The organism is Moraxella caviae (assembly GCF_002014985.1).
Taxonomy (GTDB): domain Bacteria; phylum Pseudomonadota; class Gammaproteobacteria; order Pseudomonadales; family Moraxellaceae; genus Moraxella; species Moraxella caviae.
Genome location: NZ_MUXU01000003.1, coordinates 1 through 43,866, shown reverse-complemented (window position 1 = coordinate 43,866; position 43,866 = coordinate 1). Strand labels below are relative to the sequence as shown.

The window sequence follows — 43,866 nt, the reverse complement described above, 5'->3', positions numbered from 1 at the left end:
AACTTGGCTTTTGCCATGATACTGATCCTTTTATTAAATGCACATCAAAAATGCGCACGGTTTAAAACAAAGGGCGTTTGATGAATTTTCGTATTTGAAATAAATCATCAAAACAAAACTGATTCAACCCAATCTGCCAAACCGCCCTACAATCTAAGTTTTATCTTAAAATTGCCCCATAAAGGATAGGCGGATTTGGCAAATTGTCGGTTGTAAAATGCTAAAAATCTTAGCAAAAATTTACTGCCGTACTGCTTGATCGCCTTGCAAAGTTTGCGCTGACAAGCGCATCAAGCAGTGTGCTGGCGGACGAATTACTCGTCGTCGTCATCTTTAGCAGTGAATTTCTTGATGATTTCGTCAGCAACGTTCTTAGGCGTTTCTTGGTATTTTGCAAATTCCATAGAGTAAGTTGCACGACCTTGAGACATAGAACGCATTTGAGTTGCATAACCAAACATCTCTGCCAATGGTACTTCAGCGCGGATTGCTTTAGTACCACCCGGTAGATCGTCCATACCTTGAACCATACCACGACGACGGTTTAGGTCGCCCATGATGTCGCCCATGTATTCTTCTGGAGTTTCAACTTCTACCTTCATGATAGGCTCAAGTAGCGCTGGGCTTGCTTGCATGAAGCCTTTTTTGAACGCCATAGAACCTGCCATTTTGAACGACAATTCGTCAGAGTCCACGTCGTGGTAAGAACCATCGTACAAAGTTGCTTTTACGTTTACTACTGGGTAACCAGCCAAAACGCCGTTTTTCATGCGCTCTTGGATACCTTTATCAACCGCACCGTGGTATTCTTTTGGTACAACACCACCTACGATTTCTTCAGCAAATTCGTATTCCACATCACCTTCTGGATCAAGTGGTTCTAGACGTAGCCAAACATGACCGAACTTACCACGACCACCAGTTTGACGTACGAATTTACCTTCAACTTCAACAGTTGAACGAATGGTTTCACGATAAGCAACCTGTGGCGCACCGATGTTCGCTTCAACGTTAAATTCACGCTTCATACGGTCAACGATGATGTCAAGGTGCAGCTCACCCATACCTGAGATGATGGTTTGGCCAGACTCTTCGTCAGTGCGAACACGGAACGATGGGTCTTCTTTTGCAAGACGGCCAAGTGCGATAGACATCTTCTCTTGGTCGGCTTTGGTCTTCGGCTCAACCGCCAACGAAATTACTGGGTCTGGGAATTCCATACGCTCTAGAGTAATTACGTTGTCGTTGTCGCACAGTGTATCACCAGTGGTTACGTCTTTTAGACCCACGAATGCTACGATGTCGCCCGCACGCGCTTCTGAAACTTCTTCTTGAGAGTTTGCGTGCATTTCAACGATACGACCGATACGCTCACGCTTCATTTTCACAGGGTTGTAAACGCTGTCGCCTTGCTGTGCAACACCTGAGTAAATACGAACGTAAGTTAGGTTACCTACATATTTGTCGTTTTGGATTTTGAACGCAAGACCAGCAAATGGCTCGTCGTCAGATGATTTACGAGTTGCTTTGGTTTCGTCTTTGTCGTCTAGGATACCTTCGATGTCGGCAACGTCATTTGGTGCTGGCAATAGCTCAATCACCGCGTCAAGCATACGCTGTACGCCTTTGTTTTTGAACGCAGTACCGCAAAGCATTGGTTGGATTTCACACGCCAAAGTACGAGTACGCAAGCCTGCGATGATGTCTTCACGAGACAAATCGCCTTCTTCTAGGTACTTGTCCATCAACTCTTCTGAGCTTTCAGCGGCAGCTTCAACCATGTTGTTGCGCCATTCTTCAGCGGTTTCAACCAAATCAGCAGGAATTTCGCCATACTCAAACTTCATACCTTGAGAAGCTTCGTCCCAGATGATTGATTTCATTTCAAGAAGGTCAATCACACCAGTGAAGTTATCTTCTGCACCGATTGGCACAACGATTGGCACTGGGTTACCTGCTAGGCGAGTTTTTACTTGCTCAACCACGCGGAAGAAGTTTGCACCAGTACGGTCCATTTTGTTTACAAACGCAAGACGTGGTACTTGGTATTTGTTTGCCTGACGCCATACGGTTTCAGACTGCGGCTGTACACCACCAACCGCACAGTACACCATGCACGCACCGTCAAGTACACGCATAGAACGCTCAACTTCAATGGTGAAGTCAACGTGGCCGGGGGTGTCAATTAGGTTGATGCGGTGTTCTGGGAATTGGTTTGACATACCTGACCAAAAGCAGGTAGTCGCAGCAGATGCGATGGTAATACCACGCTCTTGTTCTTGTTCCATCCAGTCCATGGTCGCAGCGCCTTCGTGCACTTCGCCCAGCTTGTGGCTTTTACCTGTGTAGAACAAGATACGCTCAGACGTGGTGGTTTTACCCGCATCAATGTGTGCTGAGATACCAATGTTGCGGTATCTGTTTAGGGGGGTCTTACGAGCCATAATTTTTCCTAGAAAAATTCGTCAATGAAATGATAGAGTGAAAGGCTTGGCTTGTGTTTATTCAGTTTAAAAATCTGCTGATTAAACCTATCGTTCGTTGTCATGCGCCAATGATGGTAGCAATTTTTTATGACAGTCTGATGAACCAATCAAGCCTTACACCCACGACTGACACCAAACACGCTGATGCCAGCCGCAGCTTTAATATTTAGCCACTGCACAAAGCAGCATAAAACATTAGAAGCGGAAGTGTGAGAACGCTTTGTTCGCGTCTGCCATACGGTGAACGTCATCACGTTTTTTGATGGCAGCGCCTTTACCTTCAGCAGCGTCATTTAGCTCGCCTGCCAAACGTAGCGCCATTGATTTTTCAGAGCGCTTCGCAGCAGCGTCAGCAAGCCAACGCATGGCTAGGGCAGTACGACGGGAGGGACGTACTTCCATAGGTACTTGGTAAGTAGCACCACCAACACGGCGAGCTTTTACTTCCACCGTTGGGCGAACGCTTTCTAGCACTTCTTCAAAGAAAGCCACAGGATCTTCTACATTACGCTTGGCAGCAACGGTTTCTAGTGCGCCATAAACGATTTTTTCTGCGACTGATTTTTTACCATCAACCATAACGTGGTTGATGAATTTTGCGATGGTTTGGCTGCCGAATTTTGGATCTGGTAGAATTTCACGGGCAGCGACGACACGACGACGTGGCATAATAGTTTCCTTATTTATTCAGGATTGTCTGGTATAAAGCTAGGTTTAACCAGCCTTACTGCATGATTGTGAACATAGGTGATTAACACACATTCTCACAACTATGCACAAGTTCATTAAATACTTTGTCTTAAAGTAATGGATTATCACACTGTCTAAAATCAACGCCATATTTATTAAGTGATTAAAAGTTCAAATGATTGAAAATTCACCTAAAATTTAAGCGTATAATTTAAGGCATGAACGATAATTATGCCTTAGGACGTTTCGCACCGTACTTAGAACGGCCTTGCTTACGGTCTTTAACGCCCGCACAGTCAAGCGCACCACGAACGGTGTGATAGCGAACACCCGGAAGGTCTTTTACACGACCGCCACGGATTAGTACCACGCTGTGCTCTTGAAGGTTGTGGCCTTCACCGCCGATGTAGCTTGATACTTCATAGCCAGAAGTCAAACGAACACGGCACACTTTACGCATGGCTGAGTTTGGTTTTTTAGGTGTGGTGGTGTAAACACGAGTACACACGCCACGACGCTGTGGGCACGCTTGTAGCGCAGGAACTTTTGACTTTTCCTTGATGCTGGTGCGACCCTTGCGGATTAGCTGGTTTGTAGTTGCCATTGGCAATTTCTCCCGTTGATTAACAAATCGCCCATCGCACATAATGCCTGACAAATCAAGCCTTTATGCACTTTTTGGGCGCACTTACCCTATTAGGGACGATGTATTATAGGGCAAAAACCCAAAGAATTCAAGTGCTGATGGCAATTTTATTACACAGATTTATTGTACTGGCGCAGGTGCGCTGAGTAATTTTGGGCGCTCGTGGCGAAACGTCGCCATTGCCGTACCCAGCACTTCATCAATCAGCTGTCCATTATAATGCGCACCCACCGCCACGGACGCCAGCGGCAAAAGTTTATTGAGCCAGCTTGAGTTAAATTTATCCAAATCCACATAATCGGCAAGCTGCAAAAGCTGCTCGGTGTAAGGCTGGGCTGCCAGATGGTTTGCGCCCATTTTGCCAATTTCAGTGCGCAAATCGGTCTGTTTTGCGCTTAAAAGCATACTGTTTCCAAGCGCCAAAGCGGTCATAAGCACTTGTTTTTCTTGAAGTTTTTCTAAATTTGCGCCAGATAACACACCATAAGCCAAACGCACGCCATCTTTGCCCGTTAAAGGCATATCATAAATCATCGCCAGCTGATACACCGACTTTAAAGACACCATCAAAAGCCATGCGCTGTCTGCTACCACGCCTTTTAATCCTGCCAAGCCAGCCACGCCACCCACCACGGCAAGCGCACGGTTTTGATTGGCGATGTCATAGGCAAAATCATCACGCTCTTTGTCGGTGAGCGCACCGAGCTTAGCAAGGCGAATGTCTTTAGACAAATCCTTTGCCGCCCATGCACTTGCCCACGCCGCAAGTTTATCAAACAGCGCATTGGACAAACTTTCAAATGCGGACGCTGGCACGACTTTACCTGCCAATTTTTGCACCTTGGCGATTTTACCGCCGAAAAGCCGCCCTGCCATTTGCGAGCCTTGACGGTGAAATGCGTCTTCGCCAAACTGCGACTGACTTAAATCCACCGCTTGATAAGCGTGCGCATCCTTCGTGCGTGATGAAGTGTACAAATCACCCAAATACGCACCGAGTTTGCTTAAGGTGGCTTTGAGTTTGGGTGGTTTACTTGAGGTAAAAACGCCAGCTTGAGCAAGATCTCGCTGACCTTTGGGGTCGTCAGCCGCATCATTCACATTATTACTCGCAGTCTCATTTTGAGTCATTGCATTATCCTTTTAGGTAGCTTGTATGGGCTTATTATGCGACACACCAACCTCAATATCACCGAAATTTACAAGCGTCATCTTAGCCCAATTTCACATCTCTTCACATGAGAATACTCAAATTTTAACCCAAACGCAATATCCATCATACCAATCCTTGCAAAGTTTATATCTGCAATCGGCAGTACAAAACGCTTGCTCACCATCCTTCTTTCGCCAAACAAACCTATAAAAACATGAATTTAAGACTATTTTTATCAAAAATGATAAATTTTAATTGAAAACGCAAATACAATGTGTATTATATACGCCAAATTATGTCTGCACAATTTAGCACTTATTAATCTTATCAAACGGAGTTACCCCCCCCCCGTGGTTTTTTCAAGTCTAATTTTCATATTTTTATTTTTGCCAATTGTTTTGGCAATTTATTACGCTTTTCCTTCCATTGCTATCAAAAACTGGATTTTAATCATCTCATCCATCATTTTTTATGCATGGGGCGAACCAATTTGGGTGTTGCTACTACTTGCTTCGGCAACGCTTGACTACTGCAATGGTTTATGGATTGAAAAATACAGAAATACCTGGAAAGCAAAACTTGGTATTGTCAGCACCTTAGGATTTAACCTTGGCTGTTTGGCCATTTTTAAATATTCCGGCTTTGTGGTTGATAATATCAATGCACTCACCAATCTAAACATTGCTCAGCCGAGCTTTGCTCTGCCTTTGGGTATTTCTTTTTATGTCTTCATGTCAATTTCGTACACGCTGGATGTATGGTACGGACGTGTTCAGGCTCAGCGCAACTTCGGCTCATTTTTGGTTTATATTGCCAATTTCCATCACTTGGTTGCCGGCCCTGTCATTCGCTATGGACATATCGCTAAAGAAACGATGGAGCGTCGTGTGCGCTGGATGGACTTCCATGCCGGCATCACTCGATTTAGTCGCGGCTTGTTTAAAAAAGTGTTTATCGCCAATACCGCCGGGGCTTTGGCCGAACCTCTTTTACAACAAGACCCTGCAACAGCGACCGTGCTTGGTGCATGGATTGGGGTAATGTTCTACACCTTGCAAATTTATTTTGATTTTTCAGGCTATTCAGACATGGCGCTGGGCTTAGGGCGCATGTTTGGTTTCCGTTATCATGAAAACTTCAGACATCCTTATATCGCCAAATCAATTACAGATTTTTGGCGCAGATGGCACATCTCTCTGTCTTCTTTCTTTAAAGATTATGTGTACATCCCGCTTGGTGGCAACCGCTACCGCCAAGTGCGCAATATTATGATTGTTTGGATGCTAACGGGTTTTTGGCATGGTGCAAGTTGGAACTTTGTGCTATGGGGCTTATATTTTGGTATTTTGCTGCTCATCGAAAAATTCTTCTTAGCTAAAATCCTAAAAGCATCGCCAGCAATTTTCCAACATATCTACGCCTTGTTCTTTATTGTGGTTGGTTGGGCTATTTTCTATTTCACCGACTTAACGCAACTGCTACAACATTTGCAAATTATGTTTGGTCTAACCAATGCGCCTTTGTCAAGCTACAAAGAAATCTCTATTTTGCAGTCAAATATCTACTGGATTGCGTTTGCGCTGCTGGCGTGTATTCCCATCCATCGCAAAATGCAAAATATCCTTGCCGCCAAATGTTCAAGCAGTACGGTTGTGGCTACTGACATGATGCAAAGCGTTATCTATCTTGTGATATCAATTGCATTGCTGGTTGGCAGCACCTATAACCCATTCATTTACTTTAGATTCTAGGGGGTGCTTCATGAAAAACATCATCATGATTCTTAACTCTATGCTCTTTATTGTTGCGTTGGTTGTTGGTGGCATTGCATTTTGGTTTATGCCGCAGCAAACCATCTCAGAAGACGAAAATCGAGAGCTCGCTCCCAAGCCAGTCGCCACAAAAGACAGCGTACTTTCTGGAGAGTACGAAAAAAGCTTTGAAGAGTATTACAATGATCACTTTCCGTATCGCAATCTATGGATTGGTTTTGCCAATCACATCAATACGATTAAGGGAATCAAAAGCCAAGAATTTCGTGTGATTGAGCCTGCCACGCCACCAGCCAGTCACTCAACCACAACACAAAATGCCGCCACAGACGAGGCAGTCAACAAAGAGCAAGATCCGCTAGATTTCGAAGTTGATGATGCAGAATTCAACCGAATCAAAGGCGTGATTGTGGTTGATGGCCGCGTGGTGCAGAATTTTGGCGGTAGCAAAGCAACCGTCTCGCCTTATGCAGACATGCTCAATACATATCGCAATACGCTTGATGCCTCAGTGCGCATGTACGCCATGATGATTCCATCTGGTAGCGATTTTTACTTGCCAAAACAAGTAAATGACGGCATCAAAAAAGAGTGGGAAAATATTCAAATTTTCAATTCTTTGCTTGACTTAGGCATCCTGCCTGTGCCAGCTTACGAAGAAATGTTGCCTCACAGAGATGAGTACATCGCATTTCGCACCGACCATCACTGGACAGGACTTGGAGCTTATTATGCGTACCGCGCCATGGCTCGAACTGCTGGATTTACGCCAGTTGAGCTTGACCAAATGCAAATAGTCAAGCAAGAAAAAAGCTTTATGGGGAGTTTGTATAATTACACTCGTGACCAAGAACTAAAAAAGAATCCTGACTTTCTTGAGTATTACAAACTGCCTAACCACGACGACATTAGCGTCACCATTAACACCAAAAAAATGGATCATAACAACGCCGATGCCGGATCTCCATGGGTATTATTTGCCGAAAGCAGTAATAGCTACGGCGCGTTTTTGGGCGGGGACTATCCTTTGTTACGCATCAAAACCAAAAATACCAGTGGGCGCAAAATCATCGTAGTCAAAGACTCTTTTGGTAACGCACTCGCACCTTATTTGGCAGCGCATTATGATGAAATCTACGTCATTGACTATCGTCATTTTAAAGGAAGTTTGCCTAAATTAATCCAAGATTATCAAGTGACCGATTTGTTGTTTGCATTTAACACATTTGCAGCCAACTCAAATTCCGTGGTAAAATTCGGCACAGCTATGCTCAATCGCTAACAAAATAGCGCTTAATATAGCATACAACACACTTAATCTAATTTAATAACATCAATACAATTATGAAAAAACAACTACTAACACTATCTATGCTTTTGGCTGCAATCCCTGCTGCGGCAAGCCTGACTTACAGCCCAAGCAGCTACAGCACAACACTGCTGACCAACAAGGTTGCCCACAACACAAATACAAAGTTGTGGATACCTGAGTACGAAGCACCAAGCGCTCTTTACAATCTAAACACAGCTGCAAATCGCATTGAGTTTGCCAACGCGAGCACCCTAGGTTCTCTTTTGACAAAATGGCGAGCCAATCAAAATGAGACGCCTATCGTTATTGCACATTTTGGCGACTCTCATGTGCAACCTGGCTGGCAAGTTGCCCCAATCCGCAAAGCATTGCAAACCGCTCGAGGCAATGGCGGACGCGGTATGATTTTTCCTTATACCATCGCCAAACGAACCTATTCTCAAGAAGACTACACCATCACCAGCACAGGTTCATGGCGAACAGCGAACAGTATTCAGCAACCGCCTAAGATTGGCGTTGGCGTTACCGGCTTCGTTGCGGTTACGAGCGACAGCTTTGTAAAAGTTAATTTTAAATTCAAACAAAGTGCTGACACTCTTGGCAACATCAATGCCGCTCTTAACTTTCGTGCAATGAACGGCCGTTATGAAGTTACCGCCTCTAATGGCGTAGCCAGCCAAACCAAAGTGATTGACGCTAATATCGACAACCAAATCCAAAGCGTTAATTTTGAACTGCCTGACACTGACAAAGAATTTAGCTTTACCATTTCTCGTTTGTCAGGCGGCCCAAATGCTGAATTTGAGTTTCATGGCGTGAATCTTGACAACGCCAACATCAATGGTGGTGTGACTTACCACAACCTTGGTGTAGGTGGCGCAAACTTTAAAGCCATCGAACAACAAAAACACTTCGAGCAATTTGCCAGCCTAAATGCTGATTTGGTAATCTTAGATTGGGGCACCAATGACATTCTATACACCAACAGCATTCCAAACTATCTTGAGCGCACGATTCGAAACACCATCCAAAAGGTTCGTGCAATCAATCCTAACGCAGCTATTTTGCTAAGCAGCGTTCAAGAAACTCGCTACAAAGGTCAAAGAACTACCGCTGCTGCGCAATACTCAGAGCTTCTTCGTCGCATCGCTATCGAAGAAAATGTGATGTTTTACGACTGGTATCAAGTGTCAGGCGGCCCAGGCTCAATGCGCATCTTCCAAGACACCGGATATGCCAACCCTAAAGACTCTATTCATCTAAACGGCAAAGGCTACCGAGTCAAGGGCGAGCTATTTGCTCAAGCCTTGGTTGATGCACTAAACAACAACTAAATCTACCTCTTTAGTTACAATCACGAACATTAAGCCTGAATACTCGTATCCAGGCTTAATTTTGTTTTTCAAAAATAACTTTTCTTTTTAAAATAATTTGTTACAATACCTAGATTACAACTGTAAACCAAATCAACTTTAGGAACACACATGAACAAGCGTGTCGTCATCACTGGCGCTGGCATCGTATCGTGCATTGGCAACGACTTAGACAGCGTCAAACAAGCCCTAATGAACGGACAATCTGGACTTAGCTTCAACCAAAGCTACGCCGATAATGGCTTTAAATCGCAAGTCTCTGGCAGCATTGACCCTGCAAGCCTTGACACCACAGGCATTGACCGCAAACTCAAACGCTTTATGAGCGATGCCAGCCTTTTTGCCTACATCAGCGCCCTACAAGCCATCGCCCAATCAGGCTTATCGCTTGACGCCATCGCCCACAATCCACGAGTCGCCATCGTGGCAGGCTCTGGCGGCGCTTCTACCTTTGATGTGGTAAACGCTGTGGATAATATGCGTGAAAAAGGCTTGCGTGGCGTGGGCGCAATGGCAGTGCCAAAAATCATGAGCAGCACCGTATCAGCAACGCTTGCTACTGGTCTAAAAATTCATGGCGCAAGCTACTCCATCTCCAGCGCCTGTGCCACATCAAGCCACTGCGTGGGTCATGCCGCTGAGCTGATTGCGCTTGGCAAAGCAGACGTCGTCATCGCAGGTGGCGGTGAAGGCGAACACTGGACGCAGTCTTGTATGTTTGACGCGATGGGTGCAATGAGTACACAATACAACGACACGCCAACCACCGCCAGCCGCCCTTATGACAAAACACGAGACGGCTTTGTCATCGCAGGTGGTGGTGGCATGCTCGTCATTGAAAGCCTAGAACACGCCCAAGCTCGTGGCGCAACCATCTTGGCAGAGATTGTCGGCTATGGCGCAACGTCTGACGGCGCAGAAATGGTCGCACCAAGTGGCGAAGGCGCGGTGCGCTGTATGCAAATCGCCCTAAACGAAGCTGGGCTTGACAAAGTGGACTATGTAAACAGCCACGGCACCAGCACACCGCTTGGCGACATCACCGAACTAAACGCCATCGCCACTGCCTTTGGCGGCACAGACAACACCCCGCCAATCAGCTCCACCAAATCCATGACAGGCCACAGCCTAGGCGCAGTGGGCGTACAAGAGCTGATTTATTGCGTGCTGATGCTCAATCACGATTTCATCGCCCCAACGATTAACATCACCGACATGGACGATGACGCTAAAGCCTTTGACATCGTAACCACCACACGCAGCGCACGCCTTGAGACGGTGATGAGTAACAGCTTTGGCTTTGGCGGTACAAACGCTGCGGTGATTTTAAAACGCTTTAGCGAGTAAATTTGGTGCTGAATTTATAAGATTGGCAAGATTTCAAGGTTTGCAAACTGAACTTTATTTCACCCTTTCGGCTTGCCAATCAATTTCAAACAATCTTTAAAAACAATCATTACCAATCATCACCCATCACAAAACCCTATGAAAAATAGGGTTTTGTTTTTGGACGTTTTGTCTTACAATTATCGCCATTTTCCGCCTTGTCATTTCACAAAACCATGCACACGCTCACCATTCACAGCACGCTTGACAGTGCCACGCTTACCAGTCTGATTGCCGCACATTTTCCCGCTTGGCAAGTGTGCTATCTGCACAATGACGGCAAGGCGGTGATTGGTATTTTGCCCAAGCGCACATGGACGCTGCTGCCAACAAATGACACGCTGACTTTACACACGAGCAATCGCAGCGCACATTTGAGCGCACAAAACCTTGAAAATCCTTATGATTTTGGGCAAGCGCACCAATCTAGTTATGATGATTTGCGCCAAACGCTGCAAACCTACAGCGACAATTTCACCACACCATCGCCAAGCGCAGCCAGCCATTACCATCACGGACTGATGGGCTTTATCGGCTATGACGTGGCGGCAAATGCGCTCAACCCTGCCATCGCCATCAAAGACGACCAGCCTGCGGCATTTTTTGGGCATTATGACATCACGCTGACACCACTTGACGCATCAGCAAATCAAGGTTTTATGCTAACTATTCACGATTTAGCAAATCAAAGCGCAGCCAATCAAAGCACAAACAGCCAAGCCAAAACGCAAAATCTTGCCAAGCTCATCGCACACGCCATCAATGGCGTCTTAAAAAATCCTGCGCCAAACACGCCAAACGCCAAATTTCACCCAGCGTGGCAAAAGCAGGACTATCAAGCCGCCTTTGAGCGCACGCAGCAATATTTGCACGCAGGCGATGCGTATCAAGTCAATCTCACCCAACGTTGGGACGCTGAAATTTGCGCCCTGCACGCCTATTTGCCTGCGCTAAGCACCACCATGAAAGCACCTTTTGCTGGATTTTTATGCTGCCCTGCGCCGACTGATGGCGTAAATTTAAGCGCAAACGACTTAAAAAACGGTGCTGTCTTTGAGCTGTTGTCGGTGTCGCCTGAGCTGTTTTTCACCTTTTCTTGGCAAGATGGCGCACACCACATCACCACCAAGCCCATCAAAGGCACACGCCCACGCCACGCTGACGCAAGCCTAGACGACAAACTCAAAAACGAGCTTGCCGCAAGCGAAAAAGACATCAGCGAAAACTTGATGATTGTGGATTTATTGCGCAATGATTTGGGCAAATACGCAGGCATTGGTGCGGTGCGCACGCCACAAAAATTCGCCATTGAAAGTTTTGAAAACGTACACCACATGGTCAGCACCATCACCGCCACGATAAGCGCAGACCATGCGCCGCTTGACGTGCTGTTTGGCAGTTTGCCAGCAGGCTCAATCACAGGCGCACCCAAAAAGCGTGCGTGCGAGCTGATTGACGAGCTGGAAATCAGTGCGCGCGGTGCGTATTGTGGCACGTTGGGTTTTTTAAATTTTGATGGTGCAGGGCAATGGAACGTGCTGATTCGCACGCTGCAAGCCACGCACAGCAAGGCGCAGCTGTGGGCAGGCGGCGGCGTAACCGTGCGCAGTGATGGCGATGGCGAATACCAAGAATGCTTTGATAAAGTGGGCGCAATCATCGATGTGTTTGCTAAAATCGGCAAGTGAATCTGAAGGCTGGCAAGTGAATTTGAGCAAACTTGAGAAAATTTTAAGTAATTGACCGGCTAAGTTTTTTAGTGTTATCGTTGTCAAACTTACAAATCACACGTTCACCACGCCAAACACCCAAAACAACCATTACAACAATTCAAAAAACAACAAATACAACCACCAAAAATGACCGTCTCTCACCCTGCAGCCGAGCGCATTCGCACCTTGCGTGTGATGGCACTGGCGTTGTCCGCATTTATTTTTAACACCACCGAATTTATCCCCATCGCTTTATTGTCCGACATTGGCGAAAGTTTTGCCATGCCTGCGCATGAAGTGGGCGTGATGATGACGGTGTATGCGTGGATTGTGGCGTGTTTGTCTTTACCTGCCATGCTCGCCACCGCCAGCATTGAGCGCAAAAAACTGCTGCTGGGTTTGTTTGTGCTGTTTGTCGCAAGCCACGTTTTGACGGTATTTGCGCCAAATTTCACCGTGCTGCTCATCGCACGCGCTGGCGTTGCGCTCTCACACGCGGTTTTTTGGTCAATCACCGCAAGTCTTGTGGTACGTGTCGCCCCAAAAGGCAAGCAAACCAAAGCCTTAGGAATGCTTGCCACAGGCTCAGCGCTTGCCACCGTGCTTGGCTTGCCGCTTGGGCGGATTTTAGGGCAATATTTGGGTTGGCGCACCACTTTTGGCGCAATCGGCGTGGCGGCTTTGCTGTGCATGCTTGTGCTGTGGTGGATTTTGCCGCGCCTGCCCAGCCGTAATGTCGGCAATTTATCCAGCCTGCCGCACATCATAAAAAACAAGCCGCTGCTCATCGTGTATGCGCTGATTGCGCTGATTGTTACGGCGCATTTTACCGCTTATAGTTATGTTGAGCCATTTGTGCTGACCATCAACGGCTTTAGCGCCAATTACGCCACGGCAGTGCTGCTGGTCTTTGGCGCAGCTGGCATTGTGGCAAGCTGGCTGTTTGGGCGTTATTATGAACGCTTTGCCGATGGCTTTGTATGGGCGGCACTCGTTGGCGTGGGATTAGGGCTTGGACTGATGCTCACTTTGGCGCAGTCGTGGGCGATTTGGACAATGCTTGCGGTGGTGTGGGGCGTGAGCATGACTGCCATCAGTTTGGCGTTGCAGCTGCGCACGCTCAAACTTGCGCCAAACGCCACAGACGTTGCCATGAGTTTGTTTTCAGGCATTTATAATGTCGGCATTGGTGGCGGTGCGCTGGTTGGCGGCTTGGTGATTGCAAATATTGGGCTGCCCTTTGTTGGCTATGTGGGCGCAGTGATTGTCATCATCGCTCTGCTGATTTTCGCCTACGGACAACGCTTGGCAAACCGCACTACATAAAATTCACAACACAAACCCACAACCCAAACACACGGCAAATTGACAAAACAAATCGTATTTAAACCAAATTCCACCCCAAGGTTTATTTTCGTCCCAAGGTTTTTTCATTTGCCAAAAAATGCTACAATGCACGATTGATAAGTCTTTTACCAAGTGGTCAAATTATGAATAAAGCCATTAGTTTATTTGGCAAAATGCTCAGCTTTAGCCGCCTAAAAATCCACAGCGATGATATGCAAACGCTACAAGCTGCCATCAACGATCTGATGCAAAACAGCCCCAAAGGCGTGCCTGTGCTGATTGATAGCGATGTGGCGCTGGATTTGGCGCAGTGCTTGGATATTTTGTGGCAAGCGGGATTACAGCCGATTGGCGTCAGCGATGGCGTGCTAAGCGAGCAAGCGCGTGCGCTGCGCCTTGCAATTTTCCCTGCTGAAGGCAAGCGCATTGAGCGCATTCGTCCACGCCGTGATGACGATGGCGAGCGTGCTGGCGTTGCCGTGCCTGCTCACAGCACCCAAAGCGCCCCACAGTCCGCTCCACAAGCCGCCCCACAGTCCGCCCCACAAGCCGCCGAAGCACAAACCGAGCAAGACTTGGCAGCCGCTGGCATGACAGGCATCACGCACACTCAAATCGTGCGCTCAGGTCAAAGCCTGCAGCACATTGGCGGTGATTTGACGGTGGTCGGCAGTGTCAATGATGGCGCAGAAGTCATCACTGATAACAACTTACACATCTACGGCCGTGCGCTTGGGCGTTTGGTGGCAGGCGCAACAGGCGATAAAGACGCGCGCATTTTTTGCCAACGCTTCAACCCATCTTTGGTGTCTGTCGCAGGAACGTACTGCCTGCGTGAAGCCATTCCTGCTGAAATGCTGGATCAAGCCGTGCAAGTCAGCTACGACGAACAAAAAGGCTTGGTATTCACCTTGCTTGACGATCTTTGATGGCGTGAATTTGTAAGCGGATTTGGCGGATTGATTTACGAACAATGCTCAATCCGTTCATCAAAGCTGGCATAAATTGCCCAAATCACAAAAAATTTTGCACAAATCCCAAGAAAAACTTTGGCTTGCCATTTAGTTTGTCAAGGATTTGTGGTATGCTAATGCGGTAAAATTTTTTGCAAATTGATTGCTTTGATTTTTGGGCGCTTTAACCAAATTGACTTAACCAAATCAGCGGTTAAAACTTGACAGTTAAATTTGGCGGTAACAACCTGACGCTAATCCCAGCGATAATCACGCTTTGCCAGCGGTGCCATTTACGCCACTTTGGCAAACGATCCACCGCCAACGCCCAAATAAACGCAATCGCCATGATTTTTAAGGAGTGCCATTGTGGCAAAAATTATCGTTGTAACATCAGGTAAAGGTGGCGTAGGCAAAACCACCACCAGCGCATCGTTCAGCGCAGGTCTTGCCAACCGTGGCTTTAAGACCGTTGTCATTGACTTTGACGTAGGTCTTCGTAACCTTGATTTGATTATGGGCTGCGAAAACCGCATCGTGTACGATTTCGTGGACGTCATCACTGGCAACGCCAAGCTGACCCAAGCGCTTGTCAAAGACAAACAACTAGAAAATCTGTACATCTTGCCAGCTTCACAAACGCGCGACAAAGACGCACTGACTGACGAAGGCGTGGCAGCGGTGATGAAAGAGCTGAACGAACTTGGCTTTGATTACATCGTGTGCGACAGCCCAGCAGGCATTGAGCGTGGCGCACAGCTTGCCATGTATCACGCTGACGAAGCGCTGATTGTTACCAACCCTGAAATCTCATCGGTGCGCGACTCTGACCGTGTGATTGGCTTGCTGCAATCTCGCACCAAAAAAGCCGAAGAAGGCAGCAGCGTGCGTGAGCATTTGATTGTTACTCGTTACAATCCAGAGCGTGCCGCCCAAGGCGAAATGATGGATCTTGACACCATCGCCAACGAAATTTTGCGTGTGCCTTTGATTGGCGTGATTCCAGAAAGCAATGCCGTGCTAGAAGCATCAAACCACGGTCAGCCTGTGATTCACTATCCAGAATCGGCAGCAGGTCAGTGCTATGATGACATCGTGGCTCGCTTTTTGGGCGAAGAACGCCCGCTGCGCCATCTTGATGTGAAGAAGAAAGGCTTTTTCCAAAGATTGTTCGGGGGCTAAGATGAAAAAAGGATTTTGGAGTTCATTATTCGGTGGCAATGACCGCTCAAGCAGTGCCGACATCGCCAAAGACCGCCTAAAAGTCATTGTGGCAAGCTCAAACCGCCTAAACACACGCCTAACTGCCGACCGCATCGAGCAGATGAAGCGTGAAATCCTAGAAGTGGTGAATAAGTACGTCAGCGGCGTGCAGATTGGCGATGTAAACCTAAACCACTTGCACGAAGACAATATTGACATGCTAGAAATGAGCATCAGCCTGCCTGACCGTAAGTGATTGATTTTCTTGTATTGTTCTTGCATTGTTTGCGGTTTAATCAATTTAACTTGACAATGCGTCAGGCTAAATGAACAGACTAAACCAGCAAGCTACCAATTAAGTTCCGATGAAGTGCGAGTTTACCGAGGACCATCATCATCGGAACTTTTTCTTTGTATAAAACTTTACATCAAACAAATATTCAAATCAAAACGCACAAAAAACCACGCCAAAAGACGTGGTTTTTATTTTTCATGCGCTCAAGCACCACACATTCAAGCCACAACGCCCAAATTACAGCGTTTTGTTTGGCGGTAAATTAGCGCATACGCGAGATGAGATTGTCTTTCACGACAAACTGATGATACAAAGCCGCACCAACGTGCGCCGCAATCAGCACCAAAAGCGTCGTCCAAATCAATCCCGTGTGCCATTCATTGAACAAACGTGCCATATCACGGTCAGGCGACACCATCGCAGGGATTTCAAACAGCCCAAATACGCTGGTCGCACGTCCGCCATACATAGACATCAAAAGTCCGCTCACTGGCTGCGCCAACATCAGCACATACAGCCCCAAATGCGTTAGGTGCGACACCGCCGTCTGCCACGCTGGCATTGGTACAGGCGCAGGTGCTTTGGTGATAAAGCGAGTGATGATGCGCAAAAGCGTCCAAATCAGAAAGCTTGCGCCCACCGCCTTATGCAGTCCGATGTAGTCATCGCCCATGTTAATCAGCACCACCGCCCATAAAATCAGCAGCGCGCCCACCCAGTGAAACACACGCACCGCAAGGCTGTATTTGGCAACTGCACTTTTGGCTGTTGTCATGATTTTCTCCTTGATGAGCCGCACACCCATCTTTTGTTCGTTGATAAATTTCTTGATTACTGATTTTAGCGTTACACAATCCGCCATCATAACCCAATTATCCCAAAAAATCCACAATAAAAACGTTGCTTTAATGTATCTTGCGTCCAAATCTAATCCCAACCACCACTTGCCGCCCGTCCAATTCCCAACTTCAAAACCACGCAAGCCCAAACACACATCAGCGCAAGTTTACGCAAAGCAAACACAACATAAAATCACGCCACACCCAAATCATTCGTGCTAAGATAAAAACTTAGAATAATAAACACAGCTTTCATGGCTGGATAATGATGAGTGGGTGTTGATGAATTTCACAACCAAAGTTTTAAATACCGTTTTACGCAGCGTTTTTGGCAATGCCATTAAAATACGCACAGCACAGGCGCGGCAAAATTTCGCACGCTTTGGTCTTGCTTTGCTTGCCAGCGGTGCGCTCATCGCCTGCACGTCTGCCGACACCATCACTGGGCAAGCCACCCAAGAGCAAACTCAAAAACAAGAGCAAAACAAAACCGCTCACACCAAGCCAGCCGACACACAAAGCCCCACCATCAAAGACGACACGGTCATTTTAGATAAATCACAAATCAGCTCGGTGAAAATGACCCGCTATCAGCCACGCATACCGCTTACGGGTGCGCTGATTGCCGGTCGTCAAGTGGCGCTGAGCCTGTCTGATTTAACAAAACTTGATTTGACCAAACCCACACTTAGCGCATGGCATAAAGCGGTAGGCGAGCAAGTAAGCAAAGGCGATACACTTGCCAGCATTACAGACGCTCACGGTAAGACGCACGCCCTGCTTGCGCCTTTTAATGGCAAAGTCATCGCCACGCACATCACGCCTGATGCGCCCATCAGCACAAACGCAGCATTCATCACCTTAAGCGATGAACGCTCGCTAGAATTTGTGGGGCGCTTGCCCAAATTTTTCCATCAGCACATCAGCATTGGCGACAGCGTGCGTTTTATTGCCAATGGTGAGATTGCCTTTGGCGGACAGATTTCACACATTGACGACAGCAGCGATCCGCTTCGTGTGCGTGCCGAACTGCGCCTAAACGAACGTGAACGCCAAACCCTAAAACACACCCTAGAAAATGGCGCACTGCTTGATGGGCAGCTGGAATTTGGGCAAATGCAAGTGGGCGTATTGTTGCCAGATTTTGCGATTTTTGGGGCGGATTTTTCACCGCTGGATTTACAAAATTTAACCACGCCGCCTTTTGTGGCAAACGTTCCTGTCGCTGCTCATGCGTGGGTGATTACCCAAGACCATCGCCTAAAATTTGCGCCCATTTATGTGCTGGAATACCAGCCGAACACGCAGCGATTCTTGGTTACTGGCATGACGGACGACAGCCTTGTAGTGCTGACTGCCCTGCCCAAGCACGCCGATGGCAAACTTGTGCAAGTGCCATGATTGGCAAATGTGTAGCGCATTTGTCTAAAATCGCTACAATCATTCCAGCCAGAAACATTGCTTACAAAAGCGTGATAAAACAGCCACTTGCGCCAAATTGATTGAGAAAAAATCGCAATTTACTACAAAATAATTCTTGTCAAGCGCGCAAAAGATTGGCAAGATATTAGGCAATGTTAAAAATTGCGTCATGCTGACGGTTAAAAGTTGTACAATATTAAAAGCGGCACAATTTTAAAAGTGGTATAATGTTCGTCAGACATTAAAAGCATTTGCCAGTTTTTACCAGCTTTTAGACAAACCAAGCAAACAGTCGCCCAATTTTACACCCTTTTATAAGGCGGTGCTGCGCTCAAATGGTGATGAATTAGCCACTGCAAACGCAAGCAAGCACAGCCCAAATAAGATAACGCATTGTTAAATTTTAAATTTCATTCATAGGAAATCACGATGAACAAACAAATTTTGCTGATTGAAGACGATCCAGATTTGGCAGAACTGATCAGCGATTATCTGTCAATGAACTACTACGAAGTGCATCACGCCGCCACAGCGCAAGGCGGGCTGGACATCTTAGACGCCAAAGAGCGAGACATCAGCCTGATTGTGCTGGATTTGATGCTGCCTGACATGGACGGTATGCAAGTATGCCAAAAAGTGCGTGGCTCAAAAAACGCCGCCATCAACAAAGTGCCAATCGTCATGCTGACCGCCAAAGGCGACACCACCGACCGTGTACTGGGACTTGAAATGGGTGCGGACGATTATATTTCTAAACCATTTGAGCCGCGTGAACTTTTGGCACGCATTCGTGCAGTACTGCGCCGCCACGAAACGCCAAATCAAGTGGACAGCGACACAGGCAGCCTGACTTTTGGGCGTTTGACGGTATTTCCTGACAGCCACGAAGTTACCATTGATGACAAAATCGTGCGCCTAACCACGCACCAATTCCAGCTGCTGCATTATTTCGCCACGCACGCAGGTAAGGTGCTAAACCGTGAACAGCTGTGGCAAGCCATGCCAAATGACGACAGCTCAGAAAACATTGACCGTGCCATTGACGTGCATATTTCACGCCTGCGCGCCTTGATTGAAGACAATCCACGCCAGCCAAAACGCATCATCACCGTGCGTGGCGTTGGCTATCAGTTTGCCACCGATCAAGTGTGATGACACATCATTAAACCAAGCCATCAAGCCGTTTGTTACTTGATGGCTTTTTGGTTGATGGCAAGCATCGCCTTGCATCATTGATGCGCTACATGATGTGCTAAAATTAACACGCTAAATTCGCAAATAGTTGCCAGCGTTTGCTAAAATTTAGTCAAAGATTGGTGTAAATTTGGCGTAAATTTTAGCTTTGCGCAATTTTTATCACTCATTAAACCACACCCCAAACCATAATTCCCACAAGCCCATGAAGCACACACCTGATTCCACCACGCATTTTGGTTTTCGTTCGGTTTTTGCCCGCCTGTTCATCAGCGTATTTTTGGCGTTGGTGGCGTTTGCCATCGCCATGGTGCTGCTTGCCCAGCTGGTGCATAACAATTCCGACAGCGTGCGTTCTCGTGCCATCGCAGGGCAAATCATGACGCAAATCGAGCCGCTTTTGGTGGAATCAGACGAACTGGTGCAGCAAGACAACCGCTTGCAGGCACGGTTTATTTTGGCGGTGGTGAAAAAAAGTTTTGATATTTTCGATGAAAGTTTGAACGCCAAAATCGGACTTTACGCCCCCAATGGTAATTTGGTGCTACAAACCGAAAACAGCGACTTGCCCAAAGAGCTGCGCTACGAGCCGTCTTGGCTGACAAACATCGCACCCGGCATTTTCACGCCCGCCCATCATCATGTGATGGTAGATGGCGCAGGCGGCTACTCGCTGTGGTACGAAAGCCGCACGCCACCAAAAGAGCGGCCTCTGTCAGCGATGTTCAATCTATTTACAGGCACGCTGCTACTGATGATTATCATGACGGCGGTGCTGTGGTGGATTGCGCATAACATCACATGGCGCATCAATCAAATGAGTCAGCAAATGGTGAAGCTGGGCGATGGCGATTTTAGCGTGCGTGTCAGCGAAAAAGGCAATGACGAAATCGCTGCGCTGGCGTACGGCTTCAACCAATCTGCCCAAAAAATCGAGCAACTCATCAATGCCAACAGCCTACTGCTGGCGCACGCTTCGCACGAATTTCGCACGCCCATCACACGCATCCGCTTGCAAATTGAAATGATGGATATGCTCACCCAAAAACTTGGCGATGACGATAAGGCGAAATTTGACAAACGTGCCGCCGCCATCAACCGTGATTTGACAGGACTAAATGACTTGGTAGAAAGCATTTTGCTGGTCAGCCGTCTAGGTGCTGGACACGCCTTGCAAGCCACCGAGCAAGTGGAGCTGGACGAGCTGGTGCTGGCTGAATGTCAGCACTACCCAGAAGCCACGCTGTTTGCCGAGCCTGTAACGATGTCTGCCCAGCCCAAGCTACTCACGCATTTGGTACGCAATCTGCTGAACAACGCCATGATTCACGGTGTGCCGCCTGTGTCAGTGTACGTTTATCAAGCGGTAAACGCCCAAGACGCTGCCAACATTCCTGAAGGCTTAGTAGAGCCTGAAACCCAAAATGAGACAGCTCTTGAAACCAGCGAAGCCAATACAGAAATAGGCGAAACCCATGCGGAAACAGGCGCAGAAATGAGCGCAGACACCAACGCCACGCCACGCAAAAAGCTGCTGGCACGCTTTAGCCGCCAAAAAGACACCAAAGCCGAGCCTGCTTTTGCGGTGCTGGCATTCATTGACCAAGGCGAAGGCATTCCTGTGGATAAACGCAGCGATATTTTCAGCCCCTTTGTGCGCCTAAAACAAGAAAAGAAAGGCTCAGGCTTAGGCTTGTCTTTGGTGTCGCAAATCGTAGAAGCGCACAGCGGACAAATCAGCACCGACACTTGGCAAGGCAAAACACGCTTTTTGGTCGTGTTGCCGCTCAAATCTCGCCAAGCGGACAGCAAATCCGACAAAGCCGACAATAAAACCGAAAAAAGCGACAGCAAGCAAGCGGACGACAAGCCAAGCGACTGATTTTTTACCGCCCAGTTTATCATCTTAACTTACTATCTAAACTTACAATGAAACCTTGCAAAAAAAACCGCCCTTCTTCACAAAAGGCGGTTTTTTATTTCAATCACTGCAATCGCTGCGCTTAGGGCGTGGTGCTGACGGCTGGCGATTGGGTTGGTTACTCAGCTTGAGTTTGGGTTTGAGTTTCGGCTTGCTCTGGCGCAGCCGTTTCGCTTTGGACGATGTCTTTTGCGTCAAACATCAGCGTTGCCGCTTCACGCACGAACGCTTCGCTTTCTGGCAATTTCGGACGCTCGTTTTCTTTCATTGCCGCACGCTCTTCGGCCAGTGCGTCAAGATTCGCCTGATAAGTGGCAAAACTTGTAAAAGGCGCTTCGCCTGTGGCTTGGCGGCGTGCATTTTCAGCGATGAGCGTGCGCTGCTCGATGTTTTTCGCCTTGGCACGGCGCTTGTCAATGTCAATATCGGCAGGCAATTTGTCATCGTCAAGCGCACGAATGGCGTTCACTTGTGATAAATACACAAACTGCGGATCGCTCTTTTGGCGCGCTGCCGACTGCGCCGACAACGTCTCAATCAACTCAGGCGCATAGCGGCCTTCTGGCTTAAATGGCGTGGTTTTGATGGTGTCCCATTCCAAAGGATTTTTATATTCACGCTCGCCAAATTCCATGCCTTCGTAAATATTCACCAGCTCAATGTCAGGCACTACGCCTTTGTTTTGGGTGCTGCCGCCAGTAACACGGTAGAATTTACGCTGAGTGAGCGTGGCACTGCCAAGCGCCACGTCATCACGCTGTACTTGCGCTGAGCCTTTGCCTGTCGTGGTGCTGCCCACCACAAGCCCACGCCCATAATCTTGAATCGCCGCCGCAAAAATCTCAGACGCAGATGCCGAACCCAAATTCACCAGCACCACCATCTCGCCTGCGTACAGCTGCTTGCCGCCATCACGGTCTACATACACCTGCACGTTGCCTTGGTTATCACGAATCTGCACCAGCGGCCCTTGCTTTAAGAACAAGCCCAGCATTTTCACCACTTCGTCCAGTGAGCCACCGGGATTGTTGCGCAAATCTACCACCAAGCCATCAATGTTTTGCTGGTTTAGCGCCTTGAGTGCTTTTTCGGTGTCAAGACTGACTGAGCGGTAATCTTTAGCGTCCGCGCCACTGCGGCGCGCCTTGAAATTCAAATAGAAACTTGGAATTTCCAGCACGCCCACACGTTTGGTTGTGCCTTGATGTGGCACGTCAATCACACGATGATGCACGCCTGACTCTTCTTGGGCGATGACATCACGCACGATGGTTACGTTGCGTGCGCTGGAATCTGGCGTGTTTGGCTGCTTGACTTTGATGGTTACGGACGTGCCACGCTTGCCACGAATCACCGCCACAATCTCACGCGTACTCCAGCCCACCACATCTACCATCGGCTCGCCATCTTGCGCCACGCCCAAAATCAAGTCATTGGCACGGATTTGTCCTGTTTTTTGGGCAGGGCCGCCATCCACCAAGGTTACGATGCGTGTATAATCAGGGTTTTTGCGGTCTGGACGGATGGACACGCCGATGCCTTCAAGCTGTAAATTAGACTGAATTTGGATTTCGTTGGCTTGTACTGGCGCATAATAATTGCTGTGTGGATCGTAAGTTTGCGTGGCGGTGTTTAAAATCGTCTCGATGATTTCATCAGGCTTCATGCGCTCAAGCTGTTGCTGCTGGCGGTTCAGACGATTTTTTAGAATTTCTGTTGGCGTGCGCTCTTCGCCACGCACCAAGTCTTGCCCACGCGTCAGCTCAGGATTTTCAATGAACGCCTTGTCTTTTTTTGCGTCATTTTCTTGGGATAAGGTCAAGCCAATCAGCGAATAAGTGATTTGATTTTTCCAATATTGACGCTGCTCATCTTGGCTTTGAAAACGTGGCGCTTCTTCACGGTCAAGCACGATGGTCTCGTTCGTATTTAGGCTCACGCCCTGATCCAAAAGCGCTTTGGCATAGTCATAATACTCGTTGGCGCGCGTACGATAACGCTCGAACACTTCCACGCCTGCACTCAAATCGCCACGCTTTAGCCGCTCGGCAAAGGTGTCGCCATATTTGGCGGTAAACTCGTCCACGTCCGCTTGCAAAAGCAGCGTGCGTGAGCGGTCTAAGTCGTCAAAATACATCTCAAGGATTTTTTTGCCCATCTCACGATTTAAAGGCTGATCCAAATAATGCGCACGATCAAGCAGCAAAGAAATCTGACGCGCGGTTACTTTTTGCTCCACGCTCGGCTCAAATCCGACACGGTCTGCCGCCGTGGCAACCATCGCATAGCCTTGCGCCAGCAGTACGCCCACAATCGCCGCCGACACACCTGAAAGCATGAGTTGTTTTTTCATAAATATTCCGTTTTGGTTTGATTTTGTTTGTGATTTATGCCCAAAGCACCTTGTCATTTGCGCTGACAATTATCCACGCCAAATACAAATGCTAAGAAAAATTCTCATTATCATACCACATTCCATCTTTCTTGTCTGATGGTTTTTGTGGCGAAAGTTTGCTTGTTTTACAATGTTGGCGCACTTGGCAAAAATCAAGACACGATTGGCAAACTTGCCAGCCCGCGAATTGACAGGTAAATTGACAGCCAAACACGCAAAATTACAATTTCACCCCAAAGAAACCCTGCGCAATCTTTAACAACTGTGGCATAATAAGCACGATTTAAAGTGCGACTGTTAGCACAATTTACCAAAATTAGCATAAAAAGGCATTTTATGGCACAAGGCATCATCATGGCGGACGTGGCAGGACACACCCTGACGGACGCTGACCAAGAATTTTTACAGCACGCTGAAATCGGCGGCATGATTTTATTTGCAAGAAACGTGGACACGCCTGCCCAAGTGCGCGTGCTGACTGACGCCATGCGTAAAGCCAATTCTGACGTGCTGATTGCCGTTGATCAAGAAGGCGGACGTGTGGCACGTTTTCGTGCAGGATTTTCGCCGCTGCCTGCGATGGGACGGCTTGGCAAGCTGTACGACACGGACGCTGCGGCAGCTCTTGCGCTCGCCTATGATGTCGGCTATCTGATGGCAAGCGAAGTGCTGGCGGTGGGCGTGGATTTTAGCTTTGCGCCTGTGCTGGATATTGATGGGTGCAGTGCGGTGATTGGCGATCGTGCCTTTCATGCCGACACCGCCGCCATCACAGCGCTGTCAGCTCGGCTGATGGACGGTATGCATGACGCTGGCATGGCGACCACGGGCAAGCACTTCCCCGGGCATGGCTCGGTTGCGCCTGATTCGCACGTTGCCGATGCGGTGGACGAGCGCAGTTTTGATGAAATCTGGGAGCAAGACGCCAAAACCTTCGTGCAAACCCTACCAAAACTGGACGCACTCATGCCAGCGCACGTCATTTATCCTAAAGTTGATGATGTGCCAGCAGGATTTTCGCGTGTGTGGCTACAAGACATCGTGCGTGAAAAACTTAGCTTTGATGGCGTGATTTTCTCGGATGATTTATCCATGAAAGCAGCGCACGTTGCAGGCGGTGTGGAAGCGCGTGTGTCGGCTGCCATCGGTGCAGGCTGCGACATGGCTTTGGTGTGTAATAACCGTGATGATGCGCTGCGTGCGGTGGCATTCGCCAAAACGCTTGCGGACGTGCCAAACCGCTTTGCTCGCATGAAAGGCAAAATCCCAGCATGGCAAGGCTCGCTTGAAGCCACTTGCGCTCAATTCCCCCACTGGCAAAACGCCAAAACCAACGTACAGCGTGCGTTTTTTGCCGACACCATAGAGCCAAATAACACCCAAAAAGACCCAACGCAATACTGCTGACAAAAAATCATCTTACAATTTGCCAACGGACAACGCACAATATTCATGCTATATTGTGCGTTTTTGGTTTTGGGCGCCATCTTTGGACAACTTGCTCAAAAATTCACTTCATACACCCGAAAATTCACTTGGTGCAACCAATACACAATCAACTTCCCTAGGTCTTAGCATGGATACAATCAGCGAATGGGTGCTTATCATGATGGATAAGCTCGGCTTGCTTGGCGTGGTGGCGATGATGTTTTTAGAAAACGTCTTTCCACCCATTCCCAGCGAGCTTATCATGCCAGCGGCAGGTTTTGCGGCGGCGATGGGCAAGATGAGTCTATTTGCGGTGATTATCGCAGGGACGCTGGGTGCGGTGCTGGGTGCTTTGCCGCTGTATTATTTGGGGACGCTTTTGGACGAAGCGCGGCTGTATCGCCTTGCCGAACGCTACGGCAAATTTTTGCTCATCACGCCTGCCGATGTACAAAATGCGCAAGCGTGGTTCGCCAAATACGGCAAAACGGTGGTGTTTTTTGGACGCATGATTCCTGCCATTCGCTCGCTGATTTCCATTCCTGCTGGCATGGCACGAATGCCGCTTGTGCCGTTTTTGCTGCTGACTGCGGCGGGTTCAGCCATTTGGACAACGCTTTTGGCGTATGCAGGTTACTTGCTTGGGGCAAATTACGCCGCCGTGGAAACTTTCATCGCACCCATCAGTAAAGGCGTGGCGATTGCCGCTGGTGTGCTGCTTGTCTTTATCGTCATCAAGCGCATTCGCACGGTGTTTTTTAATGGCGAGCGTTCGTAAGCGGCTAAAAAAACCGTCATGGTTCGACAGGCTCACCACGAACGTTTTTTTTAATTCAGCCAAAAATCGCTTGGCAACACGCCTTATCCGAAGTGTGTTACAATAAAAGCTCAATTTGCTTCAATGCAAGTTCAATACAAGCCGTTTCAATTTAAAATTACCATCGCCATGCAAATACTTTCTCACACCACGCCGCCGCTTGCCCATGCGCCTAAAATCGTCTTTTTTGACATTGACGACACGCTGTACATCAAATACGACAATTATGTACCGCCAAGCGTAACCACCGCCCTGCTTGCGCTAAAAGAGCGTGGCATTATGGTGGCGATTGCCACTGGACGTGGGATTTGCGTGTTTCCGCCAGCGATTAACGAGCTGATTGATAAAGTTGGCATTGATTTATTTGTAACCATCAATGGACAATACAACGAATTTCGTGGCGAGCCGCTGGTGGATTTTGCGCTGACGAGCGAGCAAATCCGCACCACCACCGATTTATTAAAACGCAAAAACCTTGCCTATGGCTACATGACGCGCGATGCGATTTTGGCATTTGACGAAACGCCTGCCATGACGGCGGCTTTGACATCGCTGCACATTCCTTATCGTGTGGTGGACAGCTTTGATATGACAACGCCTGTGTACCAAATGCTCACTTTTTATGATGACAACAGCACCATTGATTTGGACTTGCCAAGCGATTTAAAAACTGTGCGTTGGCACGTCTCTGGCGTGGATATTTTGGACGCAAAAGGCTCAAAAGCGCGCGGCATTCAAGCGGTGCTGGACGCTTTGGGGCTTGATTTTAGCGAAGCGATGGCGTTTGGCGATGGGCTGAACGACTTAGAAATGCTGCAAGCGGTAGGCACAGGCGTGGCGATGGGCAATGCACACCCAAATCTTAAAGCGGTGGCGGATTACGTCTGCCCAAATCACACCGACGACGGCATTTATCAAGGTCTAAAAATGCTGGGCGTGATTGATTGACTAATTTTGTCAAATATTCACCACAAAAAACACCGCTCAGCTTGACTTAAATAGTGCTTAAGCGGTGTTTTTTATTGTTGTCATTTTGTGGTGTCGCTTGCGCTGCATCATTTTTCAAATCAGCGCAAACCAACCAATTAACGCATGGTTACAAATTCTTCTGAACCTGTTGGGTGAATGGCTACGGTGTTATCAAAATCAGCTTTGGTTGCCCCCATTTTGATTGCTACTGCAAAGCCTTGGATCATTTCATCAACACCAAAGCCAATGCCGTGTAAGCCCACCACTTTTTCTTCTTTGCCGACACAAACTAATTTCATTCGGCAAGGCTGGCGGTGCTGGGTAACCGCTGTGTACATCGCTGTGAAAGAGGATTTATAGACTTTCACATTTTCTTCGCCATATTGTGCAATCGCTTGTGGCTCGGTTAAGCCAATTGTGCCGATTGGCGGGTGGCTAAATACCACGGTTGGCACAAGATTATAATCTAAATGTTCATTCGGTTTGTTATTGAATAAACGCTCAGATAAACGGCGACCTGCCGCAACCGCCACTGGTGTAAGTTCAATGCCTCCTTCGATAATATCGCCCACCGCATAAATGTTTGGTACATTGGTATTTTGGAATTTATCCACTTTGATGTAGCCACGTTCGTTGGTTTCAACGCCTGCTGCTTGTAGGTTGATCACATCAGTGGCTGGCTCACGACCAATCGCCCAAATTAGCGTTTCAACGGTCGTTTCACGCCCATCTTCAAGTTTTAACGTGAGCGTACCGTCCGCATTTTTAACCACTTCTTGCGGAATGGCTTTGGTGTGAAGCGTGATGTTATCTTGTGCCATCACTTCCATTAAAGTTTCATAAAGCATTGGATCCATCGTGCGAAGCGGTGCGTGTTGGCGAACGAATAAATGCGACTGCACGCCCAAGCTGTTTAACACGCCAGCCAGTTCTACGGCAATATAACCCGCCCCAACAACTGCGGCACTTTTCGGCAGGCTTTCAAGGGCAAACACGCCATCAGAATCGATCCCGTATTCTGCCCCTTTGATATTCGGGCGAGATGGGCGACCGCCTGTGGCAATCAAAATATGATCCGCTGTTACTAGCTCGCTTGTGCCGTCTGCATAGCTGACTTCAAGGGTTTTGGCATCGACAAACTTCGCAAAGCCATTTAAAACATCAACATTGTTTTTGCCTAATACATTGTTGTATGAAGTATGAATACGCGAAATATACGCCTGACGGCTTTCCACTAATTTGGCAAAGTCAAAGTTTTTCACTTCCACATCAAAGCCATAATCAGGGGCATAGCTGTTGATTGCCTCTGCAATTTGTGCCCCGTAGAACATCACTTTTTTCGGCACACAACCTACGTTTACGCAAGTACCGCCTAAATGTTTGGCTTCAATAATCGCACATTTTTTGCCATAGCTCGCCGCACGGTTAATTGATGCAATCCCGCCTGAACCGCCACCAATGGCAACATAATCGTAATGTTTAGTCATAAAGTTATCCTAATTTTGCTGCTAAATTTATTGCTGAGTTTGAGTGTAAAATCTGTTTTGTCAATGTGGTTTTTGGTGCGCCTTGCTCGGTGCAGCTTACCATCGCTTCATTGTACCATAAAATTGTACCACAAAAACAAAACCGCCTGTTTGCCAAGCGGTTTTGATTTGTAAATAACTGCCATAAAAGCGGTTAAAACATCAGAACAACACACGCACACGAATGGTCTCAGGCACCGCGCGCAGGCGTTGTAGTGCTTTTTCTGAGTCGTTATCGTCCACGTCCATCACCAAATAGCCTACGTCGCCTTTGGTCATCATCGATTGCGCGGCGATGTTAATGCCTGCATCGGCAAAGGCTGCGTTGATTTGTGATAGTACGCCCGGCACGTTTTTGTGAATGTGCAGCAAGCGGTGCGTGCCTTCGGTGAACGGGATTGAGACGTTTGGGAAGTTTACTGCGCTGGTGGTGTCGCCTTGGTCTGAATATTTGACGAATTTTTCCGCCACTTCAAGACCGATGTTCGCTTGCGCTTCTTGGGTTGAGCCACCAACGTGCGGCGTCAAAATCACATTATCAAACGCACGCAATGGCGATACAAACTCTTCGTCCGCTGATTTTGGCTCTTTTGGGAATACGTCAATCGCTGCGCCTAGGATTTTTTTGCTTTCTAGTGCTGCCGCCAACGCATCAATGTCCACACAGCCGCCGCGCGCCGCATTGATGAAAAATGCGCCGTCTTTCATTTTGGCAAATTCGGCTGCCGTCATCATGTTGCGTGTGCTTGGCAGGTCAGGAACGTGCAAAGTAACGACGTCCGCTTTTTCAAGCAATTCATCAAGGCTGCCCACTTGCACCGCATTACCCAAAGGCAGCTTGGTGATGGCGTCATGATAAATCACTTTCATGCCAAGGCTTTCGGCAAGCACAGAAAGCTGCGAACCGATTGAGCCATAACCCACGATACCCATGGTTTTGCCACGCACTTCATAGCTGTCTTTGGCAGATTTATTCCAACCGCCACGGTGTACGACTGCGTTTTTCTCTGGCACGCCACGCATCAGCATGATGGTCTCAGCCAGCACCAATTCTGCCACCGAACGTGTGTTTGAATATGGCGCGTTAAACACAGGAATACCAAGCTCCAGCGCCGCTTCTAAATCCACTTGGTTGGTACCAATGCAGTAGCAGCCGATGGCGATTAGCTTTTCGGCAGATTCTAGCACTTTGCGAGTCAGCTGCGTGCGTGAGCGAATGCCGATGAAGTGTGCGTCTTTGATTTTTTCAATCAGCTCTTCTTCGTCAAGCGCGGTTTTGATGTATTCAATGTTTGTGTAGCCTGCTTCGTTCAACACTTTTAGGGCGTTTTCATGCACGCCTTCTAGCAGCAAGAAGCGGATTTTGTCTTTGTGAAGCGATAGGGTCATGGGGTATCCTTAGGAAGGTTTGGCGATAAAAACAACCTATATTTATACACCGATTGCCCCATTTTTGCAACCGCTTACACAAGAAAACTTAAAGAAAAATTTTCATAATAAGATGAAAGAAATTTCATAAGCCTGATTGGGCGGTGAAATTTGCTTGGTTTGTAAATTAAGTTGGTGGCTCGCAGGCTAGGTTGAGCGTTCGTAAGTTGGGTTGAGCAAAGCGAAAACCCAACAAATTTGATGGGCTGTCTTTGGAATGTTGGGTTGCGCTATCGCTAACCCAACTTACGGGCTACCGCTACCCAACCTGCAAGCTCTGTCCCGTTCGCCCTGAGCTTGTCAAAGGGTTAAACTTGTGAAGGATTTGTAAAAAACCGCCATGGCTTGACAGGCTCACCACGAACGGTTTTTTAAACAGTTTTGCGTGAAATGATGGTTTATCACTCGGAATGTTGAGTTACGCTCACGCTAACCCAATCTACAGCCTTAAAAAAACCAACTTGTCAACCAAGCCTACAAACCTCCCAAAAACAAAAAGCCCACCAATCATGATGGACTTTTTGTATGGCTTGATTAAGCAAGCTGTCGGTTTATCACCGATTTGGCTGGCTTATTCGGCAGCATTTTGGTCTTGGTTTTGACCCAGCTCTTCAGCAAACGCCTTGGCGAAGCTGTCTTCCACCGTTTGCGCAGGCTCGCTTTCGCCAGTACCAGCCAGCAAGATGTCATCAAGCGATGGCACAGCTTCGGCAGCCGCTTTTTCGGCGGTGCGCTTGCGGTTTTGATGATAAGCCAGACCCGTACCAGCAGGAATCAAACGACCCACCACCACGTTTTCTTTCAAGCCTGTCAAATCGTCCACTTTGCCCATCGTAGCCGCAGCGGTCAAGACACGCGTGGTCTCTTGGAATGACGCTGCCGAGATGAAGCTTTCGGTTGCAAGACTTGCTTTGGTGATACCCAAAAGCTGACGCTCAAACTGAATTGGGAACTTGTTATTCGCCACAAGCTCTTCGTTCAGCGCACGCACTTTGGCGTATTCCACTTGGTCGCCTTTAAAGTAGCTAGAATCGCCGCCGTCAATCACTTCAACTTTACGCAGCATCTGACGTACAATGACTTCAATGTGCTTATCGTTGATTTTTACGCCTTGCAAGCGATAAACTTCTTGCACTTCATTCACGATGTAGTTGGCAAGTGCGGTTTCGCCTTTTAGACGCAAGATGTCGTGTGGGTTTGATGGGCCGTCTGACACCACTTCGCCACGCTCCACCGTTTCACCTTCAAAGACGTTGATTTGACGCCATTTTGGAATCAGCTCTTCGTGTACGTTGCCATCTTCGTCAGTGATGATGAAACGGTTTTTGCCTTTGGTTTCTTTACCAAAGCTCACCACGCCGCTCATCTCTGCCAAGATTGCATGGTCTTTTGGACGGCGCGCTTCAAACAAGTCAGCAACACGCGGCAGACCACCGGTAATATCTTTGGTACCTGAAGTGGCTTGTGGTACACGGCCTAGCACCGAACCTGCCGCCACCGCTTCGCCTTCAGACACACGAATCACCGTCTCAGCTGGCAAGAAGTAAACCACTTCTTTGCCTTCGGCAGTGTCAAGAATGATGGCAGGACGCAAGTCTTTGGCGATGCTTGGGCGATCCTTACTTGCCAAGATTTCAAACGAACTCATGCCTGTGGTTTCGTCCACTTTCACTGTGGCGGTCATGCCGTCTGTGATGTCGCTAAAGCGTGCTTTACCAGCAAATTCGGTGATGATTGGGTGGGTATGCGGATCCCACTTGGCAATCACATCGCCAGCTGCCACAGCCGCTTCGTCTCGTACCAGCACGTTTGAGCCGTATGGCACTTTATAGCGCTCACGCTCACGGCCTTGGCTGTCTGCCACGCCGATTTCTGCCGAACGTGATACCACAACCAAATGCCCATCAACGTGTTCTACCGTTTTCATGTTATGGAAACGTACCGTACCTGCATTGCCCACAGACACGCTGTTGTCCACTGACGCAGCACTTGCCGCACCACCAACGTGGAACGTACGCATGGTAAGCTGAGTACCCGGCTCACCGATAGACTGCGCCGCCATAACGCCCACAGACTCACCGATGTTCACCAAATGACCGCGCGCCAAATCACGTCCGTAGCACTTCGCACACACGCCATGGCCTGACTCACAGGTAATCACCGAGCGCACCCATACTTCATCAATGGCGTTTTTGTCAAGCAGCTCAACCAAACGCTCATCAATCAGCGTACCAGCCGCCACAACCACGTCGCCATCAGCATTTAGCACATCTTTGGCAGCCACACGACCAAGCACACGATCGCCCAGACGTTCTACGATTTCGCCGCCGTCAATCACAGGTGTCATCAACTGACCTGCTTCTGTGCCACAGTCATCAAGCGTGATGACCAAGTCTTGTGCCACGTCCACCAAACGGCGAGTCAGATAACCTGAGTTCGCAGTTTTCAAGGCGGTATCGGCAAGACCTTTACGCGCACCGTGCGTAGAAATAAAGTACTGCAATACCGTCAAGCCTTCACGGAAGTTCGCCTTAATTGGCGTTTCGATGATAGAGCCGTCTGGTTTTGCCATCAAGCCACGCATACCAGCGAGCTGACGAATCTGCGTTGCACTACCACGAGCGCCAGAGTCTGCCATCATGTAAATTGAGTTGAACGATTTTTCTTGCTCAACTTCACCAGCGGCATTCACCACGCTGTCGGTTGATAGGTTTTCCATCATCGCATTGGCGATTTTATCAGACGTACGAGACCAAATATCAACAACTTTGTTATAGCGCTCACCTGCGGTTACAAAACCTTGCTCAAACTGCTGTTCAATCTCACGCACTTCGGCATCGGCTGCGTCCACGATTTCTTTTTTGGTCGGTGGAATCACCATGTCTTCCATACCGATAGAAATGCCCGACAAAGTCGCTTGGGCAAAGCCTAGGTACATCAGATGGTCGGCAAACATTACCGAATCTTTCACGCCAAGTTTACGGTAGCATGAGTTTAGCAGCTTAGAGATGTTCTTTTTGGTCATCTCTTTGTTGCACTCTTCAAACGCCATACCTTCTGGCATGATGTTCCAAATCAACAAACGACCAGCAACGGTGTCTTTGATTTCTGTGCGTGTGGTTTTCTCGCCAGTTTTTTCGTCAAGCACGGTTTCGGTAACACGCACTTTAATCTTGGCGTTTACTGACAAATCGTCAGAACCAATCGCACGCAAGGCTTCGTTCACGGTAGAAAACACCATACCTTCGCCCTTGGCATTCACATGGCTGCGGCTGATGTAATACAAGCCCAACACCACGTCCTGCGATGGTACGATGATAGGCTCACCGTTCGCTGGCGATAGAATGTTGTTGGTAGACATCATCAACGCACGCGCTTCTAGCTGCGCTTCTAGCGTCAATGGCACGTGTACCGCCATCTGGTCGCCGTCAAAGTCGGCGTTAAATGCCGCACACACCAATGGGTGCAGCTGAATCGCTTTACCTTCAATCAGTACAGGCTCAAACGCTTGCAAGCCCAAACGGTGCAGCGTTGGCGCACGGTTTAGCAACACTGGATGTTCACGAATCACGCTGGCAAGCATATCCCACACCGCAGGCTCTTCACGCTCTACCATTTTCTTGGCGGCTTTGATGGTGCTGGCGATGTTGTTTTGTAGCAATTTGGCATAAGTAAACGGCTTGAACAGCTCAAGCGCCATTTTCTTAGGCAGACCGCACTGATGTAGGCGCAGTGTCGGACCAACCACAATCACCGAACGACCTGAGTAGTCTACACGCTTACCCAACAGGTTTTGACGGAAACGACCTTGCTTACCTTTGATCATGTCTGCCAAAGATTTCAATGGACGTTTGTTTGAACCTGTAATCGCACGGCCACGACGACCATTGTCCAAGAGTGCGTCTACCGCTTCTTGCAACATACGTTTTTCGTTACGCACGATGATGTCAGGTGCGTTTAGCTCAAGCAGGCGTTTTAGGCGGTTGTTACGGTTGATGACACGGCGATACAAGTCGTTCAAATCAGAAGTTGCAAAACGACCACCTTCAAGCGGTACCAACGGACGCAAATCTGGCGGCAACACAGGCAACACCGTCATTACCATCCATTCAGGCTTGTTGCCAGAATCACGGAAAGATTCTAGCAGCTGCAGGCGTTTTGACATTTTTTTCAGCTTGGTTTCTGAGCCAGTTTGCGGAATTGCCGCACGCAGCTCATCAATCTCACCGTCCACGTCAATATCACGCAGCAAGTCTTGTACCGCTTCTGCACCCATCTTGGCAATGAACTCATCGCCATATTGCTCAAGCGCAGTAAAATACTCTTCATCGTCCAAAAGCTGATACTTTTCAAGACCTGTCATGCCCGGGTCGGTTACGATGTAGCTTTCAAAATACAGCACACGCTCAATATCACGCAGCGTGATGTCAAGCAAAAGACCGATACGGCTTGGCAAAGATTTCAAGAACCAAATGTGCGCCACTGGGCTGGCAAGCTCAATATGACCCATGCGCTCACGGCGAACTTTAGCAACAGTAACTTCTACGCCACATTTTTCGCAAATGATGCCTTGGAATTTACGGCGCTTATATTTGCCACACAAGCACTCAAAATCTTTTACAGGGCCAAAAATCTTGGCACAAAACAGACCATCACGCTCAGGCTTGAAAGTGCGGTAGTTGATGGTTTCTGGCTTTTTCACTTCGCCATGCGACCATGATTTGATGGTGTCTGGCGACGCCAAAGAAATCTGAATACTATCAAATTCCTTCATGCCTGAATCGGCAGGGCCTTTCATGATGTCTAACAAATCTTTCAAAAGGATTCTCCGTTGTATTCGTCAATAAGTCCCAGACACAATGCGTGTCTGGGTAGCGGCTAGGCTTGCAATATTATTTCTTTTCTTTCAAGTCAATATTGATGCCCAGCGAGCGAATTTCTTTGGTCAATACATTGAACGACTCCGGCATGCCGGGATTCATGTACTGTTCGCCATCAACGATGTTCTTATACATGCGTGTACGGCCTTCAACGTCGTCCGACTTCACGGTAAGCATTTCTTGCAAGGTGTAAGTCGCGCCATATGCTTCTAGCGCCCACACTTCCATCTCACCAAAACGCTGACCACCAAACTGCGCTTTACCACCCAGCGGCTGCTGAGTTACCAAGCTGTACGAGCCTGTTGAACGCGCGTGCATCTTGTCATCAACCAAGTGGTTCAGCTTGAGCATGTACATATAGCCCACGGTAACAGGACGGTCAAATTTCTTACCTGTGCGGCCGTCATACAGCGTTTGCTGACCTGTTGGCGACAAATCGGCAAGCTCAAGCAAGGCTTTGATTTGCGTTTCTTTCGCGCCATCAAATACCGCTGTACCCATTGGCACGCCTTGACGTAGGTTTTTGGCAAGCGCCAACAAGTCTTCATCAGACAGGCTGTTCAAATCCACTTGCTCACCGCCAACTTGGTTATAAATCTTGTCAAGGAACTCACGCAGTTCAGCCACCGCCGCTTGCGCTTTTAGCATTTGATCAATCTTATCGCCCAAGCCTTTTGCCGCCATACCAAGGTGCGTTTCTAGCACCTGACCGATATTCATACGCGATGGTACGCCCAGCGGGTTTAGCACGATGTCCACAGGGTTGCCATTTTCATCATAAGGCATGTCTTCTACTGGCATGATGCGTGATACCACGCCTTTGTTACCATGACGACCTGCCATCTTATCGCCCGGCTGAATGCGGCGTTTCACCGCCAAATACACCTTAACGATTTTTTGTACGCCATGCGCCAAATCATCGCCTTGGGTCAGCTTGCGTTTCTTATCGGCAAATTTATTGTCAATGTCTTTTTGTTTTTCGCTTAGGTATTCAGCGATTTGCGTCAAACGCTCAGACACTTCTTCTTCGGCAGGCTGAATGTCAAGCAAGGTCTCAAGTGGCAGATTTTCAAGATTTTCTGCGCTCAATACCGTGCCTGCTTTAAAGCCAGCGCCGCCGCTTACGGTTTTGCCAGACAATAGACTGACGATACGACCACGAGCCGCTGCTTCAAAGATGTTCAGCTCTTCTTTTAGGTCTTTGCGGTAGTTGTCCAGCATGGCTTTTTCAATCGCTTTAGCACGGCTGTCTTTTTCCAAGCCATCACGAGTGAATACCTGCACATCAATCACCGTACCTTTAGTAGATGACGGCACACGCAAAGATGTGTCTTTTACGTCAGCGGCTTTTTCACCGAAAATCGCACGCAAAAGTTTTTCTTCTGGTGTCAGCTGGCTTTCGCCTTTTGGCGTTACCTTGCCCACCAAAATATCGCCTGCGTCCACTTCTGCACCGATGTACACGATGCCCGCTTCGTCAAGATTTGACAACGCCGCTTCGCCCACGTTTGGAATATCGGCAGTGATTTCTTCAGGCCCAAGTTTGGTGTCGCGCGCCACACAGGTCAGCTCTTGAATGTGAATGGTAGTAAAGCGGTCTTCTTGTACCACACGCTCAGACAGCAAAATCGAGTCTTCAAAGTTATAGCCATTCCAAGGCATGAACGCCACACGCATATTTTGACCAAGCGCCAACTCACCAAGGTCGGTAGATGGGCCGTCCGCCAAGATATCACCGCGCGCAATCACATCGCCTTCGTTCACGATGATGCGCTGGTTGATACAGGTGTTTTGGTTTGAGCGGGTGTATTTGATCAGGTTATAAATATCAATACCTGCTTCACCTGCGGTCATTTCGTCTTCGTTCACACGCACGATCACACGGCTGGCGTCCACTTCTTCAATCACGCCGCCACGCTTGGCAACCACACACACACCAGAATCGCGTGCCACATGGCGCTCCATGCCCGTACCCACAAGCGGCTTATCGCTGCGCAAAGTCGGTACAGCCTGACGCTGCATGTTCGCACCCATCAATGCACGGTTTGCGTCATCATGCTCTAGGAACGGAATCAAACTTGCCGCTACAGACACCACTTGGCGTGGCGATACGTCCATATGCGTTACTTTATCCACACCCATACGCACCGATTCGCCTTGATAGCGCACCATAACCATCTCTTCGGTCAGCTCGCCTTGATCGTTCATTGGCGAGTCTGCCTGTGCAATCACCGCACCCACTTCTTCAATGGCAGACATATATTCAATGTCGTCTGTAACTTTGCCATCAATCACGCGGCGATATGGCGTTTCTAGGAAGCCGAAGTTGTTGGTCTTGGCAAATACCGCCAAAGAGTTAATCAAACCAATGTTTGGGCCTTCAGGCGTTTCAATCGGACACACACGGCCGTAGTGGGTGTTATGTACGTCACGCACTTCAAAGCCAGCACGCTCACGAGTCAAACCGCCCGGGCCAAGCGCAGAAACACGGCGCTTATGCGTGATTTCTGACAATGGGTTGTTTTGGTCCATGAACTGCGAAAGCTGCGATGAACCAAAGAATTCTTTGATTGCCGCTGCCACAGGTTTTGAGTTGATCAAATCTTGTGGTGATAGATTGTCAGACTCAGCTGCAGTCAGACGCTCTTTTACCGCACGCTCCACACGCGCAAGACCAATGCGGAATTGGTTTTCGGTCATCTCGCCTACAGAGCGGATACGGCGGTTACCCAAGTGGTCAATGTCGTCCACTTCGCCGCGGCCGTTACGGATTTCGATCAACTCTTTTAGCACGTCCACGATGTCAGCATTTGACAGTACGCCTTGATCGCGCTGCACGTCTGGATCGTCAGTTTCTACAAATTCACGACCCAAGCGGCGGTTGAACTTCATGCGGCCAACGTTTGACAAATCATAACGCTCTTGGCTAAAGAACATAGATTCAAACAGTTTTTCTGCCGTTTCTAGGGTTGGCGGCTCACCCGGACGCATGACTTTATAGATTTCAATCAAGGCTTCTTCACGGCTGGTTACGGTGTCAGCACGCAGTGTGTCTGCGATGTATGCGCCGTGATCGATGTCGTTGGTGAATAGGATTTTAAAGCCTTTGATGTCTTTGTCGGCAAGTTTTACCAGTAGCTCGTGGTCAATCAGCGTATTTGCACGTGCAATCACTTCATCGTGATACACGATGTCTTCTGCCAAAATGCGCTCGTACAGGTATTCATCAGGCACGGCAAGTTTGGTCATGCCAGCTGCCTGAATTTCCTTGATGCGGCGTGCGTTGATGCGCTTGCCCTGCTCAACGATTACCTTGCCATCTGGCGATACAATGTCAAATTGTGCCATCTCGCCTTGCAAACGCTCAGCAATCAGCTCCACTTCAAAAGACTCTTCGCCTTTGAATACTTGCACCGTTTCAAAGAAAGTCGCCAAAATGTCGGCAGTGTTCATGCCGATGGCACGCAAAATAATGGTCGCCAAAAGTTTACGGCGGCGGTCAATACGCGCGTACACCAAATCTTTTACGTCAAATTCAAAATCAAGCCACGAACCACGGTATGGAATGATGCGTGCGTTATACAGCACTTTACCGCTAGAATGTGATTTGCCCTTGTCGTGGTCAAAGAACACGCCCGGAGAGCGGTGCAACTGCGATACAATCACACGCTCGGTGCCGTTGATGATGAACGTACCGTTTTCGGTCATCAATGGGATTTCGCCCATGTAGACGTTTTGTTCACGAATGTCTTTGATGGCGGCTTTGCTGTCTTTATCCTTGCTGTCTTTGTCTTTAATCACCAAGCGGATTTTGACACGCAAAGGCGCAGCAAACGTTGAGCCACGCATGATGCACTCGCGCTCATCAAATTCAGGCTCGCCCAAATAATACTCTACAAATTGCAACTCGGCATTGCCCGAGTGGCTATAAATTGGGAAAATAGACGAAAAAGCCGCTTGCAAGCCCACATTCGCACGGGCTTTTGGCTTTTTGTGTTCTTGCAAAAACTGCTCGTAAGAATCTACTTGGATTGCCAACAAGTATGGCACGTCCATGACGTCTGGAAGTTGTGAAAAACTTTTACGAATGCGTTTTTTTTCAGTATAAGAATATGCCATTAAGATTCCTTACGTTAAACTTAGGAAGGCACGCCCGCACAGCCAACGCCACGCAGCGCACGCCCACCCAACTGATTAAAACCACAAGATCAACCACAAAACGCGGTTTTGATGGCAAAACACCTGCGCCATCAATGATCGGACAAACTCACATCGCACAAACCATCGCCAAACAAATCATTCAATGGCGTCCCTATTACACCAAATCATCATCTGTCTCACCAATGCTTCATGCCGCATTTAAAATCACGCTAAAGCACGCTATCACAAGCATTTTGCCAAATCAGCCTGCCTAATACAGCCTTAAAATCTATCAAAATTGCTTTGTTTTTGGCAGTTTTAGCCAAGATAACCTTATGCAGCTGCCTAATTTCACGCTCGATGCCATCATCAAATGTCTTTTCGTGTAAATGCTTAAAACTTAAAAGCCATCAAACACACTGAAAAACAATCAGACACGAAAAAACGCCAAGCACGAAACGTACTTAGCTTAGCCAAGTTTGGTGAATAAAAAGACTGTCTGCATAGGGAAAGTTTGTCCTTTTGTCGGTGTGCAGGTTTGTTTAGCCCAACCAATGCGCCAAAAGCCGTGCAAAACACCAAAGGTCAAATTCCAAATTATAATACAAAAAAACCAATAATGCAAGAACATTATTGGTTTTTTCTTAATTTTCACGGTGGGCAAGCAAAGCAATCTTTGCTCACCGCACTGCGTCAATTTGTAAAGCGTTAGATAATCAAAAAGATTATTTAAGCTCAACAGAAGCGCCAGCTTCTTCAAGTTTCTTCTTAAGCTCTTCAGCTTCAGCTTTAGAAGCACCTTCTTTAACAGTTTGTGGTGCGCCTTCAACCAAGTCTTTCGCTTCTTTAAGGCCAAGACCAGTAACTTCACGCACAACTTTAATAACTGCAACTTTTTTGTCGCCGCCGTTAGTAAGAACAACGTTGAAGTCGTCTTTCTCTTCAGCTGCGCCACCAGCGTCGCCGCCAGCTGCAGGTGCTGCTGCTAGTGCAGCTGCTGATACACCAAACTTCTCTTCCATTGCAGAGATAAGTTCAACGATTTCCATTACTGATTTTTCAGCGATGGCGTCTAGGATTTGTTCGTTAGTAAGTGACATAGCAATCATTCCTAATTAGTAAATTGAATAAAGTAAACCAAAATACGCTAACCGCGCGCGACTTATGCCGCTTCTGCTTGTAGCTTGTCGCGAAGGGCTGCCAAGGTGCGAGCAAGTTTGCCTGCCGCTGCTTCTTTCATAGTGCCCATCAAACGTGCGATAGCTTCTTCGTAAGTTGGTAGAGTTGCCAAGCGATCGATTGATTTTGCGTCGATGAATTCGCCTTCAAACGCTGCGCCTTTGATTTCAAACTTGTCGTTGGCTTTTGCAAATTCTTTGAACAAGCGTGCTGCTGCACCCGGATGTTCTTTTGAGAATGCAATCAAAGTAGGACCAACGAATACGTCATTCAAGCAAGCAAAGCTGCTGTCTTCAAGCGCACGGCGCAACAAAGTGTTACGAACGATACGCATATCAACGCCAGCTTCACGAGCTTTCTTACGAAGTTCGGTCATCTGTGCTACGGTTACGCCACGAGAGTCAGCAACCACAGCAGAAAGGGCAACATTGGCAACTTCACTTACTTCAGCAACAATTGCTTGTTTGTCTTGAAGATTTAGTGCCATGGGTTGTCTCCATATTTATCGTCTCAAAACTGCCGAAACGATAAGCAAATTTTACAAACGCTGAAAACGTTTGCACCAATACGGCGACCAGATTGATCGTTCCGTCTGCGTAGGCGTATGATTTTATTCATAATTTACATCAATGCTTGAGAACAATCATTGATACCTACGGTCTTAGACAGCACAACCCGTTGTGCTGAACTAATAATATTAATTCGTCATCGTTGCTGCTTGTGTTATTTTTAATTAAACACGGGTCAAGCAGCAACGGTTTTGCTTAAATAAGCAAATTATTTGTTCGCACGGTGTGGAACTGGGTCAATCGCAAGGCCCGGACCCATAGTGCTAGACAGCGTGATCTTCTTGATGTAGATACCTTTAGAAGTTGCTGGTTTTGCACGTTTCAAATCGTTCAATAGCGCAGTTGCGTTTTGTTCGATTTGCTCACCAGTGAAACCTACTTGACCGATAGAAGCGTGGATAATACCTGCTTTGTCTACACGGTACTGAGCCTGACCTGCTTTGGTGTTTTTCACCGCAGTAGCAACGTCAGCAGTTACTGTGCCAACTTTTGGGTTTGGCATAAGACCGCGTGGGCCTAGGATTGTACCCAACTGACCTACCACACGCATTGCGTCTGGAGATGCAATCACAACATCAAAGTCCATGTTACCAGCTTTGATGCTTTCTGCCAAATCTTCAAAACCTACCACGTCAGCGCCTGCTTCTTTAGCAGCGTCTGCTGCTGCGCCTTGAGCAAATACTGCAACACGCTTGGTTTTGCCAGTACCTGCAGGAAGGTTGGTTGCACCACGAACCACTTGGTCAGATTTACGTGGATCAACGCCTAGGTTGATAGCGATGTCGATAGATTCTTTGAATTTTGCCGCTGGCAAGTCATTCAAAATCGCAACCGCTTCTTCGATGGTGTATAGTTTGTTGCTATCAACTTTTTCGTTGATCAGCTTTTGACGCTTAGTTAGCTTAGCCATTACACACCCTCCACGTTAAGACCCATTGAGCGAGCAGTACCAGCGATAGTACGGATTGCAGCTTCTAGGTCAGCAGCGGTGAGATCCGCTTCTTTGGTTTTCACGATTTCTTCAAGTTGCGCGCGAGTTACAGTACCAACTTTAGTTTTGTTTGGCACGCTTGAACCTTTAGCAACGCCAGCCGCCTTGCGTAGCAATACTGCTGCTGGTGGCGACTTCATGATGAAGGTGAAAGACTTGTCATTAAATACGGTGATTACAACTGGAATTGGCAAGCCCGGCTCAAAGTTCGCTGATGCAGCGTTGAACTCTTTACAGAATGCCATGATGTTCACACCTTTTTGACCCAAAGCTGGACCAATCGGTGGTGATGGGTTTGCCTTACCAGCAGGCACTTGCAGCTTGATGTAGCCATCAATCTTCTTTGCCATGAGATATTCTCCGATAGTGGGTGATAACGCTAAAATTAGCTCCCCGAGTATTTCAAAAATACAAGCAAGAATGCCTTATTTGTATTTTTCGCTAAAAAGCTTCAGAAAGCAATTTACGCCATCTGAAGCGAATTTTTCTATTATAACACAATTAAACCAGCTTTTCAACCTTTGTAAATTCCAATTCTACATCGGTTGGGCGGTTAAATACGCTGACGGTCAAGTGAAGTTTAGATTTGTCATAATCCACTTTTTTCACCAAGCCTTTGAAGTCAGTGAACGGGCCATCAATCACCAACACTTCTTCGCCCGGCTCAAACAAAGTCTTCGGACGTGGTGTGTCGCCGCCTTTTTGGATACGGTTCAAAATGCGGTCGGCTTCCACTTGGGTGATTGGCGCAGGATTTTCTGGAGTGCCACCAATAAAGCCTGTGATGTTTGGGCAATCTTTCACAACGTGCCAAGTGTCTTCAGTCATCTCCATGTTAATCAATACATAACCCGGAAACAACTTATGCTCAACGGTGCGTTTTTTGCCTTCACGCATTTCAACCACTTCTTCGGTTGGCACAAGCACATCGCCAAACTGCTCTTCTAAGCCGCTGCGCTTGATGCGCTCAATCAATGAACGCTGTACTTGTTTTTCATAGCCTGAAAACGCTTGGATAATATACCAACGCATGACAATACCCCGTAAATCCTATTAGTATGAACTTGTTTTTCGTCTGGACTTTTCGTGCAATCTGATCAGTGCAAGATAAAACCAAGCAAATAATTGAACGCATTATCCAAAAGCCACACGATAAAGCCGACAATAATCATCACAACAATGACTTGCCAAGTGTAGCGAATGGTTTCGTTTTTGGTCGGCCAAGTAACTCGGCGTAGCTCAATGCCTGCGTCTTTAAGCAGTACTTTAAAGGCGCGCCCTTGGTTGGTCAAAGCCAGACACACAATCGCAAACACCACCAGCGCCACTGTGATACCAAGCTGCGTCCATACGTCATTCGCCTGCGCCCAATAGCGTGGCAAATACTGCGAAACCAGCGTTGATGCAATCAGCGCAACGATAGCCAAAAGCCACAAAATCATGTCTTTGGCAGAACGTGTTGTCGCAACATCTACGATGTTTTCCTTAGAAACGGTAACGGGCTGTTTTGATGAGGGCGTTGCCGTGTCGGTCTGGGTATCAAGACGTGTTTTATTATCACTCATGCAGGAATAAGCCTTGGACTGACCAATACGAAAATAAAGAAATGGTGTGGAGAAATAAAGATGGCAGGCGACGAGGGACTCGAACCCCCAACCTGCGGATTTGGAGTCCGCTGCTCTACCAATTGAGCCAGTCGCCTAGGGTGTTAAGGATTGCTATTATAGCAAAGATTTTAGTAAATGCAACCTTTTTATTGAAAATTTTTTATTTTCTTTGCCAATGATTTCATTTACCCTGCTTCCGCCCTTTTTCCTTCTCCAAAAACCCAAAAAGCAAA

The 43,866-nt window shown here is 47.9% G+C and carries 33 protein-coding genes and 1 tRNA gene; 17 read left to right on the top strand and 17 right to left on the bottom strand.

The window, feature by feature from the left end; genetic code table 11:
* Positions 1-314: 314 nt before the first annotated feature.
* Entirely contained in the window at positions 315-2,444 is a 2,130-nt protein-coding gene (gene fusA / locus B0181_RS00250; RefSeq protein WP_078275492.1) for an elongation factor G, read from the bottom strand.
* Positions 2,445-2,497: 53 nt separating this feature from the next.
* Between fusA and B0181_RS11990 the strand changes: the two genes are divergently transcribed.
* Positions 2,498-2,656: a hypothetical protein gene (locus tag B0181_RS11990; RefSeq protein WP_158078911.1), complete on the top strand. Its 159-nt coding sequence runs from the start codon at positions 2,498-2,500 to the stop codon at positions 2,654-2,656.
* Positions 2,657-2,681: 25 nt separating this feature from the next.
* Here B0181_RS11990 and rpsG read toward each other — a convergent pair whose 3' ends face one another.
* The 3 genes from rpsG to B0181_RS00235 all read right to left on the bottom strand — a co-directional run bounded on the left by rpsG (position 2,682) and on the right by B0181_RS00235 (position 4,953).
* Positions 2,682-3,155 (bottom strand): 30S ribosomal protein S7, encoded by a 474-nt coding sequence (rpsG, locus tag B0181_RS00245; protein ID WP_036364066.1) that lies wholly within the window; start codon positions 3,153-3,155, stop codon positions 2,682-2,684.
* Positions 3,156-3,405: 250 nt separating this feature from the next.
* Positions 3,406-3,780 carry a 30S ribosomal protein S12 gene (gene rpsL, locus B0181_RS00240; RefSeq protein ID WP_078275491.1) on the bottom strand — a complete coding sequence of 125 codons (375 nt, stop codon included), beginning with the start codon at positions 3,778-3,780 and terminating at the stop codon, positions 3,406-3,408.
* A 162-nt stretch (positions 3,781-3,942) separates the two neighbouring features.
* Positions 3,943-4,953: an EcsC family protein gene (locus B0181_RS00235; RefSeq protein WP_078275490.1), complete on the bottom strand. Its 1,011-nt coding sequence runs from the start codon at positions 4,951-4,953 to the stop codon at positions 3,943-3,945.
* Positions 4,954-5,325: 372 nt separating this feature from the next.
* Here B0181_RS00235 and B0181_RS00230 point away from each other — a divergent pair, with 372 nt between their 5' ends.
* The 9 genes from B0181_RS00230 to minE all read left to right on the top strand — a co-directional run bounded on the left by B0181_RS00230 (position 5,326) and on the right by minE (position 16,289).
* The gene (locus tag B0181_RS00230) at positions 5,326-6,726 is read left to right on the top strand and encodes an MBOAT family O-acyltransferase (protein WP_078275489.1); all 1,401 of its coding nucleotides are present in this window, start codon (positions 5,326-5,328) and stop codon (positions 6,724-6,726) included.
* A 10-nt stretch (positions 6,727-6,736) separates the two neighbouring features.
* Complete coding sequence (locus B0181_RS00225) at positions 6,737-8,029, top strand: DHHW family protein (protein WP_078275488.1); 1,293 nt, start codon at positions 6,737-6,739, stop codon at positions 8,027-8,029.
* 62 nt (positions 8,030-8,091) lie between these two features.
* The gene (locus tag B0181_RS00220; RefSeq protein ID WP_078275487.1) at positions 8,092-9,393 is read left to right on the top strand and encodes a GDSL-type esterase/lipase family protein; all 1,302 of its coding nucleotides are present in this window, start codon (positions 8,092-8,094) and stop codon (positions 9,391-9,393) included.
* A gap of 150 nt (positions 9,394-9,543) precedes the next feature.
* The gene (locus B0181_RS00215; protein ID WP_078275486.1) at positions 9,544-10,779 is read left to right on the top strand and encodes a beta-ketoacyl-ACP synthase II; all 1,236 of its coding nucleotides are present in this window, start codon (positions 9,544-9,546) and stop codon (positions 10,777-10,779) included.
* Between the two features lie 215 nt (positions 10,780-10,994).
* Entirely contained in the window at positions 10,995-12,506 is a 1,512-nt protein-coding gene (locus tag B0181_RS00210; protein WP_078275485.1) for an anthranilate synthase component I family protein, read from the top strand.
* A 171-nt stretch (positions 12,507-12,677) separates the two neighbouring features.
* Positions 12,678-13,856 carry a sugar transporter gene (locus B0181_RS00205; protein ID WP_078275484.1) on the top strand — a complete coding sequence of 393 codons (1,179 nt, stop codon included), beginning with the start codon at positions 12,678-12,680 and terminating at the stop codon, positions 13,854-13,856.
* Positions 13,857-14,020: 164 nt separating this feature from the next.
* Positions 14,021-14,806 carry a septum site-determining protein MinC gene (gene minC / locus B0181_RS00200; RefSeq protein WP_078275483.1) on the top strand — a complete coding sequence of 262 codons (786 nt, stop codon included), beginning with the start codon at positions 14,021-14,023 and terminating at the stop codon, positions 14,804-14,806.
* A gap of 393 nt (positions 14,807-15,199) precedes the next feature.
* A complete protein-coding gene (gene minD / locus B0181_RS00195) occupies positions 15,200-16,012 on the top strand; it encodes a septum site-determining protein MinD (protein WP_078275482.1) in 813 nt (270 codons plus the stop codon).
* A 1-nt stretch (position 16,013) separates the two neighbouring features.
* Positions 16,014-16,289, top strand: a complete 276-nt coding sequence (minE, locus tag B0181_RS00190; protein WP_078275481.1) for a cell division topological specificity factor MinE — start codon at positions 16,014-16,016, stop codon at positions 16,287-16,289.
* A 301-nt stretch (positions 16,290-16,590) separates the two neighbouring features.
* On the opposite strand, the gene B0181_RS00185 is transcribed toward minE, so the two are convergent.
* On the bottom strand, positions 16,591-17,103 hold the full coding sequence (locus tag B0181_RS00185; protein WP_078275494.1) for a cytochrome b: 513 nt from the start codon (positions 17,101-17,103) through the stop codon (positions 16,591-16,593).
* 346 nt (positions 17,104-17,449) lie between these two features.
* On the opposite strand from B0181_RS00185, the gene B0181_RS00180 reads away from it, so the two are divergent.
* From B0181_RS00180 to B0181_RS00170, 3 genes are all read left to right on the top strand, one after another.
* Complete coding sequence (locus B0181_RS00180; protein WP_078275480.1) at positions 17,450-18,568, top strand: biotin/lipoyl attachment domain-containing protein; 1,119 nt, start codon at positions 17,450-17,452, stop codon at positions 18,566-18,568.
* A gap of 450 nt (positions 18,569-19,018) precedes the next feature.
* Positions 19,019-19,741: a response regulator transcription factor gene (locus tag B0181_RS00175; RefSeq protein WP_078275479.1), complete on the top strand. Its 723-nt coding sequence runs from the start codon at positions 19,019-19,021 to the stop codon at positions 19,739-19,741.
* A gap of 247 nt (positions 19,742-19,988) precedes the next feature.
* Entirely contained in the window at positions 19,989-21,665 is a 1,677-nt protein-coding gene (locus tag B0181_RS00170; protein WP_078275478.1) for a HAMP domain-containing sensor histidine kinase, read from the top strand.
* Between the two features lie 157 nt (positions 21,666-21,822).
* On the opposite strand, the gene B0181_RS00165 is transcribed toward B0181_RS00170, so the two are convergent.
* On the bottom strand, positions 21,823-24,057 hold the full coding sequence (locus tag B0181_RS00165) for a carboxy terminal-processing peptidase (RefSeq protein WP_078275477.1): 2,235 nt from the start codon (positions 24,055-24,057) through the stop codon (positions 21,823-21,825).
* A 378-nt stretch (positions 24,058-24,435) separates the two neighbouring features.
* Here B0181_RS00165 and nagZ point away from each other — a divergent pair, with 378 nt between their 5' ends.
* From nagZ to B0181_RS00150, 3 genes are all read left to right on the top strand, one after another.
* Positions 24,436-25,506 (top strand): beta-N-acetylhexosaminidase, encoded by a 1,071-nt coding sequence (nagZ, locus tag B0181_RS00160; RefSeq protein ID WP_078275476.1) that lies wholly within the window; start codon positions 24,436-24,438, stop codon positions 25,504-25,506.
* Positions 25,507-25,675: 169 nt separating this feature from the next.
* Positions 25,676-26,305, top strand: coding sequence for a DedA family protein (locus B0181_RS00155; protein WP_078275475.1), 630 nt, complete (start codon positions 25,676-25,678; stop codon positions 26,303-26,305).
* Positions 26,306-26,473: 168 nt separating this feature from the next.
* The gene (locus tag B0181_RS00150) at positions 26,474-27,292 is read left to right on the top strand and encodes a Cof-type HAD-IIB family hydrolase (protein WP_078275493.1); all 819 of its coding nucleotides are present in this window, start codon (positions 26,474-26,476) and stop codon (positions 27,290-27,292) included.
* A gap of 137 nt (positions 27,293-27,429) precedes the next feature.
* Here B0181_RS00150 and gorA read toward each other — a convergent pair whose 3' ends face one another.
* The 4 genes from gorA to rpoB all read right to left on the bottom strand — a co-directional run bounded on the left by gorA (position 27,430) and on the right by rpoB (position 39,266).
* On the bottom strand, positions 27,430-28,800 hold the full coding sequence (gene gorA, locus B0181_RS00145) for a glutathione-disulfide reductase (RefSeq protein ID WP_078275474.1): 1,371 nt from the start codon (positions 28,798-28,800) through the stop codon (positions 27,430-27,432).
* Between the two features lie 201 nt (positions 28,801-29,001).
* The gene (serA, locus tag B0181_RS00135) at positions 29,002-30,228 is read right to left on the bottom strand and encodes a phosphoglycerate dehydrogenase (protein ID WP_078275472.1); all 1,227 of its coding nucleotides are present in this window, start codon (positions 30,226-30,228) and stop codon (positions 29,002-29,004) included.
* 610 nt (positions 30,229-30,838) lie between these two features.
* Positions 30,839-35,086, bottom strand: coding sequence for a DNA-directed RNA polymerase subunit beta' (gene rpoC, locus B0181_RS00130; protein ID WP_078275471.1), 4,248 nt, complete (start codon positions 35,084-35,086; stop codon positions 30,839-30,841).
* 73 nt (positions 35,087-35,159) lie between these two features.
* Positions 35,160-39,266, bottom strand: coding sequence for a DNA-directed RNA polymerase subunit beta (gene rpoB / locus B0181_RS00125; protein ID WP_078275470.1), 4,107 nt, complete (start codon positions 39,264-39,266; stop codon positions 35,160-35,162).
* Between rpoB and B0181_RS11845 the strand changes: the two genes are divergently transcribed.
* Complete coding sequence (locus tag B0181_RS11845) at positions 39,260-39,562, top strand: hypothetical protein (protein ID WP_115338083.1); 303 nt, start codon at positions 39,260-39,262, stop codon at positions 39,560-39,562. The genes rpoB and B0181_RS11845 overlap by 7 nt on opposite strands.
* A gap of 450 nt (positions 39,563-40,012) precedes the next feature.
* Here B0181_RS11845 and rplL read toward each other — a convergent pair whose 3' ends face one another.
* The 7 genes from rplL to B0181_RS00090 form a co-directional block, all read right to left on the bottom strand.
* Complete coding sequence (gene rplL / locus B0181_RS00120; protein WP_078275469.1) at positions 40,013-40,387, bottom strand: 50S ribosomal protein L7/L12; 375 nt, start codon at positions 40,385-40,387, stop codon at positions 40,013-40,015.
* 62 nt (positions 40,388-40,449) lie between these two features.
* Positions 40,450-40,953, bottom strand: a complete 504-nt coding sequence (gene rplJ / locus B0181_RS00115; RefSeq protein WP_078275468.1) for a 50S ribosomal protein L10 — start codon at positions 40,951-40,953, stop codon at positions 40,450-40,452.
* 290 nt (positions 40,954-41,243) lie between these two features.
* Complete coding sequence (gene rplA / locus B0181_RS00110; protein WP_078275467.1) at positions 41,244-41,945, bottom strand: 50S ribosomal protein L1; 702 nt, start codon at positions 41,943-41,945, stop codon at positions 41,244-41,246.
* Complete coding sequence (gene rplK / locus B0181_RS00105) at positions 41,945-42,376, bottom strand: 50S ribosomal protein L11 (RefSeq protein WP_078275466.1); 432 nt, start codon at positions 42,374-42,376, stop codon at positions 41,945-41,947. The genes rplA and rplK overlap by 1 nt, the downstream gene beginning before the upstream one ends.
* A gap of 151 nt (positions 42,377-42,527) precedes the next feature.
* Positions 42,528-43,058, bottom strand: coding sequence for a transcription termination/antitermination protein NusG (nusG, locus tag B0181_RS00100; protein WP_078275465.1), 531 nt, complete (start codon positions 43,056-43,058; stop codon positions 42,528-42,530).
* A 65-nt stretch (positions 43,059-43,123) separates the two neighbouring features.
* Positions 43,124-43,591 carry a preprotein translocase subunit SecE gene (gene secE / locus B0181_RS00095; protein WP_078275464.1) on the bottom strand — a complete coding sequence of 156 codons (468 nt, stop codon included), beginning with the start codon at positions 43,589-43,591 and terminating at the stop codon, positions 43,124-43,126.
* Positions 43,592-43,652: 61 nt separating this feature from the next.
* Positions 43,653-43,728: transfer RNA gene (locus tag B0181_RS00090), tRNA-Trp, on the bottom strand.
* Positions 43,729-43,866 lie beyond the last annotated feature (138 nt).

What these genes read in the sequence shown, in the direction of transcription:
- B0181_RS00185 (WP_078275494.1), bottom strand. Translation starts at nt 17,103, where the DNA reads ATGACAACAGCCAAAAGTGCAGTTGCCAAATACAGCCTTGCGGTGCGT.
- B0181_RS00220 (WP_078275487.1), top strand. Translation starts at nt 8,092, where the DNA reads ATGAAAAAACAACTACTAACACTATCTATGCTTTTGGCTGCAATCCCT.
- B0181_RS00210 (WP_078275485.1), top strand. Translation starts at nt 10,995, where the DNA reads ATGCACACGCTCACCATTCACAGCACGCTTGACAGTGCCACGCTTACC.
- minC (WP_078275483.1), top strand. Translation starts at nt 14,021, where the DNA reads ATGAATAAAGCCATTAGTTTATTTGGCAAAATGCTCAGCTTTAGCCGC.
- nagZ (WP_078275476.1), top strand. Translation starts at nt 24,436, where the DNA reads ATGGCACAAGGCATCATCATGGCGGACGTGGCAGGACACACCCTGACG.
- B0181_RS00170 (WP_078275478.1), top strand. Translation starts at nt 19,989, where the DNA reads ATGAAGCACACACCTGATTCCACCACGCATTTTGGTTTTCGTTCGGTT.
- B0181_RS00215 (WP_078275486.1), top strand. Translation starts at nt 9,544, where the DNA reads ATGAACAAGCGTGTCGTCATCACTGGCGCTGGCATCGTATCGTGCATT.
- rpsL (WP_078275491.1), bottom strand. Translation starts at nt 3,780, where the DNA reads ATGGCAACTACAAACCAGCTAATCCGCAAGGGTCGCACCAGCATCAAG.
- gorA (WP_078275474.1), bottom strand. Translation starts at nt 28,800, where the DNA reads ATGACTAAACATTACGATTATGTTGCCATTGGTGGCGGTTCAGGCGGG.
- rplL (WP_078275469.1), bottom strand. Translation starts at nt 40,387, where the DNA reads ATGTCACTTACTAACGAACAAATCCTAGACGCCATCGCTGAAAAATCA.
- B0181_RS00155 (WP_078275475.1), top strand. Translation starts at nt 25,676, where the DNA reads ATGGATACAATCAGCGAATGGGTGCTTATCATGATGGATAAGCTCGGC.
- rpoB (WP_078275470.1), bottom strand. Translation starts at nt 39,266, where the DNA reads ATGGCATATTCTTATACTGAAAAAAAACGCATTCGTAAAAGTTTTTCA.
- B0181_RS00180 (WP_078275480.1), top strand. Translation starts at nt 17,450, where the DNA reads ATGAATTTCACAACCAAAGTTTTAAATACCGTTTTACGCAGCGTTTTT.
- rplA (WP_078275467.1), bottom strand. Translation starts at nt 41,945, where the DNA reads ATGGCTAAGCTAACTAAGCGTCAAAAGCTGATCAACGAAAAAGTTGAT.
- B0181_RS00150 (WP_078275493.1), top strand. Translation starts at nt 26,474, where the DNA reads ATGCAAATACTTTCTCACACCACGCCGCCGCTTGCCCATGCGCCTAAA.
- B0181_RS00205 (WP_078275484.1), top strand. Translation starts at nt 12,678, where the DNA reads ATGACCGTCTCTCACCCTGCAGCCGAGCGCATTCGCACCTTGCGTGTG.
- fusA (WP_078275492.1), bottom strand. Translation starts at nt 2,444, where the DNA reads ATGGCTCGTAAGACCCCCCTAAACAGATACCGCAACATTGGTATCTCA.
- serA (WP_078275472.1), bottom strand. Translation starts at nt 30,228, where the DNA reads ATGACCCTATCGCTTCACAAAGACAAAATCCGCTTCTTGCTGCTAGAA.
- nusG (WP_078275465.1), bottom strand. Translation starts at nt 43,058, where the DNA reads ATGCGTTGGTATATTATCCAAGCGTTTTCAGGCTATGAAAAACAAGTA.
- rplJ (WP_078275468.1), bottom strand. Translation starts at nt 40,953, where the DNA reads ATGGCACTAAATCTTCAAGACAAACAAGCAATTGTTGCTGAAGTAAGT.
- B0181_RS00225 (WP_078275488.1), top strand. Translation starts at nt 6,737, where the DNA reads ATGAAAAACATCATCATGATTCTTAACTCTATGCTCTTTATTGTTGCG.
- B0181_RS11845 (WP_115338083.1), top strand. Translation starts at nt 39,260, where the DNA reads ATGCCATTAAGATTCCTTACGTTAAACTTAGGAAGGCACGCCCGCACA.
- B0181_RS00175 (WP_078275479.1), top strand. Translation starts at nt 19,019, where the DNA reads ATGAACAAACAAATTTTGCTGATTGAAGACGATCCAGATTTGGCAGAA.
- rplK (WP_078275466.1), bottom strand. Translation starts at nt 42,376, where the DNA reads ATGGCAAAGAAGATTGATGGCTACATCAAGCTGCAAGTGCCTGCTGGT.
- rpsG (WP_036364066.1), bottom strand. Translation starts at nt 3,155, where the DNA reads ATGCCACGTCGTCGTGTCGTCGCTGCCCGTGAAATTCTACCAGATCCA.
- B0181_RS00165 (WP_078275477.1), bottom strand. Translation starts at nt 24,057, where the DNA reads ATGAAAAAACAACTCATGCTTTCAGGTGTGTCGGCGGCGATTGTGGGC.
- B0181_RS00235 (WP_078275490.1), bottom strand. Translation starts at nt 4,953, where the DNA reads ATGACTCAAAATGAGACTGCGAGTAATAATGTGAATGATGCGGCTGAC.
- minE (WP_078275481.1), top strand. Translation starts at nt 16,014, where the DNA reads ATGAAAAAAGGATTTTGGAGTTCATTATTCGGTGGCAATGACCGCTCA.
- secE (WP_078275464.1), bottom strand. Translation starts at nt 43,591, where the DNA reads ATGAGTGATAATAAAACACGTCTTGATACCCAGACCGACACGGCAACG.